The 55,515-nt window shown below is 74.0% G+C and carries 51 protein-coding genes and 5 tRNA genes (1 of these 56 only partly in view); 28 read left to right on the top strand and 28 right to left on the bottom strand.

The annotated features are described in order from the left end of the window. The 3 genes in view from ACFYOS_RS15230 to bioB are tightly spaced (at most 30 nt apart) and all read right to left on the bottom strand, a layout consistent with a single transcriptional unit that may run on beyond the window. Positions 1 to 250, bottom strand: the start of a protein-coding gene (locus ACFYOS_RS15230; RefSeq protein ID WP_387140765.1) for a GNAT family N-acetyltransferase. Its footprint begins 257 nt before the window's first position; the window shows 250 of its 507 coding nt (coding positions 1–250); the start codon lies at positions 248 to 250; the stop codon falls past the left edge of the window. A gap of 3 nt (positions 251 to 253) precedes the next feature. Continuing rightward, entirely contained in the window at positions 254 to 469 is a 216-nt protein-coding gene (locus ACFYOS_RS15225; protein WP_387141079.1) for a hypothetical protein, read from the bottom strand. Positions 470 to 499: 30 nt separating this feature from the next. After that, entirely contained in the window at positions 500 to 1,495 is a 996-nt protein-coding gene (gene bioB / locus ACFYOS_RS15220) for a biotin synthase BioB (protein ID WP_387140761.1), read from the bottom strand. Positions 1,496 to 1,674: 179 nt separating this feature from the next. On the opposite strand from bioB, the gene ACFYOS_RS15215 reads away from it, so the two are divergent. The 4 genes from ACFYOS_RS15215 to ACFYOS_RS15200 are packed head-to-tail and all read left to right on the top strand — an operon-like array spanning position 1,675 to position 5,947. Continuing rightward, complete coding sequence (locus ACFYOS_RS15215; RefSeq protein ID WP_387140758.1) at positions 1,675 to 2,871, top strand: 8-amino-7-oxononanoate synthase; 1,197 nt, start codon at positions 1,675 to 1,677, stop codon at positions 2,869 to 2,871. Beyond that, positions 2,868 to 3,596, top strand: coding sequence for a dethiobiotin synthase (gene bioD / locus ACFYOS_RS15210; protein WP_387140755.1), 729 nt, complete (start codon positions 2,868 to 2,870; stop codon positions 3,594 to 3,596). The genes ACFYOS_RS15215 and bioD overlap by 4 nt, the downstream gene beginning before the upstream one ends. 54 nt (positions 3,597 to 3,650) lie before the next feature. Beyond that, positions 3,651 to 5,273 (top strand): sensor histidine kinase, encoded by a 1,623-nt coding sequence (locus ACFYOS_RS15205; protein ID WP_387140752.1) that lies wholly within the window; start codon positions 3,651 to 3,653, stop codon positions 5,271 to 5,273. Further along, entirely contained in the window at positions 5,270 to 5,947 is a 678-nt protein-coding gene (locus ACFYOS_RS15200) for a response regulator (protein ID WP_387140749.1), read from the top strand. Before ACFYOS_RS15205 ends, ACFYOS_RS15200 begins: the two co-directional genes overlap by 4 nt. A 16-nt stretch (positions 5,948 to 5,963) precedes the next feature. Here ACFYOS_RS15200 and ACFYOS_RS15195 read toward each other — a convergent pair whose 3' ends face one another. The 4 genes from ACFYOS_RS15195 to ACFYOS_RS15180 form a co-directional block, all read right to left on the bottom strand. Continuing rightward, positions 5,964 to 6,785 carry an ABC transporter permease gene (locus ACFYOS_RS15195; protein WP_387140746.1) on the bottom strand — a complete coding sequence of 274 codons (822 nt, stop codon included), beginning with the start codon at positions 6,783 to 6,785 and terminating at the stop codon, positions 5,964 to 5,966. Next, positions 6,782 to 7,717 carry an ABC transporter ATP-binding protein gene (locus tag ACFYOS_RS15190; protein ID WP_387140743.1) on the bottom strand — a complete coding sequence of 312 codons (936 nt, stop codon included), beginning with the start codon at positions 7,715 to 7,717 and terminating at the stop codon, positions 6,782 to 6,784. The genes ACFYOS_RS15195 and ACFYOS_RS15190 overlap by 4 nt, the downstream gene beginning before the upstream one ends. 69 nt (positions 7,718 to 7,786) lie before the next feature. Continuing rightward, positions 7,787 to 8,950, bottom strand: coding sequence for a cytochrome P450 (locus ACFYOS_RS15185; RefSeq protein ID WP_387140740.1), 1,164 nt, complete (start codon positions 8,948 to 8,950; stop codon positions 7,787 to 7,789). Positions 8,951 to 8,959: 9 nt separating this feature from the next. Continuing rightward, complete coding sequence (locus tag ACFYOS_RS15180) at positions 8,960 to 9,628, bottom strand: class I SAM-dependent methyltransferase (protein ID WP_387140737.1); 669 nt, start codon at positions 9,626 to 9,628, stop codon at positions 8,960 to 8,962. A gap of 199 nt (positions 9,629 to 9,827) precedes the next feature. On the opposite strand from ACFYOS_RS15180, the gene ACFYOS_RS15175 reads away from it, so the two are divergent. Next, on the top strand, positions 9,828 to 10,682 hold the full coding sequence (locus ACFYOS_RS15175; RefSeq protein WP_387140735.1) for a hypothetical protein: 855 nt from the start codon (positions 9,828 to 9,830) through the stop codon (positions 10,680 to 10,682). A gap of 44 nt (positions 10,683 to 10,726) precedes the next feature. Here ACFYOS_RS15175 and ACFYOS_RS15170 read toward each other — a convergent pair whose 3' ends face one another. After that, entirely contained in the window at positions 10,727 to 11,329 is a 603-nt protein-coding gene (locus ACFYOS_RS15170; protein ID WP_387140732.1) for a TetR/AcrR family transcriptional regulator, read from the bottom strand. Between the two features lie 266 nt (positions 11,330 to 11,595). Between ACFYOS_RS15170 and ACFYOS_RS15165 the strand changes: the two genes are divergently transcribed. The 3 genes from ACFYOS_RS15165 to ACFYOS_RS15155 all read left to right on the top strand — a co-directional run bounded on the left by ACFYOS_RS15165 (position 11,596) and on the right by ACFYOS_RS15155 (position 11,861). Beyond that, positions 11,596 to 11,668, top strand: a tRNA-Gly gene (locus ACFYOS_RS15165). Between the two features lie 34 nt (positions 11,669 to 11,702). Then, a tRNA-Cys gene (locus ACFYOS_RS15160) sits at positions 11,703 to 11,773 on the top strand. A gap of 13 nt (positions 11,774 to 11,786) precedes the next feature. After that, a tRNA-Val gene (locus ACFYOS_RS15155) sits at positions 11,787 to 11,861 on the top strand. 73 nt (positions 11,862 to 11,934) lie between these two features. Here the strand turns inward: ACFYOS_RS15155 and ACFYOS_RS15150 are convergent. Beyond that, positions 11,935 to 12,915 carry a helix-turn-helix domain-containing protein gene (locus tag ACFYOS_RS15150; protein ID WP_387140729.1) on the bottom strand — a complete coding sequence of 327 codons (981 nt, stop codon included), beginning with the start codon at positions 12,913 to 12,915 and terminating at the stop codon, positions 11,935 to 11,937. Between the two features lie 69 nt (positions 12,916 to 12,984). Between ACFYOS_RS15150 and ACFYOS_RS15145 the strand changes: the two genes are divergently transcribed. Next, the gene (locus tag ACFYOS_RS15145; protein WP_387140727.1) at positions 12,985 to 13,803 is read left to right on the top strand and encodes an isocitrate lyase/phosphoenolpyruvate mutase family protein; all 819 of its coding nucleotides are present in this window, start codon (positions 12,985 to 12,987) and stop codon (positions 13,801 to 13,803) included. A gap of 87 nt (positions 13,804 to 13,890) precedes the next feature. Here the strand turns inward: ACFYOS_RS15145 and ACFYOS_RS15140 are convergent, their stop codons facing one another. After that, on the bottom strand, positions 13,891 to 14,130 hold the full coding sequence (locus ACFYOS_RS15140) for a DUF6458 family protein (protein ID WP_387140724.1): 240 nt from the start codon (positions 14,128 to 14,130) through the stop codon (positions 13,891 to 13,893). A gap of 169 nt (positions 14,131 to 14,299) precedes the next feature. Between ACFYOS_RS15140 and ACFYOS_RS15135 the strand changes: the two genes are divergently transcribed. Beyond that, positions 14,300 to 14,372: transfer RNA gene (locus tag ACFYOS_RS15135), tRNA-Gly, on the top strand. A 14-nt stretch (positions 14,373 to 14,386) separates the two neighbouring features. Then, a tRNA-Val gene (locus tag ACFYOS_RS15130) sits at positions 14,387 to 14,461 on the top strand. A gap of 239 nt (positions 14,462 to 14,700) precedes the next feature. Here the strand turns inward: ACFYOS_RS15130 and ACFYOS_RS15125 are convergent. Further along, positions 14,701 to 15,294: a hypothetical protein gene (locus ACFYOS_RS15125; RefSeq protein WP_387140721.1), complete on the bottom strand. Its 594-nt coding sequence runs from the start codon at positions 15,292 to 15,294 to the stop codon at positions 14,701 to 14,703. Between the two features lie 408 nt (positions 15,295 to 15,702). On the opposite strand from ACFYOS_RS15125, the gene ACFYOS_RS15120 reads away from it, so the two are divergent. Next, on the top strand, positions 15,703 to 16,710 hold the full coding sequence (locus tag ACFYOS_RS15120; protein WP_387140718.1) for an NAD-dependent epimerase/dehydratase family protein: 1,008 nt from the start codon (positions 15,703 to 15,705) through the stop codon (positions 16,708 to 16,710). A gap of 91 nt (positions 16,711 to 16,801) precedes the next feature. Here the strand turns inward: ACFYOS_RS15120 and ACFYOS_RS15115 are convergent, their stop codons facing one another. Then, entirely contained in the window at positions 16,802 to 17,776 is a 975-nt protein-coding gene (locus ACFYOS_RS15115) for an Acg family FMN-binding oxidoreductase (protein ID WP_387140715.1), read from the bottom strand. 187 nt (positions 17,777 to 17,963) lie between these two features. On the opposite strand from ACFYOS_RS15115, the gene ACFYOS_RS15110 reads away from it, so the two are divergent. Continuing rightward, complete coding sequence (locus tag ACFYOS_RS15110; RefSeq protein ID WP_387140712.1) at positions 17,964 to 18,602, top strand: response regulator; 639 nt, start codon at positions 17,964 to 17,966, stop codon at positions 18,600 to 18,602. 15 nt (positions 18,603 to 18,617) lie between these two features. On the opposite strand, the gene ACFYOS_RS15105 is transcribed toward ACFYOS_RS15110, so the two are convergent. Beyond that, positions 18,618 to 20,288 carry a GAF domain-containing sensor histidine kinase gene (locus ACFYOS_RS15105; protein ID WP_387141076.1) on the bottom strand — a complete coding sequence of 557 codons (1,671 nt, stop codon included), beginning with the start codon at positions 20,286 to 20,288 and terminating at the stop codon, positions 18,618 to 18,620. Between the two features lie 94 nt (positions 20,289 to 20,382). Further along, positions 20,383 to 21,393, bottom strand: a complete 1,011-nt coding sequence (locus ACFYOS_RS15100; RefSeq protein WP_387140709.1) for an Acg family FMN-binding oxidoreductase — start codon at positions 21,391 to 21,393, stop codon at positions 20,383 to 20,385. 190 nt (positions 21,394 to 21,583) lie between these two features. Between ACFYOS_RS15100 and ACFYOS_RS15095 the strand changes: the two genes are divergently transcribed. After that, positions 21,584 to 23,983 carry a heavy metal translocating P-type ATPase gene (locus ACFYOS_RS15095; RefSeq protein WP_387140706.1) on the top strand — a complete coding sequence of 800 codons (2,400 nt, stop codon included), beginning with the start codon at positions 21,584 to 21,586 and terminating at the stop codon, positions 23,981 to 23,983. Between the two features lie 14 nt (positions 23,984 to 23,997). Here the strand turns inward: ACFYOS_RS15095 and ACFYOS_RS15090 are convergent, their stop codons facing one another. From ACFYOS_RS15090 to ACFYOS_RS15075, 4 genes are all read right to left on the bottom strand, one after another. Beyond that, positions 23,998 to 24,888, bottom strand: coding sequence for a universal stress protein (locus tag ACFYOS_RS15090; RefSeq protein ID WP_387140703.1), 891 nt, complete (start codon positions 24,886 to 24,888; stop codon positions 23,998 to 24,000). Continuing rightward, complete coding sequence (locus ACFYOS_RS15085) at positions 24,885 to 27,287, bottom strand: phosphoketolase (protein WP_387140700.1); 2,403 nt, start codon at positions 27,285 to 27,287, stop codon at positions 24,885 to 24,887. The genes ACFYOS_RS15090 and ACFYOS_RS15085 overlap by 4 nt, the downstream gene beginning before the upstream one ends. A 125-nt stretch (positions 27,288 to 27,412) precedes the next feature. Beyond that, positions 27,413 to 28,240 carry a universal stress protein gene (locus ACFYOS_RS15080; protein ID WP_387140697.1) on the bottom strand — a complete coding sequence of 276 codons (828 nt, stop codon included), beginning with the start codon at positions 28,238 to 28,240 and terminating at the stop codon, positions 27,413 to 27,415. 137 nt (positions 28,241 to 28,377) lie between these two features. Continuing rightward, positions 28,378 to 29,178: a PP2C family protein-serine/threonine phosphatase gene (locus tag ACFYOS_RS15075; protein ID WP_387140694.1), complete on the bottom strand. Its 801-nt coding sequence runs from the start codon at positions 29,176 to 29,178 to the stop codon at positions 28,378 to 28,380. A gap of 113 nt (positions 29,179 to 29,291) precedes the next feature. Between ACFYOS_RS15075 and ACFYOS_RS15070 the strand changes: the two genes are divergently transcribed. The 7 genes from ACFYOS_RS15070 to ACFYOS_RS15040 all read left to right on the top strand — a co-directional run bounded on the left by ACFYOS_RS15070 (position 29,292) and on the right by ACFYOS_RS15040 (position 35,407). Continuing rightward, a complete protein-coding gene (locus tag ACFYOS_RS15070; protein ID WP_387140691.1) occupies positions 29,292 to 29,525 on the top strand; it encodes a helix-turn-helix domain-containing protein in 234 nt (77 codons plus the stop codon). Further along, positions 29,525 to 29,971, top strand: a complete 447-nt coding sequence (locus tag ACFYOS_RS15065) for a Clp protease N-terminal domain-containing protein (protein ID WP_387140688.1) — start codon at positions 29,525 to 29,527, stop codon at positions 29,969 to 29,971. The genes ACFYOS_RS15070 and ACFYOS_RS15065 overlap by 1 nt, the downstream gene beginning before the upstream one ends. Before the next feature lie 103 nt (positions 29,972 to 30,074). Next, positions 30,075 to 31,079, top strand: coding sequence for a diacylglycerol/lipid kinase family protein (locus ACFYOS_RS15060; protein ID WP_387140685.1), 1,005 nt, complete (start codon positions 30,075 to 30,077; stop codon positions 31,077 to 31,079). Beyond that, positions 31,072 to 32,073: a YihY/virulence factor BrkB family protein gene (locus ACFYOS_RS15055; RefSeq protein ID WP_387140682.1), complete on the top strand. Its 1,002-nt coding sequence runs from the start codon at positions 31,072 to 31,074 to the stop codon at positions 32,071 to 32,073. The genes ACFYOS_RS15060 and ACFYOS_RS15055 overlap by 8 nt, the downstream gene beginning before the upstream one ends. 70 nt (positions 32,074 to 32,143) lie before the next feature. Further along, complete coding sequence (locus ACFYOS_RS15050; protein ID WP_387140679.1) at positions 32,144 to 33,634, top strand: phosphatase PAP2 family protein; 1,491 nt, start codon at positions 32,144 to 32,146, stop codon at positions 33,632 to 33,634. Positions 33,635 to 33,644: 10 nt separating this feature from the next. Beyond that, positions 33,645 to 34,448 (top strand): endonuclease/exonuclease/phosphatase family protein, encoded by an 804-nt coding sequence (locus ACFYOS_RS15045; RefSeq protein ID WP_387140676.1) that lies wholly within the window; start codon positions 33,645 to 33,647, stop codon positions 34,446 to 34,448. Positions 34,449 to 34,489: 41 nt separating this feature from the next. Then, entirely contained in the window at positions 34,490 to 35,407 is a 918-nt protein-coding gene (locus ACFYOS_RS15040; RefSeq protein WP_387140673.1) for a hypothetical protein, read from the top strand. 205 nt (positions 35,408 to 35,612) lie between these two features. On the opposite strand, the gene ACFYOS_RS15035 is transcribed toward ACFYOS_RS15040, so the two are convergent. From ACFYOS_RS15035 to ACFYOS_RS15025, 3 genes are all read right to left on the bottom strand, one after another. After that, positions 35,613 to 36,575, bottom strand: coding sequence for a TIGR03557 family F420-dependent LLM class oxidoreductase (locus ACFYOS_RS15035; RefSeq protein WP_387140670.1), 963 nt, complete (start codon positions 36,573 to 36,575; stop codon positions 35,613 to 35,615). A gap of 110 nt (positions 36,576 to 36,685) precedes the next feature. After that, positions 36,686 to 37,879, bottom strand: a complete 1,194-nt coding sequence (locus tag ACFYOS_RS15030; RefSeq protein ID WP_387140666.1) for an RNA polymerase sigma factor — start codon at positions 37,877 to 37,879, stop codon at positions 36,686 to 36,688. Positions 37,880 to 37,945: 66 nt separating this feature from the next. After that, complete coding sequence (locus ACFYOS_RS15025; protein WP_387141073.1) at positions 37,946 to 38,338, bottom strand: YciI family protein; 393 nt, start codon at positions 38,336 to 38,338, stop codon at positions 37,946 to 37,948. Between the two features lie 154 nt (positions 38,339 to 38,492). Here ACFYOS_RS15025 and ACFYOS_RS15020 point away from each other — a divergent pair, with 154 nt between their 5' ends. Further along, complete coding sequence (locus ACFYOS_RS15020; RefSeq protein ID WP_387140663.1) at positions 38,493 to 38,654, top strand: hypothetical protein; 162 nt, start codon at positions 38,493 to 38,495, stop codon at positions 38,652 to 38,654. Between the two features lie 65 nt (positions 38,655 to 38,719). Here ACFYOS_RS15020 and ACFYOS_RS15015 read toward each other — a convergent pair whose 3' ends face one another. From ACFYOS_RS15015 to ACFYOS_RS15000, 4 genes are read right to left on the bottom strand one after another with little or no spacing between them, the layout of a single operon-like run. Continuing rightward, positions 38,720 to 40,915, bottom strand: a complete 2,196-nt coding sequence (locus ACFYOS_RS15015; RefSeq protein WP_387140660.1) for an alpha-galactosidase — start codon at positions 40,913 to 40,915, stop codon at positions 38,720 to 38,722. Then, the gene (locus tag ACFYOS_RS15010; protein ID WP_387140656.1) at positions 40,912 to 41,823 is read right to left on the bottom strand and encodes a carbohydrate ABC transporter permease; all 912 of its coding nucleotides are present in this window, start codon (positions 41,821 to 41,823) and stop codon (positions 40,912 to 40,914) included. The genes ACFYOS_RS15015 and ACFYOS_RS15010 overlap by 4 nt, the downstream gene beginning before the upstream one ends. Beyond that, on the bottom strand, positions 41,820 to 42,776 hold the full coding sequence (locus ACFYOS_RS15005; protein WP_387140653.1) for a carbohydrate ABC transporter permease: 957 nt from the start codon (positions 42,774 to 42,776) through the stop codon (positions 41,820 to 41,822). Before ACFYOS_RS15005 ends, ACFYOS_RS15010 begins: the two co-directional genes overlap by 4 nt. Positions 42,777 to 42,798: 22 nt before the next feature. Then, entirely contained in the window at positions 42,799 to 44,127 is a 1,329-nt protein-coding gene (locus ACFYOS_RS15000) for an ABC transporter substrate-binding protein (RefSeq protein ID WP_387140650.1), read from the bottom strand. Between the two features lie 278 nt (positions 44,128 to 44,405). On the opposite strand from ACFYOS_RS15000, the gene ACFYOS_RS14995 reads away from it, so the two are divergent. The 3 genes from ACFYOS_RS14995 (at position 44,406) to ACFYOS_RS14985 (ending at position 48,295) form a co-directional block, all read left to right on the top strand. After that, complete coding sequence (locus ACFYOS_RS14995; RefSeq protein WP_387140647.1) at positions 44,406 to 46,424, top strand: beta-galactosidase; 2,019 nt, start codon at positions 44,406 to 44,408, stop codon at positions 46,422 to 46,424. A 38-nt stretch (positions 46,425 to 46,462) separates the two neighbouring features. Then, the gene (locus ACFYOS_RS14990; RefSeq protein WP_387140644.1) at positions 46,463 to 47,239 is read left to right on the top strand and encodes a DeoR/GlpR family DNA-binding transcription regulator; all 777 of its coding nucleotides are present in this window, start codon (positions 46,463 to 46,465) and stop codon (positions 47,237 to 47,239) included. 99 nt (positions 47,240 to 47,338) lie between these two features. Then, positions 47,339 to 48,295, top strand: a complete 957-nt coding sequence (locus ACFYOS_RS14985; RefSeq protein WP_387141070.1) for a sporulation protein — start codon at positions 47,339 to 47,341, stop codon at positions 48,293 to 48,295. Positions 48,296 to 48,362: 67 nt separating this feature from the next. Here the strand turns inward: ACFYOS_RS14985 and ACFYOS_RS14980 are convergent, their stop codons facing one another. After that, entirely contained in the window at positions 48,363 to 48,740 is a 378-nt protein-coding gene (locus tag ACFYOS_RS14980) for a hypothetical protein (protein ID WP_387140641.1), read from the bottom strand. A gap of 287 nt (positions 48,741 to 49,027) precedes the next feature. On the opposite strand from ACFYOS_RS14980, the gene ACFYOS_RS14975 reads away from it, so the two are divergent. Then, complete coding sequence (locus ACFYOS_RS14975) at positions 49,028 to 49,450, top strand: hypothetical protein (RefSeq protein WP_387140638.1); 423 nt, start codon at positions 49,028 to 49,030, stop codon at positions 49,448 to 49,450. Positions 49,451 to 49,526: 76 nt separating this feature from the next. Here the strand turns inward: ACFYOS_RS14975 and ACFYOS_RS14970 are convergent, their stop codons facing one another. After that, positions 49,527 to 51,746, bottom strand: a complete 2,220-nt coding sequence (locus tag ACFYOS_RS14970) for a HelD family protein (RefSeq protein WP_387141067.1) — start codon at positions 51,744 to 51,746, stop codon at positions 49,527 to 49,529. 293 nt (positions 51,747 to 52,039) lie between these two features. Further along, positions 52,040 to 53,188: an outer membrane lipoprotein carrier protein LolA gene (locus ACFYOS_RS14965; RefSeq protein WP_387140635.1), complete on the bottom strand. Its 1,149-nt coding sequence runs from the start codon at positions 53,186 to 53,188 to the stop codon at positions 52,040 to 52,042. A 95-nt stretch (positions 53,189 to 53,283) separates the two neighbouring features. Between ACFYOS_RS14965 and ACFYOS_RS14960 the strand changes: the two genes are divergently transcribed. Together ACFYOS_RS14960 and ACFYOS_RS14955 are read left to right on the top strand one after the other, a co-directional pair. Then, complete coding sequence (locus tag ACFYOS_RS14960; RefSeq protein ID WP_387140633.1) at positions 53,284 to 53,940, top strand: response regulator transcription factor; 657 nt, start codon at positions 53,284 to 53,286, stop codon at positions 53,938 to 53,940. Positions 53,941 to 54,020: 80 nt separating this feature from the next. Next, positions 54,021 to 55,424 (top strand): ATP-binding protein, encoded by a 1,404-nt coding sequence (locus ACFYOS_RS14955; RefSeq protein WP_387140631.1) that lies wholly within the window; start codon positions 54,021 to 54,023, stop codon positions 55,422 to 55,424. The last annotated feature ends 91 nt before the right edge of the window (positions 55,425 to 55,515 follow it).

Raw genomic sequence — 55,515 nt, 5'->3', positions numbered from 1 at the left:
TGTCCAGGCTGGCGTGCCGGTAGTCCGGGTCGGTCTCGGCGTACCACTGGATCGCCCCGACGACCCGGCCGTCGTGTTCGATGGCGTACACGGTCAGTTCGTCGTCGGCGAGGTCGGCGCGGACCGCCTCGGCCAGGTCGTCGCCGCCGCGCCACCAGCGCCGCACCTCCGGGGTGGCCCGGATGGCCGTGAGGGCCGGCACGTCCGCGTCCGTCGCCGGTCGCAGCGTCACCGTCCGCCCCTGCAGCACGGGTCAGCCCCGGATCTCGCCGTGCTCGACGCAGACCGCCGACCAGCCGACCGGCAGCACCTGCACCTTCATCCGGCGCCGGCAGTGCGCGCAGTAGCGCGGCGGCTCCAGCGCCCGGGCCGCGGCGCACCCTTCGTGCCCGCCGGCCGCCGCATCCTCACCGCAGCGGTCGCACCAGCGTGGGGCCGCGGCACCGGCCGGCACCGCGGACTCGACCAGCTCGGTCACGTCGTCCTCACCAGGTCCGTCTCAGAGCGTCGCCGAAAGCGCCTTCACCGGCATCTTCAGGTCGTCGAGCAGCTTCAGGTCGTCGGTCGCCGGCCGGCCCAGCGTGGTCAGGTAGTTGCCGACGATGACCGCGTTGATGCCGCCGAGCAGGCCGTCCCGGGTGCCCAGGTCGCCCAGGGTGATCTCCCGGCCGCCCGCGTACCGGAGGATGGTGCGCGGCATGGCCAGCCGGAACGCGGCGATGGCCCGCAGCGCGTCCTTGCCCTCCACCACCGGACGGTCGGCCAGCGGGGTGCCCGGGCGCGGGTTGAGGAAGTTCAGTGGGACCTCGTGCGGGTCCAGCTCGGCGAGCTGCGCGGCGAACTCGGCCCGCTGCTCCACCGTCTCGCCGAGGCCGAGGATGCCGCCGCAGCAGACCTCCATGCCGGACTCGCGGACCATCTTCAAGGTCTGCCAGCGCTCCTCCCACGAGTGCGTGGTGACCACGTTCGGGAAGTAGGAGCGGCAGGTCTCCAGGTTGTGGTTGTAGCGGTGCACGCCCATGTCGACCAGCTCGTCGACCTGCTCCTGGGTGAGCATGCCCAGTGACGCGGCGACCTGGATGTCGACCTCGGCCTTGATGGCGGCCACGCCGTCGCGCATCTGCTTCATCAGTCGGGCGTCCGGGCCGCGCACCGCGGCCACGATGCAGAACTCGGTCGCCCCGGTCGCCGCGGTCTGCTTCGCCGCCTCGACCAGCGCCGGGATGTCCAGCCAGACCGAGCGGACCGGCGAGGTGAACAGGCCGGACTGCGAGCAGAAGTGGCAGTCCTCGGGGCAGCCACCGGTCTTCAGCGAGACGATGCCTTCGACCTCGACCTCCGGGCCGCACCAGCGCATCCGCACCTCGTGGGCGAGCTGGAGGGCGGCGGGGACGTGCTCGTCGGGCAGGTTCAGCACGGCGCGGACACCGGCCTCGTCGAGGCCGACGCCGTTCTCGAGCACCTGGGTCCGGGCCTGGTCGAGGATCTCTGGCATGGCTCGTACCCTACAAGGCCGCCCCGGGGCGGAAAACGGCCGCGTCCGGTGCTCCGAGCAGCGACGCGGCTGCCCCGGCGAGCCGGACCGCGCCACGCCGGGCCCGCCCGGCCGGGTGGTAACTTCGCCCGGCGGAAGCGCCCCGAGGGGGCGAGTTGTCGGCGGGAAGGGACGTGACGGTGGCGGACTGGCTGGCGGCCCTGGACCGCCGCGCCGAGCTGCGGGCCAGGGCGGGGCTCACCCGCACGCTGCGTCCGCGCGCCGCCGGCGACGCCGTGGTCGACCTGGCCGGCAACGACTACCTCGGCCTGGCCACCCACCCGGAGGTCACCGCCGCCGCCGCGCGGGCCCTGTCCGGGTACGGGCTGGGGGCCACCGGATCCCGGCTGGTGCGCGGCTCCACCGACCTGCACCACGCGCTGGAGGACGCCCTCGCCGACTGGCTCGGCACCGACCGGGCGCTGGTCTTCTCCTCCGGCTACCTGGCCAACCTGGCCGCGGTCCGTGGCCTGGTGCAGCCGCGGACGCTGCTCGTCTCCGACGCCCACAACCATGCCTCGCTGATCGACGGGTGCCGGATCTCCGGCGCCGAGACCGTGGTGACCCCGCACGCCGACGTCGACGCGGTGGCCGCCGCGCTGGCCGCCGCACCCGGCCGGCCCGCGGTGGTGGTCACGGAATCGGTCTTCTCCGTCGACGGCGACCTCGCCCCCCTCGCCGCGCTGCACGCCGTCGCCCGCCGCCACGGCGCGCTGCTGCTGGTGGACGACGCGCACGCGCTCGGCGTCACCGGTCCCGACGGCGCCGGTGGGGTGGCCGCGGCCGGCCTGGCCGGCGAGCCGGACGTGGTGGTCACCGCCACCCTCTCCAAGGCGCTCGGCGGGGCCGGTGGTGTGGTGGCCGCGCCGGCCGAGTACGTCCGGCACCTGGTGGAGACCGGCCGGACGTTCATCTTCGACACCGCCCTGCCGCCGGCGGTCGCGGCCGGCGTGCTGGCCGCGGTGCGGCTGGCCCGGGCCGGCGACGAGCTGCGCGCCGAGCTGGCCGAGCGGGCCGCCCTCGCGGTGCGCCGGCTGGGCGCGGCGGGACTGGAGGTCTCCGCCCCCGACGCGGCGGTGGTCTCGGTGACCGCGCCCGGTCCGGAGGCGGCGACCGCCTGGGCGGCCGACTGCCGGGACCGCGGGGTCGCGGTGGGCTGCTTCCGGCCGCCGTCCACCCCGGACAGCCGGTCCCGGCTCCGGTTGACCATCAGCGCCGGTGTGGCGGGGCAGGATTTCGAACGGGCCCTCGACGTGATCCTGGAGTGTGCACCCGTGAGCGCGAGGAGTGAGCCGGGCTTGCGAGCCCCGCAGTCGCGAACGAAGGAGGGCTCATGACGGGTGGCTGGACCGGGCCGGTGCTGGTGACCGGCACGGACACCGAGGTCGGCAAGACCGTGGTGACGGCGGCGATCGCGGCCGCGGCGCAGGCCGCCGGGCTGCGGGTCGCGGTGGTCAAGCCCGGCCAGACCGGTACGGCCACCGGCGAGCCCGGCGACGTCGACTCGGTCACCCGGTTGGCCGCCCCGCTCACCGGCCGGACCCTGGCCAGCTACCCGGACCCGCTCGCCCCGCTGGCCGCGGCCCGGGTCGCCGAGCTGGAACCGCTGGAGCTCTACACCGCCGTCGACGCGATCCGCGAGGAGATCGACAAGCACGACCTGGTCCTCGTGGAGGGGGCCGGCGGGCTGCTCGTCCCGATGGGGCTGCGGCCGTCGGGCGAGCCCTGGACGATGGCCGACCTGGCGGTGTCGCTGGGCGCCCCGGCCGTGGTGGTGGCCCGCGCCGGCCTCGGCACGCTGAACCACACCGCGCTCACCCTGGAGGCCCTGGAACGGCGGGCGATCCCGGCGGGCGTGGTCATCGGCGCCTGGCCGGCCGAGCCGGAGCTGGTGCACTGGCTCAACCTGTCCGACCTGGTGCCGAACCTGCTCGGCGCGGTGCCGACGGGGGCCGGCGCGATGGACCCCGGGGTGTTCCGGCGGTCCGCCTCCGGCTGGCTCACCCCCGCCCTGTACGGAGTGCTGGACGACTGGCGGGCCTGGGCCGAGGACGTCAGCTGAGCACCTGACTTTCGTCGGTGTCCGGCCCCGGCCGCCGTGGGTAGCGTGACCGGCGTGGAAGCGCGGTGGTGGGGACCGGACCCGGAGGGCTCGACGGGCCGGCGACGGGTCGCCGACCTGCTGCTGTGGGCCGCGGTCTCCGCGCCGGTGGCGTACGCCGGGTTCACCCCGCCCTGGCCGCGGTACGCGGTGCCGCTGCTCGTCGGGTCGCTGGCCCTGCTCGCCCTCGCGGTCGCGGTCGGCCGCCGGCTGCCCCTCGCCGCGCTGGTCGCGGTGGTGCTCGGCTCGCTGCTCGACGGCAACTTCGTCTTCGCCATCCCGGTGTTCAGCTACCTCGCCGGGCGGCGCAGCACCGGCACCGGCCGGGTGGCGGTGGTCTTCGGCGTGATCGCGGTCGCCGGGACCGCGCTCAACCTCGGGCTGCTCGGCACCGGGCCGGCGACCTGGTTCCTGCTCGCGTCGGTGCTGCTCGTCGCCGGGGTGTTCCCGTGGCTGCTCGGACGGCACCGGCGGCAGCAGGAGGCCCTCGCCGACGCCGAGCGGCGGCACGCCGAGGCGGTGGCCCGGGAGCGGACCGGCGCGGCGGACCGGATCCGGCTGCGGGAGCGGGCCCGGATCGCCGAGGAGATGCACGACTCGCTGGGCCACGAGCTGAGCCTGATCGCGCTGCGCGCCGCCGCGCTGGAACTGGCGATCGACCTGGCTCCCACCCACCGGGCCGCGGCCGGCGAGCTGCGGGCCAGCGTGGCCGCGGCGACCGAGCGGCTGCACGGGATCATCGGCGTGCTCCGCGAGGAGCCCGCCGGCTCCCCGCGACCGGCCGACGAGACCGTGGCGGAACTGGTGGCAGGGGCCCGGGATGCCGGGATGGCGGTCGAGCTGCGCGCCGGTCCCGGCGCCGACCTGCCCCCGCTCACCGCGCACGCCGTGCACCGGGTGGTCCGCGAGGCGCTGACCAACGCCGCCCGGTACGCGCCCGGCGCCCCGGTGACCGTCACCGTCGACCGCCCCGGCGGCGAGGTGTGCGTCAGCGTGGTGAACGCGGCCTCGCCGACCGGGCCGCTGCCGGGTCCGGCGTCGCACGGCTCCGGCCTGCTCGCCCTGCGGGAGCGGGTCCGTCTCGCGGGCGGGACGTTCGACGCGGGTCCCCGCGGCAGCGGTTTCCTGGTGTCCGCCCGACTGCCGCTGACCGCTGACCCGACGGTCGGCGCGGCTGGGCGCCCCGGTCCGGACGCGGCGCTGTCCGGTGTGGCGGGGCCCGACCCGACAGCGGCCGGTCCGGCGTTGGCCGAACCGGTCTCCGGCTGGCCCGACCCGGCAGCGAACGACCGCCCCGCCGAGGCGGCCCGCCGGCTGCGGGACGCCCGGCGGCGGGTCCGGCGGAGCCTGCTGGTGGCGTTCGGCGCGCCGGCCGTCCTCGGGCTCGTGCTCGCCCTGGTCTACTACCCCCTCGCCACGGCGGGAGCGGTGCTCGACCGCGCCGGCTACGAGCGGCTGCGCGTCGGTGTTGCGCGCGACGGCCTCGGGCTGCCCCGGCGGCAGGCGACACCGCCGACGGCCGACGGCCCGGCGGGCTGCGAGTACTACACCGACGGCAACTTCCCCTTCGCCGAGCCGACCTGGCGGCTCTGCTTCTCCGACGGCCGGCTGGTCAGCAAGGAGCGGATCGCGCGGTGACCGACGACCACGGGTGCCCCCTGCGGGTGGTGCTCGCCGACGACGAGGCGATGGTCCGTGCCGGGGTGCGGGCCATCCTGGCGGCCGATCCCGGGATCGAGGTGGTCGGCGAGGCCGGTGACGGCCGGGGGGCCGTGGAGTTGGTCCGGGCCCACCGACCCCGGGTGGCACTGCTCGACATCCGGATGCCCCGGTGGGACGGGCTGAGCGCGGCGGCGGAGATCCGGCGCCTGGTGCCGGAGACCGCCACGGTCATGCTCACCACGTTCGGCGAGGACGACCTGATCGCCCGGGCGCTCGGCCACGGCGCGAGCGGCTTCCTGCTCAAGTCGGGCGATCCCCGGGAATTGCTCGCCGGGATCCGGGCGGTCGCCGACGGCGGGGCGTACCTGTCGCCGCGGGTGGCGCGCCGGGTGATCGAACTGAGCGGCGGGCGGATGGCCCGGGAGCCGTACGCCCGGGACCGGCTCGCCGGGCTCACCGACCGGGAGCGGGAGGTGCTGGCGCTGGTTGGGGCGGGACTGTCCAACGCCGAGATCGGCCGCCGGCTGCACCTCGTCGAGGGCACCGTGAAGAGCTACCTGACCAGCATCTTCACCCGGCTCGACGTGCGCAACCGGGTGCAGGCGGCGATCCTCGCGTACGAGGCGGGGCTGGTCCCGCCCACCGGCTGACCAGCCCCGCTCCGGCTCAGGCGTCCCGGCGGCGCAGCGCCCACCGGCCGAGGGTCAGGGCGACGCCCGCCCAACCGGCGAGCAGCAGCAGCCCCACCACCGCCGGGTACGGTTCGGTGTCCCCGGCCAGGAAGTGGTTGCCGGCGACCCCGGGGAACGCGTCGGCGATCCGGGTGAGCACCGTGATCCCCGGTTCCTGCAGCGACAGCGGCACGATCATCAGCAGGGCGAAGAGCACGGTCAGGGTGAGCACCGCGCCGCGCAGCGCCGCCGCCAGGCCCAGCGCGAGCACCCCCACCAACGCCAGGTAGCCGGCCGAGGCGGCCACGTCGGTCAGGGTGTCGCCGAGCGGGGCGCGTCCCCACTCGCCCAGCACCGGCCGGGCCACCGCCGCGCCCGCGCCGCCGAGCAGCAGCCCGACCAGGAACGTCACCCCGCCGACCACGGTTGCCTTGGCCAGCAGCACCCGGCCCCGGGACGGGGTGCAGCGCAGCGTCGTCCGGATGGTGCCGGTGGCGTACTCGCTGGTGATCGCGAACAGCCCGAGGGCGAGGACGACGTACTGGGTCAGTTCCAGGGAGCCGGTGACGATCTCGCCGACCGGGACGATGCCGGGATCGACCGTCGGGTCGTCGTCGGCGTTGGCGTTGACGGCGTAGATGGCGAGCTGGGCGGCGGTGGCGGCCATGGTCAGCGCCGCCGCCAGCAGGGTCCACCAGGTGGACCGGACCGACCAGAGCTTGGTCCACTCGGCGGCCACCGCCCCGGTGAACGGGCCGGTGGTCGGGGCGGGCCGGGACGCGCGCCGGGTGGGGATGACGGTGGGCAGGGCGGTCATCGGGCCTCGCTTCCGGTCGGGCCGGCGGCGTACTCGACGCTGGCGGCGGTGAGTTCCAGGAACGCCTCCTCCAGCGAGGCGGCCACCGGGGTCAGCTCGTGCACCCGCACCTCCAGCTCGTACGCGAAGTCGCCGACCCGGGCGGCGGAGGCGCCGGTTACGGTCAACCCGTCCCCGCCGTCCGGGGTCACGGTCGCCCCCTCGGCGGTCAACCGCGCGCCGAGCGCGGCGAGGCCGGCCGGCTCCGGGCCGCGTACCCGGACCGACGTGGCCGGACTGGCCGCGATCAGCTCGTCCAGCGGCGCGTCGGCGATCAGCCGGCCCCGGCCCAGCACCACCACCCGGTCGGCGGTCTGCTGCATCTCGCTCATCAGGTGGCTGGAGATCAGCACGGTGCGGCCCTCGTCGGCGAGACCCCGGGTGAACCGGCGGATCCACCGCACCCCGTCCGGGTCGAGGCCGTTGACCGGCTCGTCGAGGAGCAGCACCGGCGGGTCGCCGAGCAGCGCGCCGGCGATGCCGAGCCGCTGTCCCATGCCCAGCGACAGCGCGCGTCCCGGCTTGCCGGCGGCGCGCCCGTCCAGGCCGACCAGGTCGAGCACCTCGTCCACCCGGTGCGCGGGAATGCCGTTGCTGCGGGCCATCGCCTGCAGGTGCGCCCGCCCTGAGCGGGTAGGGTGGATGCCGGTGGCGTCGAGCAACGCGCCCACCTCGTGCAGCGGGTGCCGCAGCTCCCGGTACGGGCGGCCGTTGACCAGGGCCCGCCCGGCGGTGGGCCGGTCCAGCCCGAGCACCATCCGCATGGTGGTGGACTTGCCCGCGCCGTTGGGGCCGAGGAAGCCGGTGACCTGCCCCGGTCCGATGTCGAGGGTCAGGTCGTCGACCGCGGTCGCCGTCCCGAACCGTTTCGTCAACCCACGTAGTGTGATCATGCGCCGACGGTAGGCAGCGGGCGGGGCGGCGCACCGCCGTCGAACGGCGGCGGCCCGACCTGACTTTCGTCAGTCCCGGCGGATCACGAAGGCGTCCGGCATCCGGAAGGTCAGGTTGTCCGGGCACCACGGCGGGCGGACCACGGTCACCCGGTCGAGCAGCGGCGCCGCCTCGGCGACCACCACCGCCGCCTCCATCCGGGCCAGTTGCGCCCCTACGCAGCGGTGCGCCCCCGCCCCGAAGGCCAGGTGCCGGCGGGATCCGCGCTGCCCGGGCCGGAACTCGTCCGGCGCGGCCACCACCTCGGGGTCGCGGCCGGCCCGGGCCAGCCAGGCCACGATGCTGGTGCCGGCCGGGACGGCGGTGTCGCCGAGCGTGGTGTCCACCGCGGCCACCCGCCGCCAGGTGACGATCGGCGGTTCCAGCCGCAGCCCCTCCTCGACCACGTCGGCGACCGCGACCCCGCCCGCGCGCAGCCCGGCGCGGACCCGCGGTTCGCCGGTGAGCCGGTGCAGCAGCAGGGTGAGGAACTGCGAGGTGGTCTCCTGGCCGGCGACCAGCAGGAAGAAGAGCGCCCCGACGACCACGTCGGGGGAGTGCCCGGCGGCCCGCAGCCGGGCGGCCAGCCCGCCGCCGGTGGCCGCGAACGCGCGCAGCACCGTGTGGAACCGGCCGACCTCGGCGGCGAGGGCGACCTGCCGGGACTCGTCGAGCGGCGCCCAGAACAGCTCCAGGGCGGCCCGGGCGAAGTCCTTGACCGCGTCGACCGGCGCGTCCGGAAGCTCGACCAGCCGGGCCAGCACCAGCAGCGGCAGGTCGGCGGCGAGTTCGGCGTACAGGTCGACCGGCCGGCCCGCGTCGAGGGCGGCGGCCAGCCGGGTCACCCGGTGCCGGACCAGATCGGTCAGCCAGGGCTGCTGGGCGGCCACCCGCTCGGGGTGCAGCGCCTCGGCGACGATGGCGCGGATCTCCGGGTGGCTGGCGGAGGAGTTGTTGGCGAGGGTCGGGGGCAGCCGGAACCGGTGCCCGGCCAGGACCCGCAGGGCGGCCACCGGGATCGGGGTCACCGCGTCCAGGGCGTTGTCCGGCCGGAAGGTCTCCGGGTCGGTGAGCAGCCGGCGGACCAGGGCGTGCCGGGTCACCACCAGGTGCGGCACCCCGACGTGGTCGACCACGGTCGCCGCGTCGGGCCACGGCCCGTCGACGGACTCCCCCCAGCCCCGGAACAGCACGGCGTCACGCTAACGGGCCGCCCCCGGCGGGGCCGGGTCCAGCTCCCACACCGTGGTGTGCTTCACCCGTACGCTCTCCAGCGCCTCCGGCACCGGCACGTCGTACCCGGCCAGCTCGTGGAAGCGGTCGCGGGGCAGGAACGCCCGCCCGGGGTCGCCGACCAGCACCCGGGCCCCGGACCGGGCGGCCCGGAGCAGGAAGCGCAGCATCCGCTTCGCCATCGCCTCGCTGTAGAAGACGTCCCCGGCGAGCACCACCTCGGCCTCCCCGGCGTCGCCGTCGAGGATGTCGCCGAACTCGGCGTCGACGCGTACCCCGTTGGCCCCGGCGTTGAGCGCGACGGCCGCGACCGCCCGCTCGTCCACCTCGACCGCCCGGACGGCAGCCGCGCCGGCCCGGGCGGCGGCGATGGCGACCAGCCCGGAGCCGGAGGCGAGGTCGAGCACCCGGCGGCCGGCGACCAGCTCCGGGTGGTCGGTGACGTAACGGGCGAGCGCCTGCCCGCCGGCCCAGGCGAAGGCCCAGAACGGCGGCGGCTGGGCACTGCGGAACTCGCCCTCGGTCAGCTCCCAGAGGCCGATCGGCTCGTCGGCCTGGTGCAGCCGCACCTCGGGGACGAAGGCGACCGGGGTGAGCCGGGCGTGCAGCCGGACGAAGGCGGCGGACAGGTCGGACACCCGCTGATTCTGTCGTACGCCGCGACGTGGTCCGCCGGCGATCCCGGGCGTGTCACGGGGCCGGCGTGACCGGTTCACCACTGCGCGTGAAAAGGCCCCCCGCGGTTGGCGTTCCGTGCGAACACGCCCGTCTACCGGCTTGCCGGTGGCGCTCATAGCGTTGCCGAGTGGACGGGACCGACGGGCGGACGAGGCGGTGGTGAGCGTGTGGCGGTACGCGGTGCGGGTCGGGGTGGTGCTGACCTGTCTGTCCGGAGCGGGGGTCGGCACCACCGTGCCGGCCCGGGCGGCGGCCGCCTTCTCCACCGAGCTGAGCGGCCTGCCGGACGAGTTCACCGCCGGCGACCGGGTGGCGACGCTCGCCGCGGTGGTGTCCCGGTCCGACGGCGGCGGCTGCGTCAAGGTGCGCTGGTCGATGCTGCTGCGGGTGCAGGGCCTGCGGCTGGACCAGGTGACGGTGGACCGGGTGGAGGAGAGCGGCTCCTTCCCCCTGGAGATCCGGACCGAGGGGGACGTCGCCCGGCTGACCGACCGGGACCTGGATCCGGGCGTGCTCTGTTCCGGCCGGACGGTCACCGCCCGCTACCGGGTGGCGTTCGCCGAGGACGTCGCCCGGGGTCGGGTGAGCTTCGCCGCCGAGGCGTACGACCAGGACCTGCGCCTGCTGGCCCGGCAGACCGCCACCCGGCAGGTGGTGGGGGAGGACGCGGCGACCGACTCGACCGGGGCGGCGCCGGAGCCGACGGAGCACAGCGCCGGGCCGACCGACCCGGCGACGGACGAGCGGGCCACCGAGGAGCCGGCGGCCAGCGCCACGCCGGGCGATGAGGCGGTGGCCGAGCCGCCGCCGCCCGGTGCGGCCGGCCGACCCGTCTCCGCCTTCGGCGGGTTCGGGGTGGTCCAGGCGGCCTTCCTCCTCGGTGGCCTGCTGCTCTTCCTCGGCGCCGGGCTGCTGCTGCGGATGCGGCGCCTGCTGCGCCCGGTCCCGGCGGTGTCGCCGGACGAACCGGGCCTGGGGTACGGGCGGCGGCCCGCGCGGTCCCGGTGGCGGTAGCCGCCCCGGATGCCGGCGATAAACGTCCACCCGGCCGGCCGCACTCAGTGGAGCTGGGCCGGCTCCAGGCCCAGCTCCCGGGCGGCGACGAGCCGGATCCACTCGGCGATCTGCCGTCGGGTGATCACCCGCTCGTGCACCGAGAGCTGCACGGCGAGGCCGTCCATCACCGCGCTGATCCGCCACGCCGCGCCCGCCGGGTCGGGACAGTCGAAGGTGCCGTCGGCCACCCCGGCGGAGATGACCGCGCCGAGATCCTGGCGCCCGCGCAGGTCGAGCCGGCGGGAGAACTTCTCCAGCTCGGGGGTGCGCAGCGACTCGGCCCAACCGTCGATCCAGATGGACCACGAGGTCGGCCGGCCGGTCGGGGCGTAGAGGCGGAGCATCCGGCGCAGCTTGGCCAGTGGTGGGGCGGCGGAGCAGACCACCGTGTCGAGCCGGGCCAGGTCCTGCTCGACGGCGTATGCGAAGGCCTGCGCGAGCATCCGGTCCCGGGTGGCGAAGTGGTAGAAGACCAGGGCCTGGCTGACCCCGGCGGCCGCTGCCACGTCGGCCGTCCGGGTGTTGGCGAGGCCACGCTCCGCGATGACGTCGCAAGCTGTACGCAACAGGGCATCCAGGCGGATTTCGGCAGTGCGTCTCGTCACGGTCGCTACCGTAGCCTATCCGACCGGCCACGGGGAGTTACTGAAGCGACTGGTCGGGGATCGACGGTCAGAAATTGGACTCTCCCGCCGGGTGCGTCCGCCACCCCCGCCGCATCGACCGCCCCAAACGCCGCCCACTCAGGTCCTAGGAAGCTTCAGGCGATGGGTCGGCCGTCACCCGAACGTGCCGGAAAGGGACCCCGATTTGGCAACCCTTCCCGGGCTCGGCTAAAGTTCTCATCCGTCACCGGGAAACACCGGGGCACGCGGACGTAGCGCAGCTGGTAGCGCATCACCTTGCCAAGGTGAGGGTCGCGGGTTCGAATCCCGTCGTCCGCTCGGAGATGCCGCCACGCATGTCGGGGGCAACCTCGGTGGAGTGGCCGAGAGGCGAGGCAACGGCCTGCAAAGCCGTGTACACGGGTTCAAATCCCGTCTCCACCTCGGCAGTAGACGAGGGCGATTGGCGCAGTGGGAGCGCGCTTCCTTGACACGGAAGAGGTCACTGGTTCAAACCCAGTATCGCCCACCACGTGGATGAACAGAAAGGCTCGTCACCGGACACCGGTGACGAGCCTTTCTGTTTCTCCCGCCGGTGCCTGCCCTCAGGCGGCGGCGGTCAACAGCGCCTCGGCGACGGCCGTCCGGCTGCTCAGCAACGACCGGCCCTGCCGGTGCGTCACCACCAGGCCCGCCGCGCGCAACACGGTGAGATGCTGCGACACCCCGGCCGGGGACAGGCCCGTCCGCCGGGCCAGTTCCGTGGTCGACCGCGGCGTGTCGAGTTCCGCGAGCAGGCGCGCCCGGCCCCGCCCGAGCACCGCGCCCAGTGCGTCCGGCGCGGTCCTCGGGCACTCCCACAGCGCACCGACACCCCGGGCCGGGTACGCCAGTTGCGACACGTCCCCGGCCGCGATGCTGAGCACCGACGGCCAGACGAAGACCGAGGGCACCAGGACCAGCCCGGCGCCGTCCGGCACCTCCGGGGCCGCGCAGTGGCGCTGGCTGATCAGCAGCGCGTCGCCCTCCCAGCGGACCCGCTCGTGCAGGTCGTTGAGCAGCCCCGCCGCGCCGTCCTCGGCCAGCCGGCGGGCCCGCCGGAACACCTCCGCGTCGAGCACCGCCCGGATCCGGGGCCAGTCGCCGGCAAGGGCCAGCCGCCAGTACGCTCCGATCTCCTCGGCGAGTCGGTGCAGCCCCTGCTCGGGATCGGCGTACAGGGCGGTCAGCGCCGGTGGCCGGGGGCCGGGATAGAGGTCCAGTTGAGCGCGGACGGTCCCGGGCGGGGTGGCGCGCAGGACCGCCAGTTCCTCAGCCAGGTCGGAGGTCAGGCCCGCGGGCGGCGGGGTGAGGAAGTCGGCCAGGTAGCCCGGCGCGGGCGGGACGAGGTGCCGGAGCAGGCCGGCGTCCGGGTCGAGCAGCCCCGCCTCGGCCAGGCGTGGCCGGACCCGGTTCACCCAGGGCAGGTGGATCGCGTGCTGGCCCGGGTCGCGGAGCACCCGCACGCTGGCCACGACCTCCCACAGGCAGGAGAGCGCGAAGCGGACCCGCGCCACGGCGCCCGCCGACAGCCCGATCGCGACCACGCCGCCCCCCTCGTTTCAGCTAGGACTGAAACATTATGGCGACGGGCCGCGCCGACCCAGACTGGCCGGGTGAACGATCACCACACCCGAACCCTGCACTTCCGTTCCCTGCACGTACCCGGCGAGCCGCTGGTCCTGGTCAACGCCTGGGACGCGGCGAGCGCGCGGATCGTCGCCGCCGCCGGCGCCCGCGCGGTCGCCACCACCAGCGCGGGCGTGGCCTGGAGTCTCGGCGCCCCCGACGGCGACGCGCTCGGCCGCGAGGCCGCCGTCGACCTGGTCCGGCGGGTCGTCGAGGCGGTGCCGCTGCCCGTCACCGCCGACATCGAATCCGGCTACGGCGACACCGCTGACGAGGTCGGTGCCACGATCGCCGCGGTGCTCGCGGCCGGCGCCGTCGGGGTCAACATCGAGGACGCCCGGCACGGCGGGGGCGAGCCGCTGCGTACCGTCGAGGACCAGTGCGCCCGGCTGGCCGCCGTGCGGTCCGCCGCCGACCGGGCCGGGATTCCGCTGTACGTCAACGCGCGCGTCGACACGTTCCTGCGGGGTGCCGGCGGGGTCCGGGAGACCGTGGGCCGGGCCGAGGCCTACCTGGCCGCGGGCGCCGACGGGGTGTTCGTGCCGGGCACGGTCGACCCGGAGACGGTGGCCGCGCTGGTGGCGGCGATCCCGGCCCCATTGAACGTCCTCGCTGGGCCGGGCGGCCCGTCCGTGCCGGAGTTGGCGAAGCTGGGGGTGGCCCGGGTCAGCCTCGGCTCCTCGGTCGCCGAGGCCGCGTACGCGGTGGCCCGCCGGGCCGCGGAGGAGGCGTTGACCGCCGGGACGTACGGCGCGCTGGCCGGCGCCTATGACTACGGCGCGTTGAACGAGCTGATGCGCCGCTGACCGGTAGGCCGAACGGGGGTGCCGGTGGGCACCCCCGTTCGTGGCTCAGCGGGACCGATCAGCTCCGGCGGCCCCGGTACGCGTGCGTCACAGCGGCGGGGCCACGTCCCGTCGCTCCTCGACTCGCCGGTACTCCACCGGGTCGGTGGTGGTGACCACCTCGCGCCGGCGGCCCCAGACGAGCGTGAACATGATCAGGCCGAGTGCGCCGGCCGCCATCAGGATCCAGCCGACGACGTCCAGGTTGACCCCGCCGATGCTGGCGTTCATCGCGAAGGTGAGGATCGCGCCGACCGCGATCAGGAAGATGCTGGTACCGATTCCCATGACAGCCTCCTTCGGGGATGTGGTGTGCTGTCGATCCGAGTCAGTACCCAGGCGGTCGCCGGCCCAATCCGCAGGCCGCGACCAAGGGCCGACGGCCGGCGGGTCGGTTCGACCGGCGATCTTGTCATCGGGTACAGTTCACCCCGTCGCCGACGCAAGCCGGCGGCAGGCGGACGTAGCGCAGCTGGTAGCGCATCACCTTGCCAAGGTGAGGGTCGCGGGTTCGAATCCCGTCGTCCGCTCGCGATTTTCCCTCGGGCGATTGGCGCAGTGGGAGCGCGCTTCCTTGACACGGAAGAGGTCACTGGTTCAAACCCAGTATCGCCCACCAGTTTGATGCTCGTCACTCCGAGGGGGTGGCGAGCTTTTTGCTGGTTGCGCTTTCAGGCTGGGGGCGAGGGTGACCGGCTCCGGGCGGTCAGGCTTGATCCCTGCGCCGGTCACCCTCGCCCCCAGCCCGTCGTGGTCGTCCGCCGCCGGTCCGTCGCGGTCTTGCTGTGGTACGCAACGGCCGCTGGCCGGCACCCCTGTCTCGGGGTGCCGGCCAGCGGCTTTTGTCTTGCGTGTGGGTCAGTTGTTCCAGTGCTGGGCGACGAGGTCGGCGGCCTGCTGTTCCCACTGGGCGTAGGCGTCCGGGTAGGCCGACACCTGCACGGTCTGGGCGGCCTGGGTCAGCGGCATGTCCTGCCAGCCGTCGACCTGCTTCAACCCCTTCTCGAAGGCGAGGGTCGAGTACTCGGGGTTGGTGATCTGCTCCGGAGTACCCCAACCACTGGAGGGGCGCTGCTGGAACAGGCCCAGCGAGTCGTGGTCGTTGGCGTCGCCGAGGTGGCCCAGGTTCTCCAGCTTCGACTCCTGCAGGCTGGTGGCGATCGAGATGACCGCGGCCCGCTCCGGCAGACCGGCCTTCTTCGTCGCGGCGATGATCGCCTTAGCGTTGCCGACCTGCTCGTCGTTCAGGTCGATCTTCGACTGGGTGCCCTGCACACCGTGCGGGATCAGCTTGGCCTTGTCCACGCCCGGCTTGTCGGCCTGCACGACCGCGGCCTCGTGGAGCCCCGTGGTCGGGGTGGCCTCGTGGTGGTTCAGCGGACCGGCGGCCAGGCCACCGGCGAACGCGAGACCAGCAATACTGAGCACGCTCTTACGCAGCATCGTGTTCATGGGAAAGCTCCATTCGGGGGTTGGCGCACACACCGAAGGGGGGTCGGCTCGTGCGCAAGCACCGTCAGGCGCTCAAAAGAGGGGGAAAGTCTTGGGGGGTTCCGGCGGGGGGTGGGGCCTCTTCGCGGCGCCGGGACCATGTGTAACGACCGGCGGCCCACCGTCATTCCGGGCTGCGCACGCCCGCCTCGGCGGGGCTCTTCCTCGGTCGTACACGGGATTCAACGACCCCCGCCCACCCAGCATTCCGGCTGCGGGATGCCGCCGGTCACACCCCGAAACCGGACATCAGGTCGGACACCAACCGGCGGTGACGCCTCGGTGGGGCACCGCGGTTTCTGCCCATGGCAGATCCGCTCACCGTGAACATCGCTCACGGGCGGGGCGGCACCGGGCAGGGTGGGACGCATGAGACTGCTGGTACTGGGTGGGACGGGATTCGTCGGTGGGGCCACGGTGCGCGAGGGCCTGCGCCGCGGCTGGTCGGTGACGGTGTTCAACCGGGGGCTGCACGGGGACGTGCCGGCGGGCGTACACCGGTTGCCGGGTGACCGGACGGCACCGGACGGCCTGGCGGCGCTCGCCGGCGGCGAGTGGGACCTGGTGGTGGACACCTGGGACGGGGCGCCCCGCGCGGTGGGCGACGCGGCCCGCGCCCTGGCCGGTGCGGTGCCGCACTACGTCTACGTCTCCAGCGGCTCGGTGTACGCGCCGCCGGTCGAGCCGGGCGTGGGCGAGGACGCACCGACCGTCGAGGCCGACGCGGACGCGGGCGACGGGGACTACTCCCGGAACAAGGCGGGCGGGGAGCGGGCCGCCGTGGAGGTCTTCGGCGACCGGGCGCTGCTGGCCCGGGCCGGGCTGATCCTCGGGCCGGGCGAGGACATCGGGCGGCTGCCCTGGTGGCTGCAGCGGGTCGCGCGGGGCGGGGAGGTGCTCGCCCCCGGTCCGCGTGACCTGCCGTTGCAGTACATCGACGCACGGGACCTGGCGATCTGGATGCTGGACCGGGGGGTCGAGGGGGTCGGCGGGGCGTACAACGTGGTGAGTCGGACCGGACACGCGACGATGGGTGAGCTGCTCGACGCGGCCGTGGCGGTGACCGGCGCGGACGCGCCGCTGCGCTGGACGGACCCGGAGGTGATCCTGGCCGCCGGGGTGGAGCCGTGGAACGACCTGCCGATCTGGATCCCGCGTGGGCACGAGTACCGCTGGCTGCAGGAACGCGGCGTCGAGCGGGCGTACGCGGCGGGGCTGGTCTGCCGGCCGGTGGCCGACACGGTCGCCGACACCTGGCGTTGGCTGGGCGAGGTGGGGCGGGTGCCGGCGCGGGCGGGGCGACCGGCGCGCACCGCGGTAGGGCTGGACCCGGAGCGGGAGACGGCCCTGCTGGCCGCTGCGGCGCCCCGGAGCTGACCGGCCGTCGGGAGGCCCATGCCGGAGGGTGGACGGCGAGGCGGTCCCTGTTCGCTGCCGCGGGTGCCGCGGCGATCGCCGTCCCCTTCCGTCAGCCCTGAGGCACCGGCAGGTCGAGCACCTCCTCCACCGGCCGTCGCGGCGTGGCTGAACCCGGCTGTCCGTACCCGATCCGCATGACCATCTGCGGCGTGCCGAACCGTCCCAGCGACAGCCGCAGCGCCTCCCGCGCCCCCGGCACCTCGATCGGCTGGGAGATCATCGACACGGCCAGCCCCGCGTCCGTGGCGGTCAGCAGCACCCGCTGCAACGCCTGCCCGGCGATGATCTGGTCCGTCGCCGTGTTCCCCGCCGATCCCAGCACGGCCACCAGCGGCTCCGGCTCGAAGTCGCGCCCCGGGGCCCGGTTGCGCCCGCCGAATCCGCGCTGCGGCAGCAGGTCCTGCGGTTCGCTCTGCGGCCCGCCGGCCGCCGCGGGCACCCCGTCGGGGGAGGGCTCGGCGCGGATCCAGGCCGACCGCTCGGCCACGTACGCGGGTTCGCGTTCGAGGACGCGGTGGGCGCTGCGGGCGATCTCGGCGAACGCGTTGACCGCGCTGGTGCCGATCAGCAGTTCCAGCCAGCACTGCTCGGCCCGGGCGGCCTCGCCGAGCCGCCAGCGGGCGTCGGCGGGAACCGGGTCGGGCCAGAACGGGGCGCGGTTGCTGAACCGGCGGTCGATGGCCGCGTACAGGCTCTGCTCGGTCGGGGTGGGCCGGCGGGGGAGGTCCGGGACCAGCCGGGCCACCACGTCCGGGTCGGCGGGGTACGGGCGGAGCCGGACCGTGGCCGGGGTGCCCGCCACGGCGAGCGCCAGCCGCAGGTTGAACAGGGCCGCCCCGCAGCCGATCCGGGCGCCCCAGCCGCTCGGGTCGGTGGCGGGCAGCCGGCGCAGCGGGTCGACGGAGAGCTCGATCCCGCCGTCGCGCAGCCGGAACCGCCACGGCTGGGTGTTGTGCAGGGACGGCGCCCGGACGGCGTCGGTCGCGGCGACCCTCAGCTGTTCGACGGTGTAGCCCGTGGTCATGGTGCTGCTCCTTCCGTGCGGGCCGTGCCGCCCCCGGTTGGTCCACCTCCACGGTGCGTCACCCGGCAGCGCGGTGAGCAGGGCCGGAGGTCCCCACCTCGACGGGCCCGTCTGCCCTCCGGCAACGCGGCAGAGTAGGGACCTTCGACCCGTGTCGGGCGCCGGACCGACAGGGTAAAAATGACGGATGATCCGGGTGTTCCTGCTCGACGACCACGAGGTCGTCCGTCGTGGCCTTGCCGACCTGCTCACCAGCAGCGGCGACATCGAGGTGGTCGGTGATTCCGGCTCCGCCCAGGAGGCGGCCCGTCGGATCCCGGCGCTCCGTCCCGACGTGGCGATCCTCGACGCCCGGCTGCCCGACGGCAACGGCATCGACGTGTGTCGGGACGTCCGGGCCGTGGACTCCTCGATCAAGGGCCTGATCCTCACCTCGTACGAGGACGACGAGGCGCTCTTCGCGGCGATCATGGCGGGCGCCGCCGGGTACGTGCTCAAGCAGATCCGCGGCACCGACCTGGTGGACGCGGTCCGCCGGGTGGCGGCCGGTCAGTCGCTGCTCGACCCGGCGATCACCACCCGGGTGCTGGAGCGGATCCGCAGCGGCGTAGAGCAGCCGCGCGAGCTGAAGAGCCTCACCGAGCAGGAGCGGCGGATCCTGGAGTACGTGGCCGAGGGCCTCACCAACCGGGAGATCGCCGGGAAGATGTTCCTGGCGGAGAAGACGGTGAAGAACTACGTCTCCAGCGTGCTGGCGAAGCTCGGCCTGGAGCGGCGTACGCAGGCGGCGGTGCTGGCCACCCGGCTGCTCGGCAAGACCCACTGAGGCGGGCCCCCGGGCTCAATCGCCCAGCGGCACGCTCCAGCGCACCTCGGTGCCGTGCGGGATCACCCGACTGAGCTGGAAGTCGCCGCCGAGCCGTTCGGCCCGCTCGCGCAGGTTCACCAGCCCGCTGCGGGCCGCCTCCGGGTCGCATCCCACCCCGTCGTCGGTGACGGTCACCGACACCCAACCGGCGTCGACCTTCACCGTCACCGCCACCCGGTCGGCCTGCGCGTGGCGTACCGCGTTGGAGAGCGCCTCGCGGAGCACGGCGGTGAGTTCGGGGCGGAGCGCGTCCGGGACGGCGCTGTCGATCGGGCCGACCAGTTCCAGCTCGGGCCGGTAGCCCAGCGACTCGGCGGCCACCTCGATCGCCTCGCGGATCTCGGTGCGCAACGCGGCGCTCATCGGGGTGCGCAGCTCGAAGATGGTCCGCCGGATGTCGCGGATGGTGGCGTCCAGGTCGTCGACCGCCTGGTTGATCCGCTTGGCCACCTCGGGGCGGGTGTTCATCGCCCCGCTCTGCAGCTGCAGGCCGGTGGCGAAGAGCCGCTGGATCACCACGTCGTGCAGGTCGCGGGCGATCCGCTCGCGGTCCTCCAGGACCACCAGCAGCTCCCGCTCCTCCTGGCCGCGGGCCCGTTCCATGGCGAGCGCGGCCTGGCCGGCGAAGCTGCCCAGCAGCGCGACCTCGTCCTCGGCGGCGGGGCCGTGATCGGGTCGGTGGGCGATCACCAGCACGCCGTGCAGGACGTCCGCCGCGGCGAGGGGGGAGACCACCGCCGGGCCGGCGACCACCGGCCGTGGCCAGGGGGCGGCCTCGGCCAGGTCGTCCAGCAGTTCGTGGCGGCGCTCGGTGACCGAGCTGGCGAAGGTGGTCTCGGCGGCGGGCAGCACCGCGCCGACCAGCTCCCGGGCGGCCTCGTCGGTGCCGTCGACCACCTCGACGGTGAACTGGCTCTCGTCCTCGTCGTAGAGCAGCACCAGGGCCAGTTCCGCCTCGGCGACCTCCCGGGCGCGCCGGGCCACCAGGGTCAGTGCGTCGGTGCGGCGCACCTCGCCGAGCAGCACCGAGGTGATCTCGGCGGTGGCGGCCAGCCAGCGTTCCCGCCGGTGTGCGAGGGCGTAGAGGCGGGCGTTCTCGATCGCCACGCCGGCCGCCGCGGCGAGCGCCACCACGATCTCCTCGTCGTCCTCGGTGAACTCCGCCGCGGCCTGCTTCTCCGCCAGGTAGAGGTTGCCGAAGACGTGGTCGCGGATGCGCACCGGCACACCGAGGAAGCTGTGCATCGGCGGGTGGTGCTTCGGGAAGCCGTACGACTTGGGGTGCTGGGTGATGTCCGGCATGCGCAGCGGCCGGGGATCGTCGATCAGCAGACCGAGCACGCCGCGGCCGTGCGGGAGGTCACCGATCTTGGCGTGCAGCTCGTCGCTGATGCCGTGGATGATGAAGTCGTGCAGCAGCCGGTCGGGGCCGATCACGCCGAGCGCGCCGTACCGGGCGCCGACCAGCTCGCACGCCGACTCCACGATCCGTTGCAGGGTGCTGCGCAGGTCGAGGTCGGTGCCGATGCCCACCACGGCGTCGAGCAGGGCCCGTAGCCGCTCCCGGCTGGTGACCACCTCGCCGACCCGGTCGAGCATCTCCTGGAGAAGCTCGTCGAGCCGGACCCGGGACAACGGGGTCAGGCCCAGGGACGGGGTGACGTGCTCGTTCCGGGGATTCGGTGCACTGGTCACCGGGCGATGTTATCGCCCGGTGACCGGACGGGACGAGCCCCCGCTAAGGCAGCTGGCCGCGTACCGCCGAGGTGTCGACGGTCTGCGCGACGTCCAGCCGCGGGGTGTGCGGGGGGCCGGCATGCGTCGGGTCGGCGCGGCCGAGGCGCATCGAGATGTACGGGAAGCCCAGGCCGGAGAGCATCTGCCGGAGCACCTGCCGGGTGCCCTCGACCTCCACCACGCCGCTGAGCGGAACCAGGGACACCCCGAGCCGGGTGGCGGTGAGCCAGGCCGCGGAGAGCCCCTCGCCGGCGCGCAGCCAGCTGTCCGGCTCGTCCTCGGTGCCCCAGAGGATCGCGTAGGAGGCGGCCCGGTCGTGCCCGGGGCCCACCGGCAGGGTGCCGGGTTGGCCGAAGTCGCGGCCCGGGACGGTGGTCTGCGGGGCCTCGACCGGCAGCACCTCCGGCGGCAGTCCGGTGCCGGCGCCGGCCCGGCTGGTCCAGTACGCCAGCTCCTCGCGCAGCTCCGGGCTGCCCGCCTCGACCGCCGCGGCCTGCTGGGCGGCGCTGGCGAGCTGGATCTTCTGGCTGTCGTCGAGCACCTGGAGGTGCACGCCCTCACGGGTGGCCGCCCGGTCGATCTCCTCGAGGGCGGCGTCGGGGATCGGCTCGTCGCTGACCGGTCGCCGGTCGGTGTGCCGTACCTGGATGCACTGCACCGTGTGCATGGCGTCCGGGTCCGCCCCGGTGTGCTTGACGTTGGTCAGGCGGGCCAGCAGGTCCGGCTGGGCCGGGTCGGGCAGCCGCTCCACCACCGGCGTCCAGCCCTCCGCGGCCAGCGCCAGCCGGGCGTGGTGCAGCGCGGCGCCGCAGCTGACGGCCAGCAGCCGACCCTCCGGGTCGAGGGCGCTGAGGTGGCGCTCCCGTACCACGCGCAGCTCCAGCGCGTCGGGCAGGACGGTCCAGCGCCACGGCTGGGTGTTGTGCACCGAGGGGGCGCGGCCGGCCATCGCGGCGGCCTCCGCGAGCGCGGTGGTCAGCGAGCGGTCCGCAGCCGGCGTCTCGTGGCTCATCGTCACGACCTTTCCTGTTTTCCCCATCGTGCCCCACACCAGGCCCGCCCGGGTGGGGATGCCGCTCCATCCTCGGGCATGACCAGGCTGCGCGCACGGCCCGCACGGCCCGCCCGCCCGGGCACTTCGGCCCGCCGGATTACCCTCGTTTGCCCTACCCCGCCCGCAGCGGCGCTGAGACGATCCGCACGTGGGAGCGGAACCGCGCGAGTGCGTACCCGAGCGGCCGGTGCAGCGCCGCCGGACGGACTGGCTGCGACGGCGCCAGCTCGGCGCGTCTGGCACCGCGCCGCGACCTGGCCCCGTCGAGTGGGCACCGCTGACCCTGCTGACCCTGGCCGTGCTGGTCGGCGCCGGGCTGTGGTTCGCCGGGCTGCGCGGCGCGGGGCAGCTGGTCTGGGCGGCGGTGACCGTGGTGGCCCTGCTGCCGGCCACCTGGTCGACGCTGCGGCAGCTCCGGCGTCGGCAGTTCGGGGTGGACGTGATCGCGGTGCTGGCGCTGGTCGGCACGCTGCTGGTGCGCGAGTACCTGGCCGGCGCGGTGATCGCCGTGATGGTCGCCACCGGGCAGGCGCTGGAGAACTACGCCCAGCGTCGGGCCAGCCGCGACCTGCGGGCGCTGCTGGAACGCGCGCCCCGGCAGGCCCGGCGGCGCACTCCGGACGGCGGGATCGAGGTGGTGCCGCTGAACCGGGTCGCGGTGGGGGATCGGCTGGTCGTCGGCCCCGGCGACGTGGTGCCGGTGGACGGGACGGTGGAGGAGGCCGCGACGCTCGACGAGTCGGTGGTCACCGGCGAGTCGCAGCTGGTCACCCGGGCCGTGGGCGAGCAGGTGGTCAGTGGCGTGGTCAACGCCGGCGCGGGTTTCGGGCTGCGGGCCCGCCGGAACGCGGCGGAGAGCACGTACGCCGGGATCGTCCGGCTGGCCGAGGAGGCCACCGCGCGCAAGGCGCCGATGGTCCGGCTCGCCGACCGGTACGCGGCCGCGTTCGTGCCGTTCACCCTGCTGCTGGCCGGGGTGGCCGGGCTGCTGTCCGGCCAGTTCCTGCGGGCCGTGGCGGTGCTCGTGGTGGCCACGCCCTGTCCGCTGCTGCTGGCCACCCCGATCGCGATCGTCTCCGGGCTGTCCCGGGTGGCCCGGCGCGGCGTCCTGGTCCGCGACGGCGGCTCGCTGGAACTGCTGGGCCGGGCCCGCACCCTGCTCATGGACAAGACCGGCACGCTCACCGCCGGCCGCCCACGCGCCGCCGAGACGGTGGTCCCGCCCGGCGGCGACCGGGACGAGGTGCTGCGGCTGGCCGCCTCCGTGGAGCAGCTCTCCCCGCACGTGCTGGCCGCCGCCCTGGTCCGGCAGGCCCGCGAGCAGGGACTGCCGCTGACCGAGCCGACCGACGTCACGGAGGAGCCGGGGCGCGGGGTGACCGGCCGGGTGGACGGCCGGGTGGTGCGGGTCGGCCAGCTCGCGGGCGCGCCGCCGGAGTGGGCCCACCGGGCCCGCGAGCGCGCCGAGTTGGCTGGCCGGTCCACGGTCTGGGTCAGCGACGACCGGGCCCCGCTCGGCGCGATCCTGCTGGAGGATCCGGTCCGCCCGGACGCCCGGCGTACCGTGCGGCGACTCCGCGAGGCGGGGCTGGGCCGCCTGGTCATGGTCACCGGCGACCGGCCGCGTACCGCCCGGCAGGTCGCGCAGACCGTCGGCGTGGACGACGTCTGGGCGCAGTGCTCGCCGCGGGAGAAGGTGGACCGGGTCAGGGAGGAGTCCGGCCGGGCGGTCACCGTGATGGTCGGCGACGGCGTGAACGATGCCCCGGCGCTGGCCGAGGCGCATGTCGGGGTGGCGATGGGCGCCACCGGGGCGACGGCCTCCGCCGACGTGGCCGACGCGGTGCTCACCGTGGACCGGCTGGACCGGCTCGCCGACGCCGTCGAGATCGCCCGGTACGCGCGCCGCATCGCCGTGCAGAGCGCCACCGTCGGGATGGGACTGGCGGTCGTCGCGATGGTGGTGGCCGCCGTTGGCGGGCTGCCCCCGGTCGCCGGTGCCTTCCTGCAGGAGGGCATCGACGTGCTGGTGATCCTCAACGCGCTGCGTGCCCTCGGGGGTGGCCTGCGCCGCCGGGACGTCCCGCCGGAGACCCGGGCACTCCTCGAGCGGTACGCCGCCGAGCACGGTGGGGTGCGCGACGTGCTGGCCCGGCTGCGGGACACCGCCGACCTGGTGGTGACACACCCGGACGCGCCGCAGTGCGTACCGGCGCTGCGGGACGTGCACCGCCGGCTGGTCGACGAGGTGCTGCCGCACGAGGCGGCCGAGGAGGGGCGGCTCTACCCGGCCCTCGCCGGTCCGCTCGGCAGCGACGAGGCGACCTCGACGATGAGCCGCGGACACGTGGAGATCGGCCGGCTGGTGGACCGGATCGGCGGGCACCTGGCCCAGAACCCGGACGGTCGGTTGCGCCCCGACGAGGTGCCGGACCTGCTGGCCGCCCTGTACGGCCTGGACGCCGTGCTGCGGCTGCACCTGGCCCAGGAAGAGGAGGACTACTTCTCGCTCAACCCGGAGGAGGGCCCGGCCGCCTCGGGCCGCTGACCTGCCGGTGGGCGTCAGCGTTCCCGGACCACCGCCACCGGGCAGTGCGCGTGGTGGAGGAGTTGCTGGCTGACCGAGCCGAGCAGCATGCCCCGCAGCCCGCCCCGGCCCCGGGTGCCGACGACCACGAGCTGTGCCTCCCGGCTCGCCTCGACCAGCAGCGCGGCCGGGTTGCCCGGGGTCACCTGGACGTCGACCGGGACGTCCGGGAAGGCCCCCCGCCAGGGGGCGAGATCGCCCTCGGCGGCCGCCCGTTCGGTGGCGGTGGCCTCCTCCGGGTCGAAGCCGGACGGTACCCGGCGCTCGCCGGGCGGCTCCCAGACCCGCAGCAGCCGTAGTGGCACGTCCCGCTGGGCGGCGCGTTCGATGGCGAAGCCGAGCGCCCGCAGCGACGAGTCGGAGCCGTCCACGCCGACCACCACCGGGCCGGAGGTGGCCGCCTGCCCGTCCCGGACCACCACCACGGGGCAGTGGGCGTGGGCGGTGACGGAGACCGCGGTGGAGCCGGCGAGCAGCCCGCCGAAGCCGCCGTGCCCCCGGCTGCCGAGCACCAGCATCCCCGCCTCGGTGGAGCGTTCCTGCAGGACCAGGGCGGGCGGGCCGTCGAAGACCTCGCCGTGCACGGTGAGGCCGGGGCGCTCGGCGGCGGCGTCCGCCGCTGCCTTGCGGACCAGTTTCTCGACCTCCCGCCGCGCGGTCTCGTCCGGCCAGATCCCGGGCGCCACCCCGGGACCGATCCAGCCGGCCACGGTCAGCCACTCGAACACGTACGCCAGCCGGACCGGCCGGCCCGAGCGGCCGGCCTCGTCCAGCGCCCAGTCCAGGGCGACGGTCGCGTCGGTGGAGCCGTCGTAGCCGACCAGGATCTCGTCGCGACCGGGCGCGGCGGCCACGCCCGGGTTCACTGCCCCCTCCGCAGGCCGGGCTCGGTCTCCCGGATCCAGCGCCACTCGGCGACCCGGGGGTCGTCCTCGCCGTACTCGCGGGTGTAGTCGCGGGCGGCCTGTCGGGCGTCGACCATGTCCTGGCGCAGGTGGGCGGCGCGCGAGCGCAGCCCCGGCACCCGGTCGATGACGTCGATGACCAGGTGGAAGCGGTCCAGGTCGTTGAGCATCACCATGTCGAACGGTGTGGTGGTGGTGCCCTCCTCCTTGTAGCCGCGCACGTGCAGGTTGTCGTGGTTGGTGCGCCGGTAGGTGAGCCGGTGGATCAGCCACGGGTAGCCGTGGTAGGCGAAGATGATCGGCTTGTCGCTGGTGAAGATGGTGTCGAACTCGCTGTCCGGCAGGCCGTGCGGGTGCTCCGAGGGCGGCTGCAGCCGCATCAGGTCGACCACGTTGACCACCCGCGCCTTCAGCTCGGGCAGGTGCTGGCGGAGCAGGTCGGCCGCGGCGAGGGTCTCCAGCGTCGGCACGTCGCCGGCGCAGGCGAGCACCACGTCCGGCTCGGTGCCCTGATCGGTGCTGGCCCAGTCCCAGATGCCCAGCCCGCGCCGGGCGTGCTGGATGGCCTCGTCCATGGTCAGCCAGTTCGGTGCCGGCTGTTTGCCGGCCACCACCACGTTGATGTAGTGCCTGCTGCGCAGGCAGTGGTCCATGGTGGAGAGCAGCGTGTTGGCGTCCGGCGGCAGGTAGACCCGGACCACTTCCGCCTTCTTGTTGACCACGTGGTCGATGAAGCCCGGGTCCTGGTGCGAGAAGCCGTTGTGATCCTGCCGCCAGACGTGGCTCGACAGCAGGTAGTTCAGCGAGGCGAGCTGCTCCCGCCAGGGGATGCCCCGGGTCACCTTCAGCCACTTGGCATGCTGGTTGACCATCGAGTCGACGATGTGGATGAACGCTTCGTAGCTGGTGAAGATGCCGTGCCGGCCGGTGAGCAGGTAGCCCTCCAGCCAGCCTTGGCAGAGGTGCTCGGAGAGCACCTCCATCACCCGGCCGTCGGGCGAGAGGTGGTCGTCTTCGGGGTCCGTGTCGCCGACGAACGCCCGGTCGGTGACCTCGAAGGCGGCGCCCAGCCGGTTGGAGGCGACCTCGTCGGGGCCGAACAGGCGGAAGTTCTGCGGGTTGGCGGCGATCACGTCGCGGACCCACGGGCCGAGCACGCCGGTGGAGCCGGCCACCGGCTCGCCCGGCTTCTTCACGTCGACCGCGTAGGCGCGGAAGTCCGGCAGGTCCAGGTCCCGCAGCACCAGGCCACCGTTGGTGACCGGGTTCGCGCTCATCCGCCGGTCTCCCTTCGGCGGCAGCGCGGCCAGCTCGGCGACTGGGCCGCCGGTGGCGTCGAAGAGTTCCTCCGGCCGGTAGCTGCGCAGCCAGCGTTCCAGCTCGGCGAGCGCCTCCGGGTCCTTCCGTACCTCGTCGATGGGCACCTGGTGGGCGCGGAAGGTCCCCTCGACCTGCTTGCCGTGGACCTGCTTCGGGCCGGTCCAGCCCTTCGGCGTGCGGAGGATGATCATCGGCCAGCGGGGGCGCTCGGCGTCGCCGCCGGAGCGGGCCCGGCGCTGGATCTCGGTGATCTCGTCGACTGCCCGGTCCAGGGTGGCGGCGAGCGCCTGGTGCACCTGCGTCGGGTCGTCGCCGGAGACGACGTACGGCTGGTAGCCGTAGCCGCGCATCAGCTCGAGCAGGTCGTCGGTGGGGATCCGTTCCAACACCGTCGGGCTGGCGATCTTGTAGCCGTTGAGGTGCAGGATGGGCAGCACCGCCCCGTCCCGGGTCGGGTTGAGGAAGACGTTGGACAGCCAACTCCCGGCCAGCGGGCCGGTCTCCGCCTCGCCGTCCCCGATCACGCAGGCCACCAGCAGGTCCGGGTTGTCGAACGCGGCGCCGTAGGCGTGGCTCAGCGCGTACCCCAGCTCGCCGCCCTCGTGGATCGACCCCGGCACCTCCGCCGCCACGTGGCTGGGGATGCCGCCGGGGAAGGAGAACTGGCGGAACAGCCGGGCCATCCCCGTCTCGTCCCGGGTCACGGAGTGGTAGAGCTCGCTGTAGGTGCCCTCCAGCCAGGTGTTCGCCACGATCGCCGGCCCGCCGTGCCCGGGGCCGGTGACGTAGATGACGCTCAGGTCGCGGTTGACGATGACCCGGTTGAGGTGCGCGTAGATCAGGTTGAGGCCGGGGCTGGTGCCCCAGTGCCCCAGCAGACGCGGCTTCACGTGCTCGGGCTTGAGCGGCTCGCGGAGCAGCGGGTTGTCGAGCAGGTAGATCTGCCCGACGGTGAGGTAGTTGGCCGCTCGCCAGTAGGCGTCAAGCCGGCGCAGCTCGTCCTCGGTCAGTGGGCTGTGCAGGTCGAGAGCGGTGTCCATGCTGCGTTAGCCTCTCGCGGCTCGGGGTCTTGTGCCACCCGAAGGCGGAATCCGTCCGGGCCCGTCCAGCCTCACCCGGGGCCGGGGGAGGCGGTCAGGGCCGTTGGTCCCGGTACGCGCGGGCGTCATGGCCCGCCGCTCCCGGGTTCGAGTCCACGGACGACGATCACCGGGGCCGGCGAGTGGTAGAGCAGGGACTGGCTGACCGCCCCGAGCATGCCCCGCCACGCCTCGTCACCCCGCGCCCCGACCAGGACGAGCTGTGCCGAGCGGGACTGTTCGATCAGGACGGTGCCGGGATCACCGCGGACGGTGTGGCATTCGGCGGCCACCCCCGGGTGCCGGGCGCCGTACCGGGCGACCGCCGCTTCGAGCAGCTCGTCGCCGGGGTCGTGGTTGCCGGGCTCGACGACCCGGAGCGCGAGCAGCCGCGTGCCGCGCCGCTCGGCGCAGTCGAACGCGTAGCGCAGCGTGGCGCGCGAGCTCTCCGAGCCGTCGACGCCGACCAGCAGCGGTCCCTGCGGCGGTGGCGCGGCCCGGCCGACCAGCACCGGGCAGCCGGCCCGGGCGGCGAGCTGCACGGCGGGCGCGTCGGCCCGCACGCAGTGCCCGCAGTTCGCCATCCCGCCGTCACCGAGCGCCAGCAGGAACGCCGAGTCGGAGGCCCGGACCAGCGCCTCGACCGGCGAGCCCTCGACGATCTCGCCGCTCACCGGCACCGCCGGCTCGGCGGCGGAGGCCACCTCCCCGGCCCGCTCGAGGAGACCCTCGGCGTCGGCGCGCGGCCCGGCCGCGGTGGGCTTCTCCACGGCCGCCGCCCAGTTGAAGGCGTGCAGCAGGAGCAGCGGACGGTCGTGTACCGCGGCCTCGCCGGCGGCCGCCCGGACCACCTGGAGGTCCTCCTCCGACCGGCCGACGCCGACCACCACCGCGTCGTGGGTGGGTGCGGCCATCCCGCCTCACCTCCCGACCGTGCCCTCCTCACCCACGGTAATCGCGAGGGTCGCCCGGCCGGACCGGGTCGGCGGAACTGGAGCCGGTTCACCGCCGCGAAGAACCGGGCCCCGCCAGGGCCGGGTGACGCCGTGGGTCAGCGCGGTGCGGGGACCGTCGGGTGGACGCGGACCACCACGGCGGTGGCGTTGTCGTCGCCGCCCTCGTCGAGGGTGGCGGAGAGCAGGGCGGTGGCGGTGCGGGCCGGGTCCCGCCCGGCGGCCAGCAGGTCCCGCAGCCGGTGGTAGTCGAGCTGGTCGCTCACCCCGTCCGTGCAGAGCAGCCAGGTGTCACCGGTGCGTAGCGGGACGGCGAGCAGGTCCGGCTCCGGCCTGTCCGGATGGCCGACGTAGCGCAGCAGCTGGTAGCGCGCCCGGGCAGCCTCCGGGGAGGTCGCCGGCCACCAGCCGTGCACCACCCCCAGCCAGGCCATGGTGTGGTCCACCGTCACCAGCTCCAGCAGCCCGTCGCGCAGCCGGTACGCCCGGGAGTCGCCGAGCTGGACGAGCCAGCCCTGCCCGCCCTCCGGCTCCGCGACCAGCGCGGTCAGCGTGCAGCCGGTCAGTCCGGCCAGCGCCGCCCCGGCCCGGCGTACCCGGAGCTGGGTCTCGGCAGTCGCGGCGCGCAGCTCGGCCGCCCCGACGGTCGGCCAGCCGGCGCGGACCCGCTCGACGAAGCTGGTGATCGCGGTCCGGCCGGCGACCCGGCTGCCCTCGCCGTCGCCCATCCCGTCGGCGACCGCCGCCAGGGGCAGCTCGGGGTCGACGTGCAGCACGTCGAAGTTCTCCGGGTAGCGGTGGCCCACCACGCTCCAGCCGGCGATCTCGAGCGTGAGCCGCCCGACGGCCAGCCGGCGGGCGGGTTCGACGGGTTGATCCGGGGGTGGACGGCGGAACATCAGCGGACCGTAACACCGGTCAGGGGCTCCGCCGGGCGCGTCGGGCCTCGTGTCGAGGGAGCTGTCGTCAACTTAGGTTGACAGCGCGACCATCGTCAACCTAAATTGACAGCATGAGTCAGGTGACGACACTCGCCGCCGCCGGCGGCACCGACCCGAAGGACGGGCTGCCGGCCGTGCGCGCCCTGCGCCGGCTGCTCGACCGGTTGGAGACGGTTCACGTGGACAACGCCCGCTGCCAGGGCTGGTCCTGGCAGGAGATCGCCGACGCCCTCGAGGTCAGCCGGCGCACGGTCCGCCGCACGCACGCCGGGCGACCGGCGGTCCGAGGCACCTGGGAGGCGTGATGTTCGAACGGTTCACCGGGCGGGCCCGGACGGCGATCCGGCACGCGGTCGACGCCGCCCGGGCCGAGGACCCGGATCCGGCCCGACACAGCGCCCGCGGCGTCGCCGGCCTCACCGAGGCGGACGCCGCAGCGCTACGCGGGATCGGCATCGACCTCGGCGCGATCGTCGCCCGGGTCAAGGAGTCGTTCGGCCCCGACGCGTTGCGCGTAACGACCTCCCGTCGGCGCGGCAACGGGCGCTGGTCGCCCCGGGCGAAGAAGGCACTGGCGCTCTCCCGGCGCGAAGCGGTCCGGCAGCGCCAGCACCGGATCGGCACCGAGCACCTCCTGCTCGGCCTGCTCCACGAGACGAGCGGCCCGGTCGCGCTGGCCCTCGTCGAGGCCGGGACGGACCTCGGCGAGCTGCGCCGGCGGCTCGCGGTGGCGACGCGGACGGCAGCCTGATCCCCGCTCACCAGCGGCCGGCGCGGTCAAACCTGTTTGCGGTCCTCGCAACGTCGGTCGCCGTCGGCTCGCCGACCCACCCGAGTTGCTGCACACTGGCGCCGTGGATGGTGAGGACAAGCACCCGGTGACCGCAGGCAACCCCGCACCGCGGTCCGCGGTGGTGGTCAACCCCGCCAAGGTGACCGATATCGACCAGTTCCGCCGGACCGTGGACGGCGCCCTCGACGCGGCCGGCTGGCCCGCCCCGACGTGGTACGAGACCACCGTGGACGACCCCGGCCGGGGCCAGACCGAGCAGGCCGTCAAGGCCGGCGCCGAGGTGGTCCTCGCCTGCGGCGGCGACGGCACGGTGATGGCCTGCGTCACCGCGCTCGCCGGCACCGACGTGGCGCTCGCCGTGCTGCCCCAGGGCACCGGCAACCTGCTCGCCGCCAACCTCGGCCTCTCCAACGACCTGGCCGCGGGGCTGGAGGTCGCCGTCGAGCGGGGGATGCGGCGACTGGACGTCGGCGTGGTCGGCGACCAGTGCTTCGCCGTCATGGCCGGGATGGGCTTCGACGCGCAGATGCTCGACTCCACCTCCGAGACGACCAAAAAGCGGATCGGCTGGCCGGCCTACATCGTCGGGGCCGCCAAGCACCTGCGGGACCGGCCGATGCGGGTGTCGATCCGGATCGACGGCGGGCCGCCGCTGCGCCGCCGGGCCCGCTCGGTCCTGGTCGCCAACGTCGGCCGCCTCCAGGGCGGCGTACGCCTGCTCACCGACGCCGAGCCCGACGACGGCTGGCTCGACGTCGCCGTGCTCACCCCCCGCAGGCTGCGGCACTGGTTGGCGATGGGCTGGGCGCTGCTGCGCCGCCGGGGCAGCGTGCCCCGGATGGAGGTGCTCCGAGCCCGCAAGGTCGAGATCACCAGCAACCGGGCCCAGCCCCGGCAGCTCGACGGCGACCTGATCGACCCGGGCCGGTCGCTGAAGGCCGAGATCCGGCCCGAGTCGCTCTGGCTCTGCGTACCGCGGCCGGCGCGCCATCCCGACCTGTCGGTCGACGCCGACGCCGCCGGCGAGCGCGGCGAGCGCCTGGTCGAGGAGGCGGGCCGTGAGTAGCACCAAACTGGTCCCCGAGACCCGGCTGATGGCGGAGGAGGAGCTCTCCGCCGACGACGCCTGGCACACCCTGCGCCGGCACGGCGGTTGGTGCCTGCTGCGGGACGCGTTCATCCGGTTTCGGTACGGCGACGGCTTCAGCCACTCCCGGGCGCTCGCCCTGCAGCTCAGCCTGGCCGTGGTGCCGTTCCTGATCGCGCTCACCGGCCTGATCACCGACCTCGGCGCCGACACGGGCGGCAAGGTGGTCGCCGACACCGTGCTCGCGCTCACCCCGGGCCAGAGCGAGTCGGTGGTGCAACAGTTGCTCGCCGACGGCGAGGGCGCCGAGCGGGCCGGAGAGCTGGCGCTGACCCTCGGTCTGTTGACCGGGCTGATCGCGCTCACCACGACCATGGCCCAGATCGAGCGGGGCGCCAACCGGATCTACGGCGTCGAGCGGGACCGCCCCGCCCTGGCCAAGTACCTCCGCGCCGCCGTTCTCGCGGTGACCGCCGGTGTGCCCGCGCTCACCGGATTCCTGATCCTGGTGGGCGGCCGGGCGATGGGCGACTCGGTGCAGCGGCACTACGAGTGGGGCGGTTTCGCCAACGCCGCCTGGGACGTGGTGCGCTGGCCGCTCAGCCTCGGCCTGACCGTGGCGGCCGTGGCGGTGCTGTTCCGGCACGCGCCCCGACGTAACCAGCCCGGCCTGTCCTGGCTCTTCTTCGGCGCCGGGATCGCCACCGCGCTCTGGTGGCTGGCCAGCCTGCTGCTCGCCGCGTACGTCAAGTACAGCGGCGGATTCGGGCAGACCTACGGCGCGCTGACCGGCATGATGGCGCTGTTGCTCTGGGCCAACCTGACCGGGGTGGCGCTCTTCGGCGGGCTGGCCTTCGCCGCCCAGCTGGAGGCCATGCGGATCGGCGTCGAGGAGCCCGCCCAGCCCGACCTCTGGGAGCCGGAGGCCGAGCGCGAGGAGGTGCTCGACACCGGCGAGATGACCGCCCTCTGACGACCCGGCGCGTGTACGGGGAGCCGGAATCGGGTACAGCGCGCCTCGCAGAGGACAAGGGAGGTGCGGGGTGACCGCGGTCAAGGAGGCGAGGCGCCGGCCGCTCGGCCATTTCGCCGAGCGGAGCGTCGTGGGGCTGCTCGGTGTGGCCGGCGCGGGCGTCGCGTTCGGCGTGCTGCTCATGCTCGTCCGGTTCCACTGGGGGCCGCTCTACCACGCCGACCACGAGGCGGCGGAGTGGTTCAACCACCTCGTGGCGCCGCACCACGCGCTCGTCACCGTGCTCCAGGCGGTCACCGACCTGGGCGGGCGACCGGTGCTGATCTGGCTGGTCACCATCGCCGTGGTCGGCCTGCTGATCCGCCGCCAGTCCCGGCTGGCGGTCTACCTGATCGTCACCGGGGTCGGCGGGCTGATCCTCGACCCGTCGCTGAAGGCGCTGGTCGGACGGCTCCGCCCGGTGGTGGACGTGCCGATCACCCACGCCCCCGGCGACAGCTTCCCGAGCGGGCACGCGCTCGGCTCGTTCGTCGCGTACGGGGCGCTGCTGCTGGTCTTCCTGCCGGCCATGACGCCGCGTTGGCGCAAGCCGGCCATCGCGATCGTCGGTGTGCTGGTCCTCCTGATCGGGCTGACCCGGATCGCGCTGGGCGTGCACTTCGTCTCCGACGTGTTCGGCGGCTGGCTGCTCGGCGCGGTCTGGCTCGCCGTCACCGCGTACGCCTTCCGGCTGTGGCGCCGCGAGCGCGGCCGCCCGGTGCCGGCGATCACCGAAGGCCTGGAGCCGGAGGCGGGCGAGGAGATCACCCCCGCACCGGCCGAGGAGCAGGTGCTGGAGCACCCCCGCTCGTCCGTCGCCGAGCTGCTGGTCGGCTGGGTGATCGTCTTCGGCGCCCTGTACGCCTTCGGCATGTACGTCAGCTACCACGCCAAGGGCACGTTCCTCGACACCCTCGACACCGAGGTGCCGCAGTGGTTCGCGGCCCGGCGCACCGACCAGCTCAACGGGCTGAGCTGGTGGTGGAGCAAGTTCGGCGACACCCACGCGATCCTGCTGGTCTCGCTGGTGTTCTGCCCGCTGGTGCTGGCCATCTGGAAGCGCTGGCGACCGGTGCTCTTCGTGGTGCTGGCGATGTTCGGCGAGCTGAGCCTCTTCCTCGCCTCGGCCCGGGTGGTGCAGCGGCCCCGCCCGCCGGTGGAGAACCTGGACGGCCACCTGCCGACCTCGTCCTTCCCCTCCGGGCACATCGCGGCCACCATCTGCCTGTGGAGCGCGATCGCGATCATCGTGTTCGCGCGTACCGACCGGTGGTGGCGGTGGCTCTTCGTGGCGCTGGCCGTGATCATGCCGGTCGGGGTGGCCATCTCGCGGATGTACCGGGGCATGCACCACCCGACCGACTTCATGGGCGCGATCCTGCTCGCCGCCCTCTGGATCTCCCTGCTCTACTGGGTGGTCCGCCCCAACGCCGACGTGCACCGGGGCAACCGGCCCGCGATCGAGTCCGAGCAGGTTCGCGAGCTGGACGAGGAGCTGGCCAAGGCCAGCCGGGAGGACTGACCGGGCGCCGATGCTGCGGGTGATGACCTGGAACATCCTCACCGGCGGGCGGGACCGGGACGGGACCGACCGGTGGGACGGGATCGTCGCGGTCGTCGCCGCCCAGCGCCCCGACGTGCTGGCCCTGCAGGAGCTGCGCGGCCTGGACCGGGACGGGCGGATGACGGAGCTGGCGGGGCGGGTGGACATGGTGCCCCACCTGGCCCGCTCCTGTTTCGGCCAGCCGGTGGCGGTGCTGGTTCGCGCGCCGCTGCGGGTGCTCCGGTCCGGCCGGGTACGCCGCCCGTTCCACCACGCCGCCGTCCGGGTGGAGGTGGCCACCCGAGAAGGCCCGCTGATCGTGCACAGCACGCACCTGGACCCGTACTCCGGCGGGCGGCGGCGGACGGAGGCCGACTGGCTGGCGGTGGCCGTGCGACGTACCGGGGGACCGTTGGCGCTGCTCGCCGGGGACCTGAACACCCTCGAGCCGGCGGTCGACCACGCCGCGCGGCTGGCCGGCCTGTCCGCCCTCTACCGGCGGCGGCACCTGCGCCGCGACGGTCGTACCGTCGACACCCGGGCGGTGGCCCGGCTGCTCGACGCCGGCCTGGTCGACCTCTGGCCACATCTCGGCGGGGGCGAGCCGGACGGATTGACCGTGCCGACCCGGCTCGGCGGAGCCGAGTTCGCCGGTATGCGCCTGGACTACCTGCTCGCCACCCCGGAGCTGGCCGCCCTGACCCGCGAGGTCCGGGTGGTGCGGGGCGGCCACGCCGACACCGCCTCCGACCACTACCCGGTCGTGGCCGACCTGGCGTTGACCCCGGCCTGAGCGGGGCGGCGGCCGTTGCCGCGGCTGGCTACGGTGACGCCGTGACCGGCACCCCGCCCCTGCGTCCCGCCGACCCGGCCCGGCCGCCCGGGGCCGTGCCGACCGCCGCCGTGGTGCCGGCCGGTCGGTCGCGCGTCCGGTCTGATGCCGTCGCCGAGGAGCCGCCGCCGCTGGTCGCGGCCGTCGCCCGCGGTGTCGCCCTGGTCGTGGTGCTGCCGGTACGGCTGCTCTGGGAGCTGGTCGGCGCCACCGGCCGGTTGGTGAACCGCCACCTGCTCACGCCCATCGGCCGCTTCCTGTACCGCCGGCTGCTGCTCCCGCTGGCCTGGCTGGCCCGGACGCGGCTCTGGGTTCCGCTGGTCTGGCTGGCGCGCGGGGCGGCGTGGGCTGCCGTCACGCTGGTCTGGCGTCCGCTGGTGTGGGCGGCCCGGCGGTTGCTGTGGCTGCCGCTGGCCTGGCTGGTCCGGGAGCTGGTGGTGCGGCCGGCCCGCTGGCTGGCCGCACTGTTCGCGCCGGCCGGTCGGGCGCTGCTCGCCGGGCTCGCGGCGCTCGCCCGGGTCCTCGCCGCCGGACTCGCGGCGCTCGGTCGGGTGGCCGCAGTCGGGCTGCTCGCGGTCGGCCGGGCGCTGTGGGCCGTGGCCCGGTTCGTCGGCCGGGTGCTGGTGGACGCGGTCGTCGGCGCCTGGCGGCTCGCCGGACGGGTGCTCGGCTTCCTGTACCGGGTACTCCTGCGGCCGCTGGGACTCGCCCTGCGCTGGCTGTGGCGGCACCTCGCCGTGCCGCTGGGCCGGGCCGTCCGGGCAGTCTGGCGGGCCACTGTGCTGCCGCTGGCCCGCGGGGCGCGTGCGGCGTGGCGCGCCATCGTCGGGCCGACCCGCCGCTGGCTGCGCCGCGCCGTGCTGGACCCGGCCCGGCTGGCCTCGCGGGAGGTGCTCGTCGCACTGGGTCTGCGGCGCTGAACGGGGCGCCGCAGACGGGCGGCCGGGTTCAGATGAGCAGGTTCAGCAGCACGGTCAGCACGACCGAGGCGAGGATCGAGAAGAGGATCATCAGCAGGCAGCCGAGGCCACCACCGGCGGGACGGATCTCGGTGTTCCCGATGCGCATGGACTCACCTTCGCAGCACGGGCGCCAGCGGGCCACGGGTCGCGTCGGCCGGAAGCCTCACAGCTCGCGCAGCCGCGGCAGCAGCTCCTCCTGGGCCCAGTCCAGGAACATCGGCTGGCTGTCGCCGCCGACCTGCACGAGCGCCACGTGGGTGAAGCCGGCGTCGACGAACTTCTTGAACGCCTCGACGTGCCGGTCCACGTCCGGCCCGCAGGGGATGCCCTGGGCCACGTCGTCCTCGCGGACGAACCGGGTGGCCGCGGCGAACGCGTCCGGGTCGGGCAGGTCGGCGTTGACCTTCCAGCCCAGGCCGAACCAGCGGAACTGGTCGCGCACGACCTTGCGGCACTCGGCCTCGTCGGGTCCGTAGCAGATGGCCACCTGGCCGTAGCGGGGGCGGCCCGCGCCGCCGGCCTCCTCGTACATCTCGACCAGATGCGGCAGCGGGTCGGTGGCAATGAGGGCGTCGGCGTACTCGGCGGCCAGGGTGGCCGACTGCCGGCCGGAGGCGGCGACGGCCATCGGCACCGGGCGCTCCGGCCGGTCCCAGACGTACGCGTCGGGGACGTCGAAGTGGTTGCCGGAGAAGGTCAGCGTCTCGCCGTTGAGCAGGGGCCTGATGATCTGGAGGGCCTCCTCGAACATCTCGTGCCGCTGCTGCACGTGCGGCCAGCCGCCGACCACGTGCTCGTTGAGGTTCTCGCCGGCGCCGAGGCCGAGGGTGAAGCGGCCGTCCGAGAGCACGCCGATGGTGCTGGCCTTCTGCGCCACCACCGCCGGGCGGTAACGGCCGATCGGGCAGGTCACGAAGGACAGCAGCTCGGCCCGGCTGGTGGCGTGGGCGACCGCCCCGAGCACCGACCAGGCGTACGGCGAGTGGCCCTGGGTGTCGAGCCAGGGGTTGTAGTGGTCGGACGAGACGAGGTGGTCGAAGCCGGCGGCCTCGGCGCGGACGGCGTAGTCGACCAGCTGCTTCGGGCCGGCCTGTTCGCACATGAGGGTGTAGCCGACGTGGACCATGGGGCATCTCCTTCCGGGCCGATCGTCACCGGATACCCCGCCGCGCGGTGGTCAACCCTGATGTCCGCTTCCGCGGGGACCTGGCCACCTCCGTTTCGCCGTACGCCGGATCAGTCGGCGGCGGACGCCAGCCGCGCCGCCCGCATCTGTAGGTACCGCTGCTCGGGCAGGCTGGTGGTGCGTCCGGCGGCGGCCCGGTAGTGGGCCACCGCCGACTCCCGGTCGCCGGCCATCTCGTGAAGGTGGGCGCGGGCCGCGTCGAGCCGGTGGTGACCGGTCAGCCGCTGGTCGGCGTCCAGCGCGACGAGGGCGGCCAGCCCGGCGTCCGGGCCGTGCACCATCGCGGTCGCCACCGCGCGGTTCAGCGCGACCACCGGGCTCTCCACCAGCCGCTCCAGCACCTGGTAGAGGGCGAGGATCTGTGGCCAGTCGGTCTGCGCCGCGGTCGGCGCCTCGTCGTGCAGCGCCGCGATGGCGGCCTGGAGCTGGTACGGCCCGACCGGCCCCCGGGCCATCGCCCGGGTGATCAGCGCGGTCCCTTCGGCGATCGCGGCCGGGTCCCACCGGCCGCGGTCCTGGTCGGCCAGGGAGATCAGCTCGCCCGAGGGGCCGGTCCGGGCTGCGGCGCGGGCCTCGGTGAGCAGCATCAGGGCGAGCAGGCCGGCCACCTCGCTGTCCTCGGGCAGCAGTGTGTGCATCGCCCGGGTCAGCCGGATCGCCTCCTCGGACAGGTCCACCCGGCGCAGCTCGGCGCCGAGACTCGCGGTGTGCCCCTCGGTGAAGATCAGGTAGAGCACGTGCAGCACCGTGGCGAGCCTGGCCTGCCGCGCACCCTCGTCGGGCATCCGGAACGGCAACCCCGAGGCCCGGATGCGCTGCTTGGCCCGGCTGATCCGCTGGGCCATGGTGGCCTCGGGGACGAGGAAGGCGTGGGCGATCTCGGCGGTGCTGAGGCCGCCCACCGCGCGCAGGGTCAGCGCGATCGCCGACGACGTGGAGAGCGTCGGGTGGCAGCAGAGGAAGAGCAGGATCAGGGTGTCGTCCCGGTCCGCGGTCAACGGCTCGTCGGCGGCCGGCGCGGTCCGCCGGTCGTCGCCCTCCCGCCGCGTCGCCCGGTCCTCCCGGTCCCGGCGGGCCGCCTCGGCCCGGACCAGCTCGATCATCCGGCGGTACGCGACCTGGACGAGCCAGCCTCGCGGGTTGTCCGGCAGCCCGTCGACCGGCCACTGGGTGGCCGCGTCCAGCAGCGCCTCCTGCACCGCGTCCTCGGCGGTGGCGAAGTCACCGAACCGGCGGGCGAGCACGCCGAGGACCTGCGGCGCCAGCTCGCGCAGCAGGTCCTCGACGGTGTGGCCCGGGACGGCCAGGGGTCAGAGCTCCTGGGGCGGGGCCGACATGACCGGGTGCACCTCGATCGGCATGTTCAGCGGCCGTCCGCCGGGGCCGGGCGCGGTGGAGATGTGCGCGGCGATCTCCACCGCCCGCTGCGGGGTCTCGCAGTCCACGATCCACCAGCCGGCGAGGAACTCCTTCGTCTCCGCGAACGGCCCTTCGGTGACCACCGGAGCGCCGTTCTCGCCGGCCCGGACGATCCGCGCCTGCTGCGGCCCGCCCAGGCCCTCCGCCTGGACCCACTCCCCGTCGGCGGTGAGCTTCGCGTTGACCTCCCGCATGAAGCCGATGTGCGCCTGGATCTCCTCGGGCGTCCAGGTGTCGATCGACGGGAAGTCGGCGCCGGCGGCGCTGAACTGCATCAGCAGCATGTACTTCACGGTTCGCTCCTCACGTCCGAGCACCGATTCTCGATGCTTCCACCCTCCGGTAGAAGCTGCCACCCCGCTTCTCGACATCCGTCGGCGAGAAAATTCCGAGAAACTTCGTCGGGAACCGGGGCGGCCGGGCGGACAGGTGTGACATGTGGAGATGAGTGTGCGCGCCCGGATACGCGACGGGGATCCCGACGCGTTTCGGGAGCTGTTCGACGGACATGTCCGTACGCCGGACGGTGCCCGGGTCTCGCTGGACGGGGACCGCATGTTCACCCTCACCGCGGAGTGGACCGACCACCTGCCCGCCTGACGGGTCGCTGCTCAGCCTTTGGGTGCGTTTGTTGTCGCCCCAGCGGCAACAAACGCACCCGATCCTCACTGCACCGCGCTGATCTCCAGCAGCAGCGCCTGCTCCGGGTGCAGGGCCGGCAGCTGGAGCCCCACGGCACCCAGCACCGACCCGCTCAGCGTCACGCCGTGGTCGGCGGCCAGCCACCCCGGCGGGGTCAGCTGGAGCAGCGCCGGTTCCGGTACCCCGGCCGGCGGGCGGACCAGGTAGCGCCGGGACGGGTCGAGGCCGGGCAGCCGCAGCATGCCGGGCACCTGCGCCGCCGAGGTGGTCAGCCGGGAGACCGCGTACACCGCGTGGGAGCGGTCGTGGGCGACCACGCCGTGCGCCTGGACGGCCGGGTCGGCGTGGTCGAGCCGGACCACCCGGCCGCCGTGCAGCAGCGGGCGGAGTCGTTTGTGCAGCGCCACCCAGGCGGCGAGTTCGGCCCGCTCGGTCGCGGTGATCCCGCTGATGTCCCATTCGATGCCGTGGTGGCCGAAGAGCGCGGTGACCGCCCGGAAGCTCAGGTCGTGCACCCGGTGGGTGGTGTGTGAGCGCTCCGGGCCGATGTGGGTGCCGACCAGTTCGGGCGGGAGCAGCAGGCCGGTCCAGCGCTGGACGGACAGCCGTTCCAGGGCGTCGTTGCAGTCGCTGGCCCAGACCCGGTCGGTGCGCCGCAGGATCTCCAGGTCGACCCGCGCACCGCCGGACGAGCAGCTCTCGATCTCCACGCCGGGGTGCCGGGCGCGCAGTTCGTCGAGGAGCCGGTAGACCGCCACGGTCTGACCGTGCACCCCCGGCCGGCCGGCGTGCCCGGCCTCGGTGAGGTCCCGATTGTGGTCCCACTTCAGGTACGCGATCCCGTCGTGCTCCTTGAGCACCGCGTCCAGCCGATCGAGCAGGTGGGCGTACGCCTCCGGGTGCGCCAGGTCGAGCACCTGCTGGTGGCGCCATTCCGGCGGCAGCCGGCCGGGCGCCTGGAGCACCCAGTCCGGGTGGGCGCGGAACACCTCCGAGTCCGGGTTGACCATCTCCGGTTCCACCCAGAGCCCGAACTGCATCCCGTGCCCACGCACGTGGTCGATGAGGGGTTGCAGCCCGTCCGGCCACACGTCGTCGTCGACCCACCAGTCACCGAGCCCGGCCCGGTCGTGCCGGCGGCCCCGGAACCAGCCGTCGTCGACGACGAACCGTTCCACGCCCACCTCGGCGGCCCGGTCGGCGAGGCCCTTGAGCCGGTCCAGGTCGTGGTCGAAGTAGACCGCCTCCCAGACGTTCAGGGTGACCGGGCGCGGGGTGCGCGGGTGCTGCGGGCGGGCCCGCAGGTGGGTGTGCAGCACGTCGCTGAGCCCGTCCAGCCCTTCGGCGGAGTGGACCGCGTAGAGCAGGGGAGTGGCGTACTCCGCGCCGGGGGCGAGCACGATCTCGCCGGGGGTCAGCAGCTCGCCGCCCCCCAGGGTGGACTCGCCGGTCGGGCGGCGCTCGGCCACCGTGACGTGGTCGCCGCTCCACGCGGTGTGCACCGCCCACACCTCGCCATGCCCGAAGCCGAAGCCCGGGGTTCCGGCGACCAGCAGCAGCGTCGCGTCGTGCCCGGTCCGGCCGTGCCGGCCCTCGCGGACCCAGGCGCCCATCGGCCACGGGTGCCGCTGCGGCGTGCGTTCCCGGCACCAGCGCCCGGTGAGGTCGAGCAGCTCGGTGGCGACCGCCGGCACCGGCAGCACCGGGGTCAGCTCACGCACCTCGTACGGGGCGTCGCCGTCGTTGCGCAGCCGGTGCCGCAGCATCAGCAGCCCGGCCGGATCCAGGGTGAGCTCGACGGTCAGGGCCAGTCCCGCGCCCGGGTCCGTCGCCCGCACGGTCACCCGCGCGGCCGCGGCCCCGTCGTGGTCCCGGTCCTGCTCGGATACGCCCACCGCGTCCGCGCCGTCGCCACGCGGGTCGTCGACGTCGAGGGTGTCGAGGCGGAACGCGGTGGACCAGTCCCGGCCGTCGCGGTGCCCGGCCAGGCCGGGGCGGCCGCTCCAGCCGGCGCTCGCCTCGGGCAGCAGCGACAGCACCGTCGGCGCGTCGAAGCTGCTCGGCACCAACGGCGGGATGGTGGCGTCGACCAGCGCGGGCAGCTCGTCGGCCGGCAGCGGGCCGAGGTCGGTGCCCCAGTGCACGACCCGGGGCAGCCCGGGGCCGCGCGCGTCGAGCACCAGGCTGGTCCGCGCGCGGCGCAGGTGGACGATCGTCATCCCTTGCTGGCTCCCAGGGTCAGGCCCCGGACGAACTGCTTCTGCAACAGGAAGAAGATCACCAGGGTGGGGATCGCGACCAGTACCGAGCCGGCCGAGACGAGGTTGTTGTCGGTGAAGAACTCGCCGCGCAGGTTGTTCAGCGAGCTGGTCACCGGGAACTTGTCGCCGGTGCGCATCAGCACGGTGGCCCAGAAGAACTCGTTGTAGATCCAGGTCACCTCGAGGGTGGCCAGCGCGGCCAGGGCGGGCCGGCACAGTGGCATGGTGACCTGCCAGTACTGCCGCCAGACGCTCGCCCCGTCGACCATCGCCGCCTCGTACAGCTCGTGCGGCAGGGCCTTCATGTAGTTGCTCAACACGAAGACGCAGAAGCCGCACTGGAAGGCGACGTTGACCAGGATCAGCCCCCAGTAGCTGTCGTAGAGCAACTCCGAGTCGCTCATCCAGCCGGGCAGCGGGATCTCGGTGAACATCCGGAACAGCGGGATCAGCAGGGCCTGCTGCGGCAGCAGGTTCGCCGCGGTGAACAGGCCGAGCAGGGCGATGTTGAGCTTCCAGCTGAACCGGGCGATCACGAACGCCACGCAGGAGGCGAGGAAGAGCGTCAGCAGCACCGCCGGGACGGTGATGTAGACCGAGTTGAGGAAGTGCTTGCCGAAGTCGGCGGTCTTCCAGGCGGTTACGTAGTTGTCGAAGGTCCAGCCGCCGAGCGAGACGTAGCCGTTGGTGGCCGTGTACTCGTACGACCGCAGCGAGGTCAGCACCGCCCAGAGGATCGGGAAGAGCCAGCCGACGGCGACCGTACCCAGGAAGAGGTGCAGGACCACCCGGGCGGGCCGCAGCGGCCGGCGGCGCCCGGCCGGCGCGGCGGCCGTGGGCTCCCGGGTCAGCGTCACAGTGCTCATCGCCGGTCCTCCCGCATCACGGTGGCCAGGTAGAGGGTGATGAAGACCAGGGAGACGACCAGCATGATCGTCGCCAGGGCCGAGCCGAAGCCGATCCGGCTGGCCTCGCCGACCACGTTCTGGGTGACCAGCGCGGAGATCAGCTCCAGGCCGTTGCGGCCCTTGTTGACCACCCAGACCAGGTCGAACGCGCGCAGCGACTCGATCACCGTCACCACCAGCACGATGATGTTGATCGGGCGCATCACCGGGAAGACCACCCGGAAGAAGGTGCTGGTCTCCGAGGAGCCGTCCACCGCGGCGGCCTCCCGCAGCGACGGGTCGACGCCCTTCAGGCCGGCCAGGTAGAGCAGCATGATGTAGCCGACGTGCCGCCAGCCGGAGGCGACGAGCACCGCCCAGATGTTGACGTGCGGGTCGCCGTACCAGTCGGTGTCGCCGCCGAGCAGCGCGTTGAGCAGGCCCTGGTCGCGGCTGTAGATGAGCTGCCAGACGAAGCCGATCAGCGCCAGGGAGAGCACCACCGGCAGGTAGAGCGCGGTCTGGTAGAACCGGCTGCCGCGCAGCTCCTTGTCGAGCAGCACGGCGAGGAACATGCCGAACGGCGTGGCCACCACGAAGAGCGCGGCCAGCCAGAGCAGGTTGTGCTGGACCGCCGGCACGAACGGCGGGTAGATGTTCACCACGTCGTCGTAGTTCTTCAGGCCGACCCAGTTGATGTCGCCGAGCGGGCCGATGCCGTCCCAGTTGGTGCCGGAGAGCAGCACGGTCGCCGCCGCCGGCAGCCAGACCAGGCCGACGACGAGCAGCAGGGGTACCAGCACCATCAGCGTGATCACCACGCGGTCGGTGCGGGACAGGAGCCGCAGCCGGCGGCCACGACCACCCGTGGAGGTGGTCGCGGCCGGCGGCGGTACGGCGCGATCCGCTTGGATCAGGGGCAGGTCGGACATGGTGTCCTCCCCCTTTCCGCCGTCAGCTGGTGAAGATCGACTTCTTCTGGTTCTCGATGCTGGTCAGCAGCCCGCTGATGTCCTTCGGGTTCTTGATGAACTGCTGCAACGCCGGGATCATCACGGTCGAGGCGAAGTCCGGCCGGGTGTCCCGGTCGAGGAACTGGGCGATCTCGGTGGCCGAGCCGACCAGCTCGGCGGCCTTCTTCTTCAGTGCGGTGTAGCCGCTGGTGTCCCCGCCGCTGTTGGCCACCAGGGTGCCGGGGTCGCCCTTCACCATGATGTTCGCGGCGTCGACGCCGCCGATGTACTCCAGCAGCTTCTTGGCGTTCGCCTCGGACTTCGGCTTGCGGGCCATCATGTAGCCGTCGATCGGCGCGTCCAGCGCCTTGGCCCCGATGGTCGAGTCGATCTCCGGGAAGGTGAAGAAGTCGATGTCGTCCTGCTCGTCGTTGTTGAACTGCTGGGCGACGAAGAGGCCGAGCAGGTACATGCCGCTCTTCTTCTGCTGCAGCGACTGGGCGGCCTCCTGCCAGGTCCGGCCCAGCGCGTCCGGCTGGTGCAGCGGCAGCAGCCCGGCCCAGGTGTCGAAGACCTTCTTCACCTTGTCGGAGGTCCACGCCTCCTTGCCGGCCATCAGGTCGACGTGGAACTGGTAGCCGTTGATCCGCAGGTTCAGGATGTCGAAGGTGCCCATCGCCGGCCAGCCGTCCTTGTCGGCGAAGGCGATCGGGTTCAGGCCGTCCTTCTTCATTTGCGCGCCGAGCGTGTTGAAATCGTCGAGGGTCTTCGGCACCTGGTAGCCGTGCTGCTGCCAGACGGACTTGCGGTAGAAGACCGCCCACGGGTAGTACGACGCCGGCACGAAGTACTGCTTGCCGTCGTCCCCGGTGGACGCCTTCTTGAACGCGTCCGAGAACCCGGAGAGCTTGCCCCAGACGTCGCTGACGTCCCCGGCCAGGCCCTTGGCCGCGAAGAACCGCATCCGGTAGCCGGCGAACCAGGTGAACACGTCGTCCGGCTTGCCCTGCAGGTAGTTGTTGATGTTCTCCTGGAAGGTGTTGTGGTCGACCGTGTTGATCGCGACCTGGACCCCGGACGAGCTCTGGAAGCCGGCCGCCAGCTTGGCGAGGACGTCCTTCGGCGTCGGGTCCGAAGCGTTGGAGCCGACCGAGACCGTCTTCGAGCCGGCGCCGGAGTCGGAGTCGGAGCCGCAGCCGGCCAGCAGTCCCGTGCCGAGCAGCGCGCCCGCGCCGGCCGCGCCGGCGAGCAGCGAGCGGCGGTTCAGGCCGGCGATGGACGGGGGTACGAGTCGGGCGAGGTACTCGGCTTCGGTACGGGGACGGGACATTGTGCCTCCTGCGTGGAAGAGGTGCGCTGCGCCCAAGGGCCGTGATGGGTGGCGGGGATCGGTGTTCGTGCCGGCAGCGGTGGATCCACCGTGAATCCACATGTCCGAACACAAACAGCCGGTGGCGGTTGAAGCTACCCCTTGGTTCGGCGCTGTCAAGAGGGCAGAAGGACAGCAATAACCCAGTTGTTACGCGGTCGGGAAACGGTAAACGTTGGAAATCTGTCGATGTTGGAAAGTGTTGACTTGGGTGTCGTTCGGGGGCACGCTCTGCTGTCATGCGGAACTGGCAGGGCGAGAGCATCTGGTACGGCGCCGACTACAACCCCGAGCAGTGGCCCGAGCAGACCTGGGTCGAGGACATTGCGCTGATGCGGCGGGCCGGGGTCAACCTCGTCTCGGTCGGGATCTTCTCCTGGGCCCTGCTCGAACCGGAGCCCGGGAAGTTCGAGTTCGGCTGGCTGGACCGCGCGATCGACCTGCTGCACGACGGCGGGATCAGCGTCGACCTGGCCACCGCCACCGCCAGCCCGCCGCCCTGGCTGGCCCACCGCCACCCGGAGACGCTGCCCCGCCGGGCCGACGGGACCATCCTCTGGCCCGGCGGCCGGCAGGCGTACTGCCCCAGCTCGCCGGTCTTCCGGGAGCGCTCGCTCGCCCTGATCGAGGCCGTCGCCGGCCGGTACGCCGACCATCCGGCCGTGGTCATGTGGCACGTCTCCAACGAGCTGGGCTGCCACAACGTGCACTGCTACTGCGACGTCAGCGCCGAGGCGTTCCGCCGCTGGCTGCGCGACCGCTACGGCGACCTGGACTCGCTCAACGCCGCCTGGGGGACCGCGTTCTGGAGCCAGCGCTACCACGACTGGGTCGAGGTCAACCCGCCACGTACCGCGCCCACCTTCGCCAACCCGACGCAGCAGCTCGACTTCCTGCGCTTCTCCTCGGACGAGCAGCGGGCCCAGTTGCGGGCCGAGCGGGAACTGTTGACCCGGCTCGCCCCCCAGCCGGTCACCACGAATTTCATGATCGGCACCGGCGTGAAACACCTGGACTACCACTCCTGGGCGTCCGACGTGGATCTGGTCGCCAACGACCACTACCTGATCGCCGCCGCCCCGCAGCCGCAGGTCGACCTGGCCCTCGCGGCCGACCACACCCGCGGCGTCGCCGGCGGCGCGCCGTGGCTGCTGATGGAGCACTCCACCAGCGCGGTCAACTGGCAGCCGCGCAACGTCGCGAAGACGCCCGGCCAGCTGCGCCGCAACAGCCTCGCGCACGTGGCCCGCGGCGCCGACGGAGTCCTCTTCTTCCAGTGGCGGGCCTCCCGGGCCGGCGCCGAGAAGTTCCACTCCGCGCTGGTCCCGCACGCCGGCCCGGACACCAAGGTGTTCCGCGAGGTCTGCCGGCTCGGCGCCGACCTGCGGGCCCTCGCCGAGGTACGCGGCAGCCGGGTCGACGCCGACGTGGCGATCCTGTTCGACTACGAGGCCTGGTGGGGCGCCGAACTCGACTCCCACCCCAGCGTCGACGTCACCTACGTCGACCGGCTGGCCGCGCTGCACGGCGCGCTCTGGCGCGCCGGGGTCACCGCCGACGTGGTGCACCCGTCGGCCGACCTGTCCCGGTACAAGCTGGTCCTGGTGCCCACCCTCTACCTGGTCCGCGACGCCGACGCCGACGCGCTGCGCCGGTACGTCGAGGCGGGCGGGACCGTGCTGGTCACCTACTTCAGCGGCATCGTCGACGAGCACGACCACATCCGGCTCGGCGGCTACCCGGGCGCGTTCCGCGACCTGCTCGGCGTGCGGACCGAGGAGTTCTTCCCGCTCCCCGCAGGCGAGCGGGTACGCCTCGACGACGGCTCGACCGCCGACGTGTGGACCGAATGGCTGCACGCCGAGGGCGCGGAGGTGCTCGCGTCGTACGCCGACGGGCCGCTGCCCGGGGTGCCCGCGCTGACCCGGCACCCGGTCGGCGCCGGCGTGGCCTGGTACCTCGGCACCCGGCTCGACGACCCGGCCTCCGACCGGCTCGTCGCCCGGCTGCTCGCCGAGTCCGGTGTCCGGCCGCCGGTGGCCGCCCCCACGGGGGTGGAGGTGGTCCGTCGCCGGGCCGCCGACCGGAGCTGGCTCTTCGTCATCAACCACACCGACGCCGACGCCCGGCTGGCCGTCACCGGCGCCGAGCTGCTCGGCGGTGGCTGGTCCGACGGCGAGCTGGTGGTGCCGGCGGGGGAGGTGGCGGTGGTCCGTGAGGAGCCCGCCGCCGGGGACCCGGCGGCCGAGGCCGCCTGATCCCGCGTACCGTGCCTCGCGCACGTAGAGGAGGTGACATGCTCGCCCAGCAACGCCAGAGCGCCATCCTGGAGCTGATCCGCCAGCGTGGCGGCGTCCGGGTCAGCCACCTGGTCAGCCGCTTCGGCGTGTCGGACATGACGATCCGGCGGGACCTGGAGGTGCTCGCCGAACGGGGTCTGGTCGACAAGGTCCACGGCGGAGCGACGCTGGCCGGCCCGGGCTCGGCCGACGAGCCGGGCTTCGCCGCCAAGTCGATCCGGCAGCAGGACGAGAAGCGGGCCATCGCGGAACGGGCCGCCGGCCTGGTCGAGCCGGGCATGGCGATCGCGCTCTCCGCCGGCACCACCACCGCCGCCCTCGCCGCCCGGCTGGCCGACGTACGCGGCCTCACCGTGGTCACCAACTCGATTCCGGTCGCCGACGTGCTCTACCAGAACCCCCGTCCGGACCAGACCGTCGTGCTCACCGGCGGCATCCGTACGCCGTCCCACGCGCTGACCGGGCCGGTGGCCGAGGCCGCCATCGCCGCGCTCAACGTCGACCTGCTCTTCCTCGGGGTGCACGGGATGAGCCCGCGGACCGGGTTCACCACCCCGAACCTGCTGGAGGCGGCGGTGAACAAGCGGCTGATCGACGCGGCCCGGCGGCTGGTCGTGTTGGCCGACCACACCAAGTGGGAGACCATCGGCATCGCCACCATCGCCCCGCTGGAGGAGGCCGATGTGCTGATCACCGACGGCGGACTGCCGGCGGAGGCCCGCCGCCAGATCGGCGAGCAGGTCGGCGAGCTGATCGTCGTCGACGTCCAGTGAGCCGCTCACAGCCACTTCACAGCGCCGCGGGTTAGGGTGCCCTTCGTGGTCCCGCGCGCTCCAGGGTGGAGCGTGCCGACGGTGAAAGCGGGAGTGGCGATGGTCTTCAAGAAGATGCTGAGCGCGTTCGGCGTGGGCGGCCCGAGCGTGGACACGGTGCTGACCAACCCGAACACCCGGCCCGGCCTGACCCTCGACGGGCACGTCAACCTGATCGGTGGCGACACGCCGGCCAGCATCGAGCAGGTCACCGTCAGCCTGGTCACCCGGGTGGAGATCGAGGGCGGCGACTCCGAGTACGCCGGCATCATGGAGTTCCACCGGATGCCGGTCAGCGGTGCCTTCGAGCTCGCCCCGAAGCAGCAGCTGTCCATCCCGTTCCAGCTGCCGGTGCCGTGGGAGACCCCGGTCACCGACGTCTACGGCCAGCGGCTGCACGGCATGACCATGGGGCTGCGTACCGAGCTGGCGGTGGCCCGGGCGGTGGACCAGAGCGACCTGGACCACGTGGCGGTGCACCCGCTGCCGATCCACGAGCGGATCCTCGACGCCTTCCAGGCGCTGGGCTTCCGGTTCAAGCACGCCGACCTGGAGCGCGGCCGGATCCACGGCGTGCAGCAGACGCTGCCGTTCTACCAGGAGATCGAGTTCTTCGCCGCGCCGCAGTACGCCCAGGTGATCAACGAGGTCGAGCTGACCTTCGTGACCAGCCAGCGGGGTGTCGAGGTGGTGCTGGAGTGCGACAAGCGCGGCGGCTTCCTCACGGCCGGGCACGACGTCTTCGGCCGGTACGCCGTCCCGCACAGCGACGCCGACCGCACCGACTGGGTCCAGGTGGTGGACGGCTGGCTGCGCGAGACCACCTCGCGCTACGGCAACCTGCGCGCCCACGGCTTCGGGGCGCCGCACGGGCACCACGGCCACCGTGGCTCCGGGATGGGCGGCATGGTGGCGGGCGCCGCGCTGGGCGTGGTCGGCGGCCTGGTCGCCGGCGAGCTGATCGAGGACGCCTTCGAGGGCGACTTCGGCGACTTCGGCGACTTCGGAGGCGAGTAGCCACGACGTACGACGGTGGCCCCGGGGTGATTCCCGGGGCCACCGTCGTTCTCGGGTCCTGCGCTCGTCACTGTCGGGATCGGCGCTCCGCTACGGAACGGCGCGCGGTACCGGCCTTGGACAGACCACGGCTCACCAGGTAGGCGCCGGTCAGGACGGTCAGGTACCACCATGCCGCGTTCGGGTTGTTGATGTTCAGCCCGTTGGTGGCGGGGCCACGCCACAACGCGGCGATCACCACGACCACGATGGCGGCGGCGTACACCCAGAACTCGGTGGTCAAGAACGCCTGCTTGGTCTCGGTGCCCGGCGACGGCATCCGCTCCCGGTGCCCGTCGCCCATCACCGGCATCGGGCGGGTGGGCGTCTCCTGCATGGCCGCCCGGTTCTGCATGTCCTGCGCCGGCCGGTTCATGGGCCTGGTCGATGCGGCCTGCGTGCTCATCTGGTCCTCCTCAGGATGCGATGAGTCGTTCCCTCACTCCCTCGCCCCGCTACCGCGTTTCGGCCACGGCACGGTTCGCGTTCGTGGCGGGGGCACCCACCGTCTACCCGGGCCCCCGGCGAGGTAACGCCGGCCCCCGGCCGAATAGGAGCAGCCGGCCGGCGCCGGTGGAACCGGACGGCCGGGCATGGAGCGGACGTGCGGGTGGCGGGGCGGGGCGGGCCGGTTTGGGCGGCCGGTCGTCGGGCACGCACGGAAGATCCCGAGACGTCTGCGAGGTGGTTGACGTGCGTGAGGACGACATGCGGCAGGACGCCGCGCGGCGGGCCGAGGAGCGGGTCGCCGGTGGCGTGTACGGCAAGGGCGCGCTCGACGAGGTCACCGTGCCGCAGACCGATGTGCTGCGGGTGATCCAGGAGGAGGATCCGGACGACCCGGCGCACACCCCGGTGGACGCCAACGTGTTGCGCGACGGGGGACCGACCCGCGGTCAGGGTGCGATCACCACGACCGGTGGCACCGCCGGGCCGGCCAGCGCCCGCCGGTTGGCCCGGCAGCCGGAGCGGCACCGGGGCACGGTGGCGCCGACCACCACCGGCGACGCCACCACCGGCGGCCTGAGCACCCCGGCCGGCGGCTCCACCAGCGACGCGTCCAGCAGCGGCAGCCAGGTCGGCAACTTCACCGACGAAGAGCCGAACCCTGGCTGATCATGAGGTTGGCGGCACTCGGGGAGATCGAGATCGCCGTCAACCTCATGATCGACACAGGCGCGGCCGGCGAGGGTCAGGCCACGCGGAGGATGCCGAGGCGCTGGGTGGCGCGGGTGAGGGCGACGTAGAGGTCGCTGTGGCCGCGGGGGGACTCGGCGACGATCCGCTCCGGCTCGACCACCAGCACCGAGTCGAACTCCAGGCCCTTGGCCTGCTCGGTGGTGAGCAGCACCACCCGGTTCTCCAGCTCCGGCTGCTCGCCGACCGCCGCCTCGGGCAGGGCGGCGACGACCGCCGCGCCCAGCTCGTCCACCCGGCCGGTCGGCACGATCACCCCGAGCCGTCCGTCGGCCAGCCCGGTCGCCTCCCGCGCCGTCGCCTCGACGAGTTCGGCGGCGAGCCGGCCCGCCTCGACCGTACGGTCCCACGGCGGCACGCCGCTGGAGCGTACCGAGCGGGGCGGGCGCAGCGCCGGGTCGATCGCGCTGAGCACGTCGGCGGCGACCGCCATGATCTCGGCCGGGGTGCGGTAGCTGACGGTCAGCTCCTCCAGCCGCCACCGGTCCGCCACGTACGGTTCGAGGGCCTCCTGCCAGGACGGGGTGCCGGAGAGCGCCCCGGTCTGCGCCACGTCGCCGACGATGGTCATCGACCGGCTCGGGCAGCGGCGCATCAGCAGCCGCCACGCCATCGGCGACAGCTCCTGTGCCTCGTCGACGATGACGTGCCCGAACGCCCAGCTCCGGTCGGCGGCGGCCCGCTGCGCGGTGGTCAGCCGTTCGGCGTCCTCCTGCCGTTCCGACAGCCGGTCGGCATCGATCAGGTCGGTGACGCCGAGGATCTCACCGCCGTCCGCCTCGTCCTCGACATCGATGGAGCGGGAGCCGCGCCAGATCTCGAGCACGCCCTCGGCGTACTCGCGTTCCAGGGCCCGCAGCCGCTCGCGGCGGGCGACGGCGGCGCGCTCGTCCTCGCCGAGCAGCTCGGCCGCCTCGTCCAGCAGCGGCACGTCGGCCGGCGTCCAGCCGCCCGGCTCGCGGCGCAGCAGTGCGCGCTCGGCGTCGGTGAGCATCGGCGCGGCGGCGGCGATCCGCTCGTCGCTGGCGTACAGGTCGGCGAGCAGGCGCTGCGGGGTGAGCACCGGCCAGAGCTCGTCCAGGGCGGCGCGGACCTCGGGCTCCTCGCGCAGCTCCCGGCGGATCTCGGCGACGTCGGCCTCGGAGAGCAGGTTCTCCCCGCCGAGCGGGTCGGCACCGATCCGCTCGGCGACCTGGGCGGCGAGCGCGTGGACGATCTCGACGTCGAACAGCGCCCGGGCCAGGTTGTGCGGTCGCTGCGACCGGCGGACCCGGTCCCGGGCCTGGCGGACGACCGCCGGGTCGAGGGTGAGGATCTCCTGCTGCGGCAGCTCGATCTCCAGCGGCTCGTCGGGCACCCACTGCCGGTCCCGGACGGCGTTCGCCAGCACCTCGGCCAGCACCGCGCGCCCCTTCAGCGCGGCGGTCTCCGCCGGCTCGCTGCGCCGGGCGCTCACCCCGGGGAAGAGGTCGGCCTGGGTGCGGAGCAGCACGCCCGTCTCGGCCAGTGTCGGGAGCACTTGGGAGATGTAGCGCAGGAAGGTGGCGTTCGGGCCGACCAGCAGCACGCCCCGGGTGGAGAGCTGCTCCCGGTGCGTGTAGAGCAGGTAGGCGGCCCGGTGCAGCGCCACCGCGGTCTTGCCGGTGCCGGGGCCGCCCTGCACCACCATGACGCCCGGCAGGTCGGCGCGGATGATCCGGTCCTGCTCGGCCTGGATGGTCTCGACGATGTCGCGCATCCGGCCGGTGCGGCCGGCGTTCAGCGCCGCGAGCAGGGACGCCTCGCCGGTCAGCTCCTCATGGGCGGTCGGAGAGGCGGTGGCGATGTCCAGCACCTCGTCGTTGAGGCCGGTGACCTTTCGCTCCCGGGTGCGCAGGTGCCGGCGCCGGCGGACACCCTGCGGGTTGGCGGCGGTGGCGAGGTAGAAGGCGCGGGCGGCCGGGGCGCGCCAGTCCATCAGCAGCGGGTCGTAGTCGCCGCCGGTGTCGAAGATGCCGATCCGGCCGATGTAGCGGCGGGCGCCGTCGTCGCCGTCGAGGCGGCCGAAGCACAGGCCGCTCTCCACCGCGGAGAACCGCTCGACCTGCTCGGCGTACATCCCGACGGCGGAGTCCCGCTGCGACCGGGCCTGCAACGTGCCGCCGGTGGTCTGCAGCTCCTCGGTGAGCCGTCGGGCGGCCTGCTCCCGCATGCCGTCCAGCCGGTCGTAGAGCATCGAGACGTACTCCTGCTCGCGACCGATCTCGTCGTCCTGGTGCAGCTCACCCGATACGTCGGAGTGGGTTGACAAGCCGGCTCCTCATTGGCTAAAATGAGCGCAGGAATGGCGTTTTATCGCCATTCCTTTTTGCGTTTGAACTGAGAAAGATACCGCGTGGCCCGCCGCCGGACCAAGCTTGCCCGGCCGCCCGCGACGACGTCACACCGCCGCGCCGCAGACCCCGGAACACGGATCGGGGGCCCGGCCGGCTCACGCCGACCGGACCCCCGACGGGCCCTGCTCCCGGTTCAGCCCCGGGCGGCCTGGTAGAGCCGCTCCGGCGTGACCAGGCCGGCGAGCACCCGGCCGTCGTCGGTGAGCAGCACGCTGAACAGCTTCCCGGTGAGCAGCCGCCCGCTGCCCCAGTCCCCGCTCACCTTCGGCAGCCCGCCGAGCACCTTGGCGATCGCGTCGGCGCCCGCCGCATCGGGGCCGCCGGCCGGTCCGGCCGGCTTCGCACCCCGGGCAGCGCCGCCGGCCGCGTCGAGCTTCGCCACCAGCACCGTGGTCCAGCCGGTGCCGACGGTACGCACGTCCGGCGCGTCCTTGCCCCGGTCGGCCCCCGGCTTGGCCAGGTCGGCGTCCGGCAGGTGCTTGCCGGCCGGGCCGCCCCCGGTGGCCGGCTGCTCGGTCACGGTCACCCCCGGCGGCGGGTTGAACCGGAACTGGTCCGCGTCCGGCGTGCGGAAGTCGACCTGGGTGAAGGCGACCTCGAAGGCCGGCTCCTCGGCACCGTCGGCGAGCACCTCGAAGCGCAGCGGCACGTGCTCCTTCGCGTCCAGCGCGATCCGCACCTGGTGCACCAGGGAATCCTTGTCGCGCGGGGTGAGCACCAGCTCGTACACGCTCCGCCCGGCCACGGTGGCGGACCGGCCGACGGTGACCGCGGTGCTCGGGTCGATCGCGGCGAGCGCCCGGTCGGCGGCGTCGGCCGGGGTGGCCGGCGCGGACGGCGTCGCCGCGCCGTCCGCCGGCAGCGTCCGGTGCGACGCGGTGTTGGTCCGGCTGCTCCAGGTCCAGACGTCGCGGCCGTTGCGCAGCACGTCCCGCTCGCCGAGCGTGTCGACCAGGGCGAGCCGCTGCCGGTCCGGGCCCGCGTACCAGACCCGCAGGGTGTGGGTGCCGGTGATCAGGCTGGTCAGCTCGTCCCCGCCGGCCGCCCCCGCCAGGTCGGCGATCGGCGGCAGCCCGAGGTCGGCGCGCTGCACGACGGTGCCGGAGAGCCCGTCGAGGCGGGCCGTGCGCAGGTCCTCCAGCAGCTGCGCGGCGGAACGTGGGGGCAGGGCGGGGTCGGCTGCGGCGAACGTGCCGACCGCGGCGGCGCCGCCGATCACGGCGACCCCCGCGGTCACCGGGACCAGCCACCGCAGCACGGCGGGGTTCTTCAATACGGACATGGTGGACACCTCCTGACCGTAATGCTGCACCCCGGTCGCTGTGAGGGCGCTGAGGAGATTCCCTAGGGGGTGTCACCTGGTGGCACCCTGGACGCGTGCGGTTGCTGGTGGTGGAGGACGAGTCGCGGCTCGCGGGCGCGTTGCGGCGCGGCCTGCAGGCGGAGGGGTTCGCGGTGGACGTCGAGTCCACCGGCCCGGCCGGGTTGGACGCCGCCCGGCACGGTGACTACGACGCGATGATCCTCGACGTGATGCTGCCCGGCCTGTCCGGGTACGAGGTGGTGCGCCGGCTGCGGGCCGCGGAGCAGTGGCTGCCGGTGCTCATGCTGTCGGCCAAGGACGGCGAGTACGACCAGGCCGACGGATTGGACTGCGGGGCGGACGACTACCTCACCAAGCCCTTCTCGTACGTGGTGCTGCTGGCCCGGCTGCGGGCGCTGCTGCGCCGCGGCGCGCCGGAACGCCCCGCCGTGCTGGCCGTGGGCGACCTTCGGCTGGACCCGGCGCGGCGGCGGGTGACCCGGGCCGACGCCGAGGTGGCCCTGACCGCCCGCGAGTACGCCCTGCTCGACTACCTGATGCGCCGGCCCGGTCAGGTGGTCTCGAAGACCGAACTGCTGGACCACGTCTGGGACGCCAGCCTGGACACCGCCCCGAACGCCGTCGAGGTCTACGTCGGCTACCTGCGCCGCAAGATCGGCCGGGAGCGGCTGGAGACGGTCCGGGGCGCCGGCTACCGGCTCGCCACATGAGGCGGACCGGAAGGGCCCCTTTGTCTCGCCTCCGGCACAGGAGGGGACCCCTGCTCACGCTCGGCCTGCGGGCGAGGCTGATGGCGATCGGCGTGCTCGGGCTGGCCATCGGGCTCGCGCTCGGCGGGACGCTGCTGCTCGGCGCGCTCGGCTGGACGCTGCAGCGCACGGTCGACGCCGAGGCGTTGCGGACCGCGGACGCGGTGGCGCTGCTCGCCGACTCCGAGGCCCTGCCCGATCCGCTGCCGGTGGCCGGCGGTCAGCTCAAGGTGCAGGTGGTCGACGGAGCAGGCCGGATCCGAGCCGCCTCGATCGACGCGGACCGCCTGGTGCCGATGCTCCGCACCGACCAGCTGCGCGCCGGGCAGCGCCAGCGGCTGGTGGTGGACGGGCGGCGGGTCGGGCTCAACGGCCCGGTGCGGGTGGTGACCGTGCCGGCGGGCACCCCGGCCGAGCCGCTCACCGTGCTGGTCGCCAAGTCCCTGACCGACGTCCGGCACAGCCTGCACGTGGTCCGGACCCTGCTGCTGGTGGGCTTCCCGCTGCTGGTCGCCGGGCTGGCCGTGGTCGCCTGGCGGGTGGTCGGCGCCACCCTGCGGCCGGTGGAGGCGTTGCGCAGCGGCGCCGCCGAGATCACCGACCGGGCCGGTCCGGGGCGGCTGCCCGTACCGGCCGCCCGGGACGAGATCCAGCGGCTGGCGGTCACCCTCAACGACATGCTGGACCGGTTGGCGGCGGCCCGCGCCCGGCAGCGGGCCCTCGTCGCCGACGCCGCGCACGAGCTGCGCAGCCCGCTGACCAACATGCGGACCGAGCTGGAGGTGGCCCGGCGGCTGGGCGACGCCACCGACTGGCCGGCGGTGGCGGAGGACCTGCTCGCCGACACCGAACGGCTCGGCCGGCTCGTCGACGACCTGCTGCTGCTGGCCCGCCTCGACGAGCAGCCCGCCCGGCCCGACGCGCCGCCGCGCACCCTCGGCCCGGTGGAGCTGGGCGAGCTGCTGCGCGGGGTGGCCGCACGCTACCCGTCGCCGCCGGTGCGGCTGGTGCTGCCGGCCGGGCCGCTCTGGACCGAGGGGGACCCGGGGGAGCTGCACCGGGTGCTCACCAACCTGGTCGACAACGCGCTCCGGCACGCCCGCGGCGAGGTGCTGCTCGGGGTGACCGGCCCGGATCCGGACGGGCCGGTGCCCGCCCAGCGGGGGGCGGGGCCGGGGGAGCGGGCGTACCACGTGGTGACCGTGACCGACGACGGGCCCGGCATCCCGCCGGCCGACCGGGAGCGGGTCTTCCAGCGGTTCACCCGGCTGGACGACGCCCGGGCGCGGGACGCCGGCGGGGCAGGCCTGGGACTGGCCATCGTGCGGGAACTGGTCCGTCGGGCCGGCGGCACGGTCGACCTCGCCGACGCGGCGGCGGACGGTGGGCCGGGGCTGCGGGTGACTGTCCGGTTGCCGGCGCTGGTCGAGCCGGAGGCGGACTAGACGAGTAAGTCCTAACCCTGGGCGGGGCTGCGGGCGCAGCGAAGGGTGTTGATGATCCGTTTGTGACGACAGACATCAACACCCTTCTCAC

The sequence above is a fragment of the Micromonospora sp. NPDC005806 genome (assembly GCF_042871425.1).
Lineage (GTDB): Bacteria > Actinomycetota > Actinomycetes > Mycobacteriales > Micromonosporaceae > Micromonospora.
Note: the sequence above shows the minus strand (reverse complement) of the source record. Positions and strands in the feature narration are given on the sequence as shown.

Coding starts and splice junctions, on each gene's coding strand:
- bioB (WP_387140761.1), bottom strand. CDS start 1,495: ATGCCAGAGATCCTCGACCAGGCCCGGACCCAGGTGCTCGAGAACGGC.
- bioD (WP_387140755.1), top strand. CDS start 2,868: ATGACGGGTGGCTGGACCGGGCCGGTGCTGGTGACCGGCACGGACACC.
- ACFYOS_RS15195 (WP_387140746.1), bottom strand. CDS start 6,785: ATGACCGCCCTGCCCACCGTCATCCCCACCCGGCGCGCGTCCCGGCCC.
- ACFYOS_RS15190 (WP_387140743.1), bottom strand. CDS start 7,717: ATGATCACACTACGTGGGTTGACGAAACGGTTCGGGACGGCGACCGCG.
- ACFYOS_RS15140 (WP_387140724.1), bottom strand. CDS start 14,130: ATGGGAATCGGTACCAGCATCTTCCTGATCGCGGTCGGCGCGATCCTC.
- ACFYOS_RS15125 (WP_387140721.1), bottom strand. CDS start 15,294: ATGAACACGATGCTGCGTAAGAGCGTGCTCAGTATTGCTGGTCTCGCG.
- ACFYOS_RS15120 (WP_387140718.1), top strand. CDS start 15,703: ATGAGACTGCTGGTACTGGGTGGGACGGGATTCGTCGGTGGGGCCACG.
- ACFYOS_RS15115 (WP_387140715.1), bottom strand. CDS start 17,776: ATGACCACGGGCTACACCGTCGAACAGCTGAGGGTCGCCGCGACCGAC.
- ACFYOS_RS15110 (WP_387140712.1), top strand. CDS start 17,964: ATGATCCGGGTGTTCCTGCTCGACGACCACGAGGTCGTCCGTCGTGGC.
- ACFYOS_RS15100 (WP_387140709.1), bottom strand. CDS start 21,393: ATGAGCCACGAGACGCCGGCTGCGGACCGCTCGCTGACCACCGCGCTC.
- ACFYOS_RS15085 (WP_387140700.1), bottom strand. CDS start 27,287: ATGGACACCGCTCTCGACCTGCACAGCCCACTGACCGAGGACGAGCTG.
- ACFYOS_RS15080 (WP_387140697.1), bottom strand. CDS start 28,240: ATGGCCGCACCCACCCACGACGCGGTGGTGGTCGGCGTCGGCCGGTCG.
- ACFYOS_RS15075 (WP_387140694.1), bottom strand. CDS start 29,178: ATGTTCCGCCGTCCACCCCCGGATCAACCCGTCGAACCCGCCCGCCGG.
- ACFYOS_RS15070 (WP_387140691.1), top strand. CDS start 29,292: ATGAGTCAGGTGACGACACTCGCCGCCGCCGGCGGCACCGACCCGAAG.
- ACFYOS_RS15065 (WP_387140688.1), top strand. CDS start 29,525: ATGTTCGAACGGTTCACCGGGCGGGCCCGGACGGCGATCCGGCACGCG.
- ACFYOS_RS15045 (WP_387140676.1), top strand. CDS start 33,645: ATGCTGCGGGTGATGACCTGGAACATCCTCACCGGCGGGCGGGACCGG.
- ACFYOS_RS15035 (WP_387140670.1), bottom strand. CDS start 36,575: ATGGTCCACGTCGGCTACACCCTCATGTGCGAACAGGCCGGCCCGAAG.
- ACFYOS_RS15025 (WP_387141073.1), bottom strand. CDS start 38,338: ATGCTGCTGATGCAGTTCAGCGCCGCCGGCGCCGACTTCCCGTCGATC.
- ACFYOS_RS15015 (WP_387140660.1), bottom strand. CDS start 40,915: ATGACGATCGTCCACCTGCGCCGCGCGCGGACCAGCCTGGTGCTCGAC.
- ACFYOS_RS15010 (WP_387140656.1), bottom strand. CDS start 41,823: ATGAGCACTGTGACGCTGACCCGGGAGCCCACGGCCGCCGCGCCGGCC.
- ACFYOS_RS15005 (WP_387140653.1), bottom strand. CDS start 42,776: ATGTCCGACCTGCCCCTGATCCAAGCGGATCGCGCCGTACCGCCGCCG.
- ACFYOS_RS15000 (WP_387140650.1), bottom strand. CDS start 44,127: ATGTCCCGTCCCCGTACCGAAGCCGAGTACCTCGCCCGACTCGTACCC.
- ACFYOS_RS14995 (WP_387140647.1), top strand. CDS start 44,406: ATGCGGAACTGGCAGGGCGAGAGCATCTGGTACGGCGCCGACTACAAC.
- ACFYOS_RS14990 (WP_387140644.1), top strand. CDS start 46,463: ATGCTCGCCCAGCAACGCCAGAGCGCCATCCTGGAGCTGATCCGCCAG.
- ACFYOS_RS14985 (WP_387141070.1), top strand. CDS start 47,339: ATGGTCTTCAAGAAGATGCTGAGCGCGTTCGGCGTGGGCGGCCCGAGC.
- ACFYOS_RS14980 (WP_387140641.1), bottom strand. CDS start 48,740: ATGAGCACGCAGGCCGCATCGACCAGGCCCATGAACCGGCCGGCGCAG.
- ACFYOS_RS14970 (WP_387141067.1), bottom strand. CDS start 51,746: ATGCTCTACGACCGGCTGGACGGCATGCGGGAGCAGGCCGCCCGACGG.
- ACFYOS_RS14965 (WP_387140635.1), bottom strand. CDS start 53,188: ATGTCCGTATTGAAGAACCCCGCCGTGCTGCGGTGGCTGGTCCCGGTG.
- ACFYOS_RS14955 (WP_387140631.1), top strand. CDS start 54,021: ATGGCGATCGGCGTGCTCGGGCTGGCCATCGGGCTCGCGCTCGGCGGG.